The following is a 57,671-nucleotide window of genomic DNA, read 5'->3' as shown; positions in this document are numbered from 1 at the left end:
TGCCCCGATTAAACTGAATATAAACATGCCGATGTAATTATATTGAGAGCTGGAACCAAGCACTTTTTTAGTGGATGTCACTTTTGCTTTTGCATATTGAACAAGTAAAGCATTATAAGCCCCAGCAATTAATGTTAGCGATAAGGCATTAAAAGTTTCTGCCAAAAGAAAACCATAAAAGCTTGTAGAAAATCCCATGAGAAAGAGCCATGTAGCAGCAAAAGCAGCTGCCAAAACGATCGATATTTTATAACTTTTTCGATCAGCAAAATATCCCAGAGGAATATCGGTAACCATCATAATAAAAGCCTGAAACGACTTAATGACACCTATATCAATAAGCGTTAAGCCTTTTTCAAGCATATAAAAGACAATAAAGGCGCCAGTTAAAATCCTTATACCATTAAATAAAAAGCCAAACGCTAATATACTTGTCATGCATTCCCCCAATAACGCCCAAAAAGGCACCCGTATACATCATTTTATGTCAATATAAAAGCTTATATTTTACGACAAATAGGACTATAATCGCTATAAGGATTTCCAATCCTATCAATTTGATACCCCAAAAAATGCTGGGAAAATGCCTGAAAAATCAATAAACAATGTTCTTTCTATAATTTGATATTTGAAGAATCCGTTAAATATTTTACTGTCTCAAGAGCAGCCAAAAAACCAGCAACAACATTTACGGATCTATTAAAGTATTCATATCGTTTTGCTTAATAGTCTTAACACACTTAAACTCATTAATATCCTTCATAAGCTTCTGATTCTAAAACAGGTATATCATCTGGTTTTACCTAAAATAATAAGCAACCAACAACAGTATTGACCATAGCTAAAGCAGCATACAACAGCACCCTCTTCACATTGAAGACAGCTTGTTTTAAAAAATGACACACCATTTTTACTTCAGCCTTATGCGATTTTTACCTCAACCTTGCCCAAAGCGTGTATGAATATAATCACTCAAAAGTGCTTCAAATTCTTCAGCAATGTGATCACCCCGCAAAGTTTTTACCTTTTGTCCCTCAATAAAAACAGGTGCCGCAGGACTTTCCCCCACTCCAGGCAAAGAGATTCCAATATCCGCATGCTTTGACTCCCCCGGTCCATTGACGATACATCCCATCACAGCAACCTTCAAGCTTTCAACGCCAGGGTATTTTTCACGCCAAATAGGCATATTTTTGTATAAATCTGCTTCAATTTTTTGCGCCAATTGTTGAAAGACCGTTGAGGTTGTGCGCCCACAACCAGGACAAGCCGCAACAACAGGCAAAAATTGCCGAAACCCCATCACTTGCAAAAGTTCTTGCCCCACCTTTACTTCTCGTGTCCGATCACCACCAGGTTTTGGCGTTAAGGAAATTCGTATCGTATCGCCAATCCCTTGCTGTAATAAAATGCCCAAAGCCACCGAAGAAGCAACAACGCCCTTTGTTCCCATCCCAGCTTCCGTTAATCCCAAATGAAGAGCATAATCACAACGCGCCGCTAAGGTGGTATAAACAGCAATAAGATCTTGGACGTCACTCACTTTAGCAGAAAGAATAATTTTATCACGTCCCAACCCCATCTCTTCAGCGCAAAGAGCCGATTGCAGAGCAGACTGCACAACAGTTTCCCGCATCACTTCAGCAACCGATAAAGGATTTTCTTGCTGTGCATTTTCATCCATAAGCCGTGTTAACAATGCATTATCAAGAGAGCCCCAATTCACGCCAATGCGAATAGGTTTATGATACCGACAAGCAATCTCAATAATTTCTGCAAATTGACGATCTTTTTTTGCGCCAAAACCAACATTTCCAGGATTGATGCGATATTTTGCAAGCGCCTCAGCACACGCAGGATGCTCAGATAAAAGCTTATGACCAATATAATGAAAATCCCCAACCAATGGTACAAAAAATCCTAACCTCTCCAATCGCTCCCGTATTTTTGGTACAGCAGCCGCCGCTTCATCGCGATCAACAGTAATTCGAACCAATTGTGAACCAGCTTGCCAAAGAGCAGCCACTTGAGCAACAGTTGCATCAACATCAGCGGTATCTGTATTGGTCATTGACTGTACAACTATCGGGCTCTGCCCCCCAATGATCACATCACCAACAGCAACACCAACAGATCGACGACGCTCAAGTGGTTTAGATAAAAAATAGGTCGTATTCATCAAGTCCTCAAATTTTTAAAACCTGCGCTATCAATCATTACTTACATTGACTTCCTCCGCGCTTCAAAGGACGAAAATTACACCGCCCACCAATCTTAACAGATTGCTCTCAAAAGGTTCTACCTACTAACACTGATGCAATTCAACTCATAGGTGGATTCATTCTATAGACGCACCGGATAAGTTCTACTACTTCTGTTCAAGTTTATACTTCTACACTTGGTTGATTCAAAAAGAAACTGAAACCAAACAGAGACAATACTGTATTTTTAAGTTGCATGCCGATACCTTACATCAACGTCATCACAAAACAGTGTTTTACAACACAACAGATAACGCCTAACAAAACACCATTTTTAAAATGCATGAAAGACATCGCCAAATTAATCCAACATATTGATTTATAATAATCTATTTTTTACAAATTTGAATGCTAAACCCAAATATCGTAAGATTTCCTCATTTTAAATCTTCTTAATTGAATCAATCAATACCACTCCCTACAGCCACAAGAGAATATGTAGATAAAAACTCCTTATAAACTATTTCAAGTGCCAAAAGATATCCCAACACTTTAAACAAACAAAAAAATGAAGACATCGCCCACCATCTTTATGATGAATCTTACACCATCTTGTAAAAATTTTTACCTTACATCCTTAACAAAAACCATCATGAAAAGAACTCGGACACATTAAAAAATGCCTCATTAAACTCAAACTCTTAATTTTCATCTCACCCACGCGCGGCATTATCAATGCAACTTTTCAATTTTCAAGCCGTTATAGCAAAACCCCAAACACAATTCCAACTGTCACGCAACAATTTAACACATGAAGGAGTCAATAAATGTGTCTATTTTCACCCCATAGAAAAAATGCTAAAATTAAAAAACGTATAGCACAATTAAAAAGAGAGCTGGTCCCCGTAAATCATTGGAGTTTTCAAAATGATAGCTTTGAAAACATTTCTGAGCTGTTTAACACATGGAAACAAAAAGGCCGTCACGCACTTTATCACCTCAACGAACATGCTACAGAATTAAAGAAAAAAGCGAAAGAAAATCCTAAAAAAACCCTCGCATTAGCAGCAGGAATTGTTTTAGTAAGCTTCTTGCTAATCCGTAAACATTAATAACACAATCAATAACCTTCCCTTTTAATGCCCGATTCAAAGCGGGCATTTTTATGGTTTACAAAATATAAACTTTACGTCTTTCTCCTAACTTTACGCCCTCTCCCAAAAGGATAAGTTTTCCAGCCATCCAGCCAGTCTATAATCCAGCTTTTGTCTATCGGAAACCTATCAACGCATGCGATTCACATCACCACCCCTCAAAGGAAAACATTTCTAAAGGCAACAAACAAGCCCTACAACGAATGTGCTCCCCACACAAACACTTAACGCATCAAAAAGATGCCTGATACCACACCTAAAATGAGGATATTCACGGGACAATAAGATAACAACTCAAATATTCAATCCAAAACTTCCCCCAATTTCCCAGCCTTCCCAAAACTTCATTATGTATATAGACTAAAAATAAAGAATTAATACTGGAAAAGCTTACACTTTTACTCTATACGCCCCCGATTGTCATTTTAATTGGGGAAAGGGGAGGATATTTTGATATTGAAAACCCACACTCCTCTCACTACCAGGTATTTTTTATAAAAAATACCTTTAGACAAAAGAAATGTTTCTCAACAACAATCATTGCATTTTCCTTTGAATTTCACACGAGCGTATTTGCAATAATTCTTCTATTTTTTCCAACTCATTTTGCCAAAATATAGAACAGATTAAACAAGAAAAACAACAGCTTGCACATTTTAAAAATCCACTCGATGAAATAAAAAAACGACATGGTTTCTTAAATAAAACATCCGCAGCTCTACAAAGAACATTCAAAAAGCAAAAGAGTCATGGCCTCCATCGCTCTAATTTTAGTCACTTTCAAAAATTGACAGGTATCAGCAGCAGCAAAAATACTGAAAAGAGGAAAGAAAAATTCTTATACTAAAGAGCCATTAAAAAACGCAAAATCAACAGCCACAGTTGATATTTTTGATGAACAAAAAGCCAAAACACAACATAGAACAAGCTATTTACGAAAAAGCGCGTGAAAAACAAAAAAACCATAAAACAGCTTATTGATCAACTTAAAAGTCCTAAAGATACTGATCAAATTCAGCCCATTCAAACACTCTACGCAGCCCTACAGATTCACGAATACGAGTTCTACAAATGAAAGCCTCGGCAATAACCCAACAAAGAAAAGAAGAATGTGAAGCGAAAGAATTTAGAAAACGACACAAAGATTATACCCAACCACTCTATAGTCATTAAACTAAAAAAAATTGTGAAAACGTACGAGTAGCTGATCATGAACTTGCCATAGAACGTCAGAAAAAAGCTGAAGAGGAAGCTAAACGAAAAGCCGAATATGAAAATGGGAAGCTGAAGCTGAAAAACGGAGAGCTGAAAGTGAAGCTAGAGGACGAGCTAAACTTTAAGAATTACAGTGAACATAACAAGAGAATATTCGTAAAATGTTTGGAACTGAAAAACAAAAAGAAAACGAAGGCATATTGACCTAGATAGATAACGATTTAGTCCCTTACAAAGACAAATAGACAACACCATTACACATCTTTCATCGGCTATATCTGCTCCGGTAACTACATTTTATACGCTCTATAGTGTGTCCCCATAAAGTACAATATTATGTATAAGCGTTTTTTAGCTAGATTATTGCGACAGTTTTCAAACTTAGCATCATTGTTATACACACAATACAGATTGATAATAACAACACATCTATCAGAGATAGATTTTTCAATGATCTGCCTCACATCATGCAAATATCACATAAAGAGTACACTCAGATAAAAAGAAGAACCTCCTTTCCACACCTCAAAAGATGATGTTGCTAGAAACGACAGGCAAAGCTTCCAATACTCCATCCCCCCTACTGAGTTATTTCAAAAGAAATGGAAGTGAGTAAAGATGCATGCGCTTTAATATTCTAAGGCACATTATTTTACATCATGAAATAGAATAATAAGAAGCTTAAGAGCTTTAAAAGATGTAGTATAGCAAACCAAACGAAATCTTCTAACGTGAATATCCATTTGCTATAAGTAAATGACGCAAAAATTAAACTGAAAAAACCCAAAATTTTATCCTCCAGAATCGACTCGCTGCGAAGTATCTACATAGGTAACCACGGACATGCCAGGAATGAGTTTTTCAATCCCTTCCTGTCCAGGATCTAAAGCAATCCGTACTGAAATACGTTGCGCAATTTTGATAAAATTACCAATTGTCGTATCCGTTTTTAACAATGAAAACTCTGAGCCTGTAGCAGGTGCAAAACGAACCACACGCCCTGTTAACTTTTTGTTGTTCAATGCATCAACAGAAAAAACAACCGGTTGTCCCACACGCATCTGAGAAAGTTGCGTTTCCTTATAATTAGCAATAATCCAAATATCATCAGAAATAACAGAGACCAATTGTGTCCCCGGCATAACATATTGCCCTACCCGCGCTCCAACTAATCCAATATAGCCTGTTCGAGGAGATAAAATCTTTGTATGATCGAGATTAAGTTTTGCCAACTCAACACTCACCTTCGCTCCAGAAATTTCTGACTGTAAACTTTGCCGTTCAAGATCCAATTGTTTTTGCAATTGGCGTTTTGTTTCGAGAGCTGTCAAGAGTTGTGAAAGAGGACGAGAAACAGAACTTGCCGCATCACCAAAACCTAACTTTTTACTATCTGGAACAACATTGGAAAATGCTCGTGAACGCGCCAACTCCACCTCTGCTGTATTAATCTCGCCCTGCAAAAGCTGTGCTTGTAATTCAATACTTGCCAGTTTTGCATTTTTTGAATCGAGAACAGCCTGTGCCCGTGCAAGCTGCTGGCGAAAAAGAGAATCATCGAGCTCAAAGAGCAGCATTCCCTTTTCAACGCGTTGATAATCTTGCACATAAATCCGTGCAATCACCCCAGAGATCTGTGAACTAACCAGAGTAACATTGCCCTTAATGGAAGCATTATCGGTTATTTGAATGTTACTCACAAAAGGAGGAAGTCTCCAAGCCCACAAAATCAGCAAAACACCCGTAATACCCGATAGGAATGCAACAATCGTAGCTTTTGACCGTAATGTTTTTATCATTTTTTTGCACCCCTCTTTCTATGACATTACTCTACTTTTCTAATGCGCGCAAAGAGCATGACTTAACAATCATTGTGACAAGAAAAATAACGAATACAACCATTGAAATATAAAAATAAAGCCGAAAAACGTCATCATAAGCAAAAATATTTGCTGTTAACTTAAATTTCTCTATCAACATAGAAGTACCTTGCTCACTTCTCAAGCCATTGGGAACAGAAACACCATAAGAAGGCGAAAATAAAGTATTCATCTCACCAGAAATAAGCGGATCAGTAATAATAATATTTTGTGTTAAGGACTCAAAGTTTTTATGGGCAAAATAAAACTGTAGGCTGCCAAAAAAAGCCGACCCCATCAATCCCCCTGTCACTTGCGTTAACAAAAAAACAGCAATAAAACTTAAAACGTAACGCGGTCCTCGCTCACCAGCGATCACAAACCCTTTGAAAAGAGCAGGAGGCAAAAAAAGTGCATAACTAAAACTCACCAACCCTTGGCTCAACATCATATCTTTCGGACGCGTTAAATAGTTTACATGACTGTCTAAATAAGCTCCCAACGCCAAACAACCTAAAGATAACAAATAAAAATAATCCTCACGCCCCGCCCGTAAAAAAAAGACACAAACAGCCCCCCCTAACAGAATCCCTAATGTCACCGCAAGATACATGGGCGCCATCTCACGATTGAGCAAACCAAAAAGATTAAAAAACCCTACGGGCAAATTTGACCGCTCCAATAAAAAAACATGAAAGATCAATAAAATAAAAACAGATTGGATCATTTCTTTACTGAAAATCCAACGTAAATCAATCAACGGTTTTTCTCTATTAAGCTCAATAATAATAGCAATAGCCAACGAGAAAATAGCAAGTGCGAGCCCCCAACCAATCCATGGTGCTTCATACCACCAATACAATATGCCAACAGACATGATCACAGCATTTAATCCAAGACCAAGAGCAATCAAACCATAGCTTATCCAATCTAATTTTTGAATAACCTTACTACGCACAACAGGAGTAAGAGGCAAAGTATAGATACAGACCAAGCTGATAAGAACCAACCCCATTTCCAGAGCGGAAAGACTGGAAAAACCACCATTTTCCAGCAAATCAGGAGAAATCAAACGTGATAAAGGTGCCGCTAAAGCCGCATTCATATAATTCAAACTAAGACCAATAGTAAACTTCTTTGCTGGAGCAAAAGCCTCCATCATATAAAGCAGCGCAAGCGAAGCCAAAGGAGCAGCAGCAATCCCAGCAAAAAAGCGAATAATCAATGCAGAACGCAAATCCGTAACAAAGAGCTGCAACACGCAAACCAAAACAAAGCCAAGAATTGATAATTCAGCAAAAGCGCGTAGCCCAAATTGATAGCGGATTTTGATCAACATAATCGCTACACTCACATTTGGCGCCATATAGGCCGCTACCAGCCATGTCGTCTCGGCCAAAGTTGCATGAAAATCACCCGTAAGATGGACAATATTAGACTGAACAATATTAGCCCCTAAACCATAAGCCCATTGCAAAATAAGAGAAGCCAAAATATAAACAAAGCACTTTGGCAAAGGTCCCGCAAAGACACGACCAGGACGAGGAAAGGGTTTTGCGCTCCTTTTAGCAGACACAACCGTACTCTTTTTTCCGCTCATGTCACCTTTTCCTGTATACTCTGCTACGCTTCTATCAATACAGCACCATCAGCTGACAACTGCTGGAAAAAAGACTCTATTTTATGATTGTCCTCATCACTTATCCCTCCTTCTAACGTCGCTTGAATCTGCAAAATCTGCTGTTCTAATGCATCAAAAGAAAGATTCTCTACAGCCACAACGTGCTCTACCAATAAAGAGCAGCCCGAAAAGGTAATATTTGCAACGCCCCCGCATACAGCAAATAATTTTTCACCCAAAGAGGTGCGAACACGAACACTACCCAACACAATACTTGCCACCAATGGCGCATGATGCGCCATAACTGTCAAATAACCTGAGGCTGAAGGAAGAACAACAGACACTACCTGCTCTGAAAACACAATTTTTTCAGGCGATACAAGCTCAAATAAAAAATGCTCTTCTCTATTGTTTTCCACAAAAATCTCCACAATACCCGATATAAGGACTCTTTGTTTTCTTCAACGATGCGTCCTTTTTAACGAAAAATACCCATGACAGTTTTTTCTTGAATAAGAAGCTTCTTACTAAGAAGCCTCTGCCATGAGACGCTTTCCTTTTTCAAGTGCTTCATCAATCGAACCAACCATATAAAAAGCAGCTTCTGGCAAATCATCATAATCGCCAGCACAAAGACCTTTAAAGCCTTTGATTGTCTCTTCTAAAGGAACGAGTTTCCCCGGCGAACCAGTAAAGGCTTCCGCAACATGGAAAGGTTGTGAAAGGAAACGTTCAATTTTACGCGCCCGCCCCACCAGCAACTTGTCATCTTCAGAAAGTTCATCCATTCCAAGAATAGCAATAATATCCTGAAGCGCTCTATAACGTTGTAAAATGGTTTGTACTTGACAAGCAACTGTGTAATGCTCTTCCCCCACAATCAATGGATCCAACATACGTGAAAAAGAGTCAAGCGGATCAACCGCCGGATAAATTCCCTTTTCCGCAATAGAGCGCGAAAGCACAGTTGTTGCATCCAAATGAGCAAAAGACGCTGCAGGCGCCGGATCCGTCAAGTCATCTGCCGGAACATAAATTGCCTGAACGGAAGTAATAGAGCCTGTTTTTGTACTGGTAATACGTTCTTGCAACGCCCCCATATCCGTTGCCAAGGTAGGCTGATACCCAACAGCAGAAGGAATACGTCCTAAAAGAGCAGATACCTCAGCTCCTGCTTGCGTGAAACGGAAAATATTATCCACAAAGAAGAGAACATCTTGTCCTTCATCACGGAAACTTTCTGCAATTGTCAATCCTGAAAGAGCCACACGCGCACGTGCTCCTGGTGGTTCATTCATTTGCCCGTAAACAAGGGCACACTTTGACCCTTCCGTTGAACCATTATTCTCTTTTGGATTCACATTCACGCGGCTTTCGATCATTTCATAATAAAGATCATTTCCTTCACGTGTACGTTCTCCCACACCAGCAAATACAGAATAGCCACCATGTGCTTTTGCAATATTGTTTATAAGCTCCATAATGAGAACGGTTTTTCCAACACCAGCACCACCAAACAAGCCAATTTTACCCCCTTTAGAATAAGGGGCTAACAAATCCACGACTTTAATACCGGTGACGAGAATTTCCGAAACAGTCGATTGCTCAACATATTCAGGTGCCTCTTGGTGAATAGAACGTGTTTTGGTTGAAGCGATTGGTCCCACATTATCCACCGGCTCCCCAATCACATTCATAATACGTCCCAACGTTGCTTCTCCTACAGGAACGCTAATTTGTGTGCCTGTATCCACAACCTTTTGGCCCCGCATCAAACCATCAGTCGTATCCATAGCAATCGTACGCACGGTATTTTCACCCAAATGCTGCGCAACTTCTAATACCAAGCGATTACCTAAATTCTCTGTTTCCAAAGCGTTGAGAATATTTGGCAATTCACCTTCAAATTGCACATCAACGACAGCACCAATAATCTGCTTGATTTCACCAACAGCGCCTTTTGCACGCTCTTCTTTTTTTGCGGATGTATCTTTTTTTACAGGTGTATCTTTAGCTGCATCACGCGCAGGTACAGAGGAAGCCTTTACATCCACTTGAGATTTCGAAGCGGCTTTTTTCACGCTAGAACGAGCAGCTGGTTTCTTTTTTTCACCTTTTTCTGTTCCTTTGCTTGAGGTTACTGCTTTTACCATCAATCCTTACCTTCTCCATTTAAAGCGCTTCAGCGCCCGCAATAATTTCGATCAATTCTGTCGTAATCTGTGCTTGACGTTGACGATTATAAGCCACCGTCAATTTACTAATCATTTCACCCGCATTGCGCGATGCATTATCCATAGCTGTCATCTTGGCGCCCATCTCACCAGCAACATTTTCCAGCAAAGCCCGAAAGATTTGCACCGAAAGATTACGTGGTACAAGGGCCTCTAAAAGAGACGCAGCATCAGGTTCATATTCATAAACAATCGATTGTGAACCTGTGTTATGATCGGTTTGCTCCACAACATCTATTGCCCCAACAGCTGCTTTTGGAGCAACCATTGGAATCAAATCCAAAGCTGTTGGACGCTGATTAATTACGGAAACAAATTCAGAATAAAACAGCGTACAGACATCGAAAGCGCCTTCATTGAATAAATCAACAATCCGTTGACTAATCATCACTGCCTCTGCAAAACCAATTCGCTTTACAGCATGCAAATCGATATGGTCAATTATCAAGCCTTTGTAATCACGCGATAAAATATCCGCGCCCTTTTTACCCACAGTGATAATTTTTACTATTTTATCAGCCGCCAACAATGCCTTAATCTGTTCACGTGCACGACGAGCAATTTGCACATTAAAAGCACCACACAAACCGCGCTCAGCAGTACACACCACCAAAAGATGCACATCATCGCGCCCCGTACCACGCATAAGAGCAGGCGCATCAACACCATCTACATCAGCAGCAACACTGGTCAAAATATCAGCCATTTTCTTCGCATAAGGGCGTGCAGACTGCGCTGCCTCTTGAGCACGATGCAACCTTGCCGCTGCAACCATTTGCATAGCTTTGGTAATCTTTTGTGTTGCTTTAACCGAAGCGATACGGTCTCTAAGATCTTTTAGTGAAGCCATTCAAGCATTCCATCAATTCATCACGAGAAATTTTTCGCATAAGTATCAAGAACAGTTATCAACTTATCTTTCAGCTCATCTGTTATTTGCTTTTGCTCAGCAATTGCCTTTAAGAGATCTTGATAATCACTACGCAAAAGCACCAAAAGTCCCTGCTCAAACCGCGCAACATCAGAAACCGCCAAAGCATCAAGATAGCCATTCACACCCGCGAAAATAACCACCACCTGTTCTTCTGTTTTGAGTGGAGAAAATTGTGGCTGCTTCAACAACTCTGTCAAGCGCGCACCCCGATTTAACAAACGCTGGGTTGACGCATCCAAATCAGAGCCAAACTGCGCAAAAGCTGCCATTTCACGATATTGCGCCAATTCACCTTTAATCGAGCCAGCAACTTGCTTCATCGCCTTAATTTGTGCGGCAGAACCAACACGCGATACAGAAAGACCAACATTTACAGCAGGACGAATTCCTTGATAAAACAAATTAGTCTCTAGAAAAATTTGCCCATCAGTAATCGAAATCACATTTGTAGGAATATAGGCAGAAACATCATTTGCTTGCGTTTCAATAACTGGCAAAGCTGTCAACGACCCAGATCCATTTTCCGCATTCAACTTTGCAGCCCGCTCTAAAAGACGCGAATGCAGATAGAAAACATCTCCCGGATAAGCTTCACGACCTGGAGGACGACGCAATAAAAGAGACATTTGACGATACGCTACCGCCTGTTTTGACAAGTCATCATAACCGATCAAAGCATGTTGCCCATTATCACGGAAATACTCACCCATAGCACATCCAGCAAGAGGTGCAATAAATTGCAATGGTGCTGGATCAGAAGCAGTCGCTGCAACAATAATAGAATATTCCAGCGCTCCACGTTCTTCTAAAACTTTAACGAATTGTGCCACCGTCGAACGTTTTTGACCGATAGCCACATAAATACAATAAACTTTATCTTGCTCTCGTCCAGCCCCTTTTTCATGAAAAGGTTTTTGGTTTAAAAATGTATCGAGCAAAATTGCTGTTTTTCCTGTTTGGCGATCACCAATCACCAATTCACGCTGCCCCCGTCCAATAGGGATGAGTGCGTCAATCGCTTTCAATCCGGTCGACATCGGTTCATGGACAGACTGACGCGGAATAATTCCAGGAGCCTTAACATCGACACGACGACGCTCTGTTGCTTTAATGGGCCCCTTACCATCTATAGGGTTTCCCAACGCATCAACCACACGCCCAAGCAAAGCGGGGCCCACAGGAACATCGACGATAGCGCCTAACCGCTTTACACAATCACCTTCACGAATATCACGATCTGAGCCAAAAATGACCACACCAACATTATCAACTTCCAAATTGAGTGCCATACCGCGCACACCGTTTGGAAAGGCGACCATTTCCCCTGCTTGGACATTATCCAAACCATAAACGCGAGCAATACCATCTCCCACAGAGAGAACCCAACCAATTTCTGAAACCTCAGCCTTTTGGTCAAAGTTTTTGATTTGCTCTTTTAGAATTTTTGAAATTTCAGATGGTCTAATATCCATCAGCTGACCTCTTTTTTCAATGCAAGCTTAAGCGAAGACAATTTTGTGAGAAGGGACGTATCAATTTGAGACGACCCCACACGAACGATTAATCCACCAAGAATTGTTGGATCCACAATGATGTGCAGCAAGACTTTTCCTCCAACAACACCTTCCAAAGCCTCACACAACTCTTGTCTTTGTTGAGAACTTAAGGGGCGCGCAGAAACAATTTGCGCAGTAACCTGCCTACGCACGCGTGCAACACAACGCTGGAAAGCATGTAAAATACCAAATACGGCACTAAGCCTACGGTTTATTACAATAACGCGTAAAAAATTACCAATGACCTGCCCTGCGTTTTTATCAGCAAATTTGATGTTTGCACAAACAGATTGCATCACCTTAATTTGCTCTTTAACTGAAAAGAATGGACTGAGCACAAAGAATTTTAAATCCTTATTCTCCAAAACAAGCAAAAGATCCTCTACTGCCTTTTCAACCTTTTCGACATTTCCGGCTTCTTGAACGCAATCAAAAAGCGCTTGCGCATAGCGTTGATCTACCAACGGCAGCGGTATGAGAGAAAATGAATCCGACACGAAATACCGCCTCTTTCCCTTGAGCGACTCTCTGATAGTTATCAGATGAAATGAAACAGACATTCTCAATCTTAAGAATCTTCTTCTTAAAACCTAGAACAAAAATCACTTGGTTTCTAGCATAGACATAGCCGACTCGCAACACCACAAATCGCTGCTTTTCAAAAATTTTAATAAAATATTCAAAATATTTTTGAAAAGCATTTTTTTAGATATACAGGATGGCATCACAGTTTTTTTATGCCTCTTTTTGACATTCTCTGAGCGATTTTTTCACTCTCTTTGATTTTTCTTCAAACGCTCTTGTCACCAAACGCTCTTGTCACCATAACAAAACATTCCCTTTATCACCACAAAACCTTTAACGAAAGACGACGGCGACTGAAAAAGTCTATTATTTCAAACTGATAAGAAAGAAAAAACAATGAATATCCTCCTAAAAATTAAAGAAAACATTGATCTTTTTTCTTCAAACACCCACTCCTTTTAAAAAATTTTACCAAGTAATATTTTCTTGTAAGCACACTCTTTTAATATACAAAACATTGATTTATAATGATAATATATCATTTTTCATACCGGATGAGCTTCAAATATCGAAAGATTCTCTCTTTTCAAATTTTTTTATCAAAATCACTCCCTTGCTTCATCACAAACAAAAAAGGAAATGATTAAAGAAAACAACACCTCTTATAAACGCTCTCAAGTACTAAGAGTTTTCGTAATACTCAAAGCTAAATAATAAATGGCGCCATTTTATACCTTTATGAAATAAAGATGGGGAGCCTTAACGTGGTTTTTTCATTCATGAAAGCTTTGATATTCTACACTCGAAAAACATCGTAAAATGAATTCGAGTATGCTGAGAAACATTTGCTTAAACAAGCATATGAATGTAGTAATACAATAGATGTTCTGTAATATTCCGCTTTGGGCGTTCTGCTTTACATGAAAAATGTGCCCCCATTAGAGAACGAAAGTAATAAAAGCATGAAACAATGGATAATCTCCATTTCACGACAACGCCTATGAATGCTATAATGGTAACCCCATTGAGCAGCCCCATCTTTACACTTATGAAAGAACAAGCCGGCACCATCACACACTTTGCCATCTCCCAATTTTACGACAGCCCTTAATTCTTGAGATGATTAGGTATTTTGGTCCTCTCTTGTATAGTTTTACGCGACACAGGCTCCCCCATCTGTAACATGCAAACGAATGGTTTTGATTGATCAATATAAATAGATTTTAAATAAGAGAATCCTACGATAGTTGAGGCTATAATATGAATAACGGCATATTATCACTATAAATCAATATTTATTATTTATAAAAATTATTATTATGGATGCTTTTGAAAATTCTAGAGCCGAATGAATAAGGATGACAACGATGAATGCTCATTTTGACCTTCACGCTCCAAAATGAGTCCGTGTTCTCGTCAAAGATAAATAAAATAGATATATGCAATATTCTCGCCCTAATCTAGCATACAAACGCAGGTACGACTCGTACAGCGCTGATACATCTTATGAACGCTGCTTCATAAGGCTTTAAGGTCAAATAATATCAAAAACACGTCCCTCATTAAGCCCACATAGCGTCACTTTATATGGCACTATATTGTACTGATTTAGAAAAAGCATAGATCAATATCAATTTGAACGCGAATAGAATTGGGTATTTTGGGTGTACAGCTAAGCATTTTCAGCCCTTATAAAAAGAATCCGCCTATCAAAAGAATACTGTCCCTCATACAAAAAAGGAGTAAAAGCCGAAATGATAGTGCCCTCGAAGAAGAGAGGCGCTTCTGCTGGTTTTATAACAAAGATATTTTTTCCCGTAGCTCTACTTAATGCAATGTACATGTATCATATTTTGCTGCCTGGATGCTTATTCTGAATAATATAAGAGTTCAAGTAAAGCATCTTAAGCAAAGAGACCTTCACTTTATGCGATACTGGTTTTAGAAAAAACTTTGCGGATCAATATCAATTTGAACCCGAACGGAACTGGGCATTTTGGGTGTACCGCTAAGCATTGCACGTATAAACCCTTGTATATCAAAAGAACGCTGTCCTTGCAGCAAAAGCCGAAAACGATAACGCCCCCGAACCAAAGCCAAAGGCGCTTCTGCTGGTCCCATAACCGAGATATTTTTTTCCCGTGGCGCTGCCTGACGCAATGCGCGCGCATAATGTTCTGCTGCTTGGCGCTGTTGTGCAGAGATAATCAAAGAGGCAAGCCGCCCATAGGGGGGCAAATGATAATGCTGACGCGCTGCAATCTCACGTGTGTAAAAATCTTCTGGCTGGCATGCAAGTAAGGCTTTGATAACCGGATGATCTGGTTGATAAGTTTGCAATAATCCTAAACTTTTCAATCCCACACGCCCTGCTCTTCCGGTAACTTGAGAAAGCAGCTGATAGGTACGTTCACTTGCGCGTAAATCGCCATTGGCAAGACCAAGATCAGCATCAATAACGCCAACCAGAGAGAGCTTGGGAAAATGATGTCCTTTAGCGACTAACTGTGTTCCAATAATAATGTCCACATCGCCATTTGCAATGGCTTGTAATTCGCTTCGCAACTTCCCAATCCCTCCTTTGAGATCTGTTGAAAGGATCAATGATCGCGCTTGAGGAAAAAGCATTTGTGTTTCTTCGGCAATTCTTTCCACACCCGGTCCACAAGCCACGAGATGATCTAATGTCCCACATTCAGGACAGGCTTGAGGAAGTGGTTCATGATATCCACAATGATGACATTTCAGTTGCCCTTGCGCACGATGTTCGACCAACCAACTTGAACAATCGGTACAATGAAAACGATGTCCGCAAATTCGGCATAAAGTTAAAGGTGCATAACCACGACGATTAAGAAAAAGAAGAGCTTGTTCGCCCTTATCAAGCGTTTGTTTTAAAGCCCTTTCAAGAGCAAAGGAAATAAAGCGCCCCTTTTGCACCCCTCCTTGGCGCATATCAACCACCCGCAACTGTGGAAGTGCAGCTTCTTTAAAACGGGAAGGTAAATGCACCTTTTGATAACGCCCTTTTAAAACATTGGCTTGGCTTTCAATCGACGGTGTGGCTGAAGATAAAATAACAGGAAAATGCTCAAAAGAGCCCCGTGCAACAGCCATATCACGCGCATGATAAAAAATGCGCTCTTCTTGTTTATAAGCGCTATCGTGCTCTTCATCGACAACAATCAAGCCAAGCTCATGAAAGGGAAGAAAAAGCGCCGAACGAGCCCCCGCAACGACACGCACCCGCCCTTCTGCAACTTGTCGCCAGACGCGTTCTCTACGACGTGGCGTCAAATCAGAATGCCATTCTGCTGCCGCAGCGCCAAAACGTGCATAAAAACGATCTAAAAACTGCTGTGTTAAAGCAATTTCCGGCAATAAAATTAAAACCTGCTTGCCCTCTTTAAAGGCTTGAGAAACCGCTTCAAAATAAACCTCTGTCTTTCCTGAACCCGTAACACCATCAAGCAAAAAAACTTGAAACTGAGAAGATAAAACACCTTCCCGCAATAATGTTGCTGCTTCACTTTGCGCTCCCTGCAACTGAGGGGGACAAAAATCAGGATCAGGCATTGCCACAAGATCAGGAGCAGGAACCTTAACATCTTCAAAAATTCCTAGCGCTTTTAAACCTTCAACAACAGAAACCGAAGTTCCAGCCGCATGTGCCAGACCAGAACGTGTCCATATCTTCTCATTACGCACCAATTCCAAAATCCGTGATCGCGCTGGTGTGAGACGTTCTACATTTCCACCACAATATCGCAAACCCAGCATCTGCGCTTCCGGCTCTAAAGCAGTCGGTACCGACAAAACCAATCGTGCGACAAGACCAAAAGGTGCCATTGTATAGCGACTAACAAAACGCAAAAATGTGATCATTTCTGCTTTTAATGGGGGGCAATCAAAAACATGAAGCAGAAAGCGTAATTTTTCACGCGCCACCGAAGCAGACTTGTGCCCATCGGCTGTCTGCTCTCCAACATCTACAACAAAACCGCAAAGCTCACGCCCCATCAACGGAACCCGAACAAAGGAACCAACGTTCACCTCCATAGAAGATGGAACTTTATAACTATAAGCGTGAGCAACAGGAAGAGGAACCAATACGGATACAATCTTTTCCTCTATCATGCTTGAATTCATCTTGTAAACCAATCTACGACCTATTGAGCATCAACAAGTCTACACCTTATCTTTAAACACTCTTATAAAATTCATTGCAGGATTCAATCCCCCCCGATCACAACACTTTTCTAACAAAAATTCTTTTTAACACGCATTCCCTCACCAAAGTGCCAATATAAAGAACCAATCTCATCGTCTATAACAAAAAACTCTATAGCAAAAAAACAGCACTATTCTTCTGTGTAAATAAAACGCATCACTATTAAGCATTCAACATGCTATCGGTTAAGTGCATCCTTCAACAAGGCGATCCCATAGTATGACCTCTTCCCAACGCACACGTTTATTTTTTTACCGCCTCATATCTCAATTTATCTTCAACAAACTGATTTATAAAGATATAATCATCATTTTACCTATTGTAATAAAAACCCTCAATACGATGATTTTTTTCATTTCAAACCCATCGAGGAACATTTGTAAATCCTTATTGATGAAAAAGTATCCCATGATTTTAATTATAAGGAGAATAATATTGCAAATGGAGCCGTTACAATATTCACCTTGGCTTTGTGCCAAAAAGTGAAAACACGTGTATACATCTTTCAGCTTGATTGAAAATCAAGCAACAATACAAGCAGCACAAAAGCGTATTTTTGAAGAATGGGGAAAACAGAATAAATCAATGTAATTGACCATAAAAAAACCCTTCATGCGTAAAATTTTACAGGCGTTCTTCAACAGTGTTTTACGACAAAATAAATCCATCCGCTTTCATCAAAAACAAAGTTAAACATACCCCCTAAAAAAGGAAGGTATCTTATGATGCACTCTCAAATATCAAGAGCAATCGCAAATAGGAAATGAGCAAAGTGTTTGATAATGCTAGCTTATTTCCATAAATATAAAAACACCGCTACGCAAAGATGCCAATACGCAAAAATGTTGGTACGCAATGAATTCTATGCCTTATCACGAGCAACACTATGAAATGGGTGTGGAAACGATAAATCATATTTCTTTACCGAAAACGGATACATGATTAACACCATAGCATTCTTGTTCTTTACACAGATATTAATTCTTTCTCTTGCTTTTGCAGTCAACAATAGCGCATAACAAAAAATAGGATAAAGCTAAAAAAAAGAGGTTAGAGATGAAATTTTTTGTGGATAGCGCCAATATTGAAGAAATTCAAGAGTTACAGAATTTAAGCCTTGTTGATGGTGTTACCACCAATCCCTCTCTTATCCTAAAATCAGGGCGCAATATTCTTGATGTTACAAAAGAAATTTGTGCTCTCGTTAGCGGACCTGTTTCTGCTGAAGTTGCAGCAACGGAATTTGAAAGCATCATGAAAGAAGCAGCTGTTTTAGCAAAGGTTGCCGACAATATTTGTATCAAGCTTCCTTTAACACTCGATGGATTAAAAGCCTGTAAAGCCCTCACAGCAGCAGGACTAAAAACAAATCTCACACTTTGTTTTTCTGCCAATCAAGCCTTATTAGCCGCCAAAGCAGGCGCAACATTCGTTTCACCTTTTATTGGTAGACTTGATGATTGTGGAAATGATGGAAGTGAACTGCTTCATGAAATTCGCACAATTTATGATAACTATAACTTTGAAACACAAATCTTGGCCGCTTCAATCCGCACCGTTAATCATGTCAAAGAAGCAGCACTAAGCGGTGCTGACGTTGCAACAGTTCCACCAGCAATCTTAAAAGCACTAGTCAAACATCCTCTCACCGACAAAGGGTTGCAAATATTCCTCGACGACTGGAAAAAAACAGGACAAAATATTGCTTAATGTCTAGAAATTTTATTGAACAGATCTTTTGAAAGTAACAAAAAGATCTGTTCAGCCAACTCTTCCGCAACACGTTTTTTTGCATCTTCTTCTGCTTGCAGCGTTGCATATTCTTGACGAAGTTGCTCAAAAGATGCATTCATCATTGCTGTTCCTTTTGCAACAAGAGTATTTTTCATATCCTGCAAAGTATAAGAAGCTCTGCTCATAACAGTTCCAACAGAAGGTCGTCCCTTTCTCTTTTTCTCGAAATCAACCTCTATCTGCATAGATTCTCTTGTAAAGACGGATATCTGCAATGCCAATTTATAAGCAGGTAGAGAAGGTTTAGCACCATTTCCATACAAAAGAAAAAGCAGATGATTGCGCACCATTTGACCAAAACGATCCGAAGGTTCTTCTACAACAATAGAAGCAAGCTTTTGCGCTAACCCCAAAGAAGCTTGTCCAGAAGGGTGTCCAGAAGCAGGATTCCCATAAGAAGCAGAATCCATTGTCATTGCACTCTGCAACTCTTGACGGTAAAGCGGTTCAACTTTGCATCCACACAACAGTGTGAATACACCAGCTAAAATGACAAGAATAGAACTTCTAAAAAACGACATTCACAATCCTTTGTGGAACAACAATGATTTTTTTCACAGGCTTTTCAACCAGCTGCGCCTTTACAAAATCTAACGCCAAAACCGCTTCTTTAATCATCACCTCATCAGCAGTTGCTGCAACGCTCACCTCACCGCGTTTTTTACCATTAATTTGTACTGGCAAAGTATAGCATTCCGCAACGGTTAACGCACGATCATAAACAGGCCAAGCAAGCGCAGACATTAAAGTTTTTCCTCCTAAAGCAGCATGACATTCTTCTGCTAAATGGGGCATCATGGGTGCAATCATGGCAAGAAAAAAATCCATAGCTTGACGTAAAGAAGCTTTCATTTCATCGTCAACACTTTCTATCCTATTTAACAACGGTGCCATAATATTCAAGAATTCATAAAGGCGTGCAATAGCCCGATTAAAAGCGAATTTTTCCAAATCATCTTCTACAGCGCAAAGCGTGCGATGTGCGACCTTTGAGAGTTCCAAAGCCGCCCCCTGATGCCCTGCACAAGGCGCCACATCCTTTAAAATAGAAGCACTCACAGCCACATGGCGCCAAACACGCTGTACAAAGCGATGTGCACCTTCAACACCAGATTCTGTCCAAATGACATCCCGCTCGGGAGGAGAATCTGACAACACAAACCAACGCACAGTATCAGCGCCATAAGATGCAATAATATCATCAGGATCAACGACATTCTTTTTTGATTTTGACATTTTCTCAATCAAACCAATCGTCACTTCACTTTGATCGGTTAATTTATAAGCACACCGCTTTCCATCTTTTTCAACAATCGAAATTTCTGCTGGAGAAACCCACCCTTGATCATCCCGATAGGTTTCATGCACCACCATCCCTTGGGTAAAAAGCCCCTTAAAAGGCTCATCTACCGTCACATGACCGACCAATTTCATAGCACGCATAAAAAAGCGCGCATAAAGAAGATGCAAAATGGCATGCTCAATTCCACCAATATATTGTTGCACAGGCAACCATTCAGCTGTTGCTTGTTTGTCAACAGGTTCCTGTGCAAAAGGAGCCGTAAAGCGTGCATAATACCAAGAAGAGTCAACAAATGTGTCCATGGTATCGGTTTCGCGTTTGGCAGGTTGACCACAGGAAGGACAAGTAACATTCTGCCACCTTTCATGTCGTGCAAGAGGATTTCCTGGTTGATCAAAAGTAACATCATCAGGCAACACAACCGGTAAATTGGCACGTGGAACAGGAACAACCCCACAAGTTGTACAATGGATCATCGGAATGGGACACCCCCAATAACGTTGACGCGAAATCCCCCAATCACGCAAACGAAATTGCACTGTTTTCTTCCCTTGCGGTTGCCCATTGAGCATTTGTTTTTCAAGCTTTTTAGCAGCTTCTTCAAAAGCTTGTTGGGGTGTTAAACCATCCAAAAAACTGGAATTGATCATCACCCCATCACCCGTATAAGCTGTTTCAGTAATAACAAAATCTTCTGCTTGCTCTCCTTTTGGCAAAACCACCGGTTTTATTGGAAGATCATATTTACGCGCAAAATCGAAATCTCTCTGATCATGAGCCGGACAACCAAAAACAACCCCTGTTCCATAGTCCATAAGCACAAAATTCGCGATATAAACGGGAATATGTACTGTTGAATCGAAAGGATGAACAGCCAAAAGGGGCGTGAGAAACCCTTGTTTTTCAGCTGTTTCAAGTGCTGCTGTTGTCGTTCCACCACACCGACAATTTTCAATAAAAGCACTCAACGCTTTGTCTTTTTTTGCCAAAGCTTGTGCAATAGGATGATCAACAGACAGAGCCAAAAAGGAAGCGCCAAACAGTGTATCAGGACGCGTTGAATAACAAACAACCTCATCAAATTTCTCACAAACATCATCAGCATCACCCGCCGACTTTAAAGCCCAACGAATCAGCAAACCTTGTGATTTTCCAATCCAGTTTTTTTGCATGGTGCGAACTTTTTCCGGCCATTGGTTCAGCTCTTCAAGCCCTGCCAAGAGATCTTCACTAAAGTCGCTAATTTTGAAAAACCACTGCGTCAACTCACGTTGTTCCACCAACGCACCAGAACGCCATCCCCGCCCATCAACAACCTGTTCATTGGCCAAAACAGTATGATCAACAGGGTCCCAATTCACCTTAGCCACTTTACGTGCTACCAACCCCTTTTGATAGAAATCAAGGAACAACATTTGTTGGCGGTGGTAATATTCCACATCACAAGTTGCAAATTCACGCGCCCAATCGAGTGAGAGTCCTAATTGTTTTAATTGCCCGCGCATGACCGCAATATTTTGATAGGTCCAAGTTTTAGGATGCACTTTACTTTGCAGAGCAGCATTTTCAGCTGGCATACCAAAAGCATCCCACCCCATGGGATGAAGCACATTAAAACCCTTTGCCCTTTTATAGCGTGCCACCACATCCCCCATGGCATAATTGCGCACATGCCCCATGTGAATACGGCCAGAAGGATAAGGAAACATTTCTAAAACATAATATTTTTCACGAGCATCTTCTTGAAGAGTCTGAAAAATTTTCTTTTCATCCCAAATTTCTTGCCATTTTTTTTCTCTCGCACGTGGATTATAGCGTTCGCCTATATTATAATGTCCAATTGTCATTCCCATTATACTCTTTTAATAAAACAGAACCAAAAACTTGTTTTATTATGCTTGACCATGGATTAACCTCATCGTCAACATTTTCGTGAAATATTTCCCTAAGTATTTTATAAAACTTTAAAAAAAACGACCAACTCTTGAACAAAAAAGGTAAAGCACAAAAATATGAATACACAAACGCCCCTCGATGCCCCTTCCGTTGAAGCATGGCAAAACCTTCAAAAAGACATTGCAGCAATATGCCAAGAGCTACAACGCCCTGTAGAAGAAATTGAACTTATCGCTGTTTCAAAAACTGTTTCTGCTATTGATATACGACCCCTTTTGCAAGCAGGCCAATCTTTGTTTGCAGAAAACCGCGTACAAGAAGCAGCACAAAAATGGCCTGCTTTACGTCAACAATTTGAAAATATTAAACTTCATCTCATCGGTCCCCTACAATCAAATAAAACAGCAGAGGCGATCAAACTTTTTGATGTTATTCAAACGGTTGACCGTGAAAAAATAGCCAAAAGCTTAGCTGAAGAAATGGAAAAACAAAAAAGGCATCTTCCTTGCTATGTTCAGGTTAACATTGGCTTAGAACCGCAAAAAAGTGGTATCGCACCACAAGAAGCTACATCTTTTGTTTCTCAATGCAAAAACAATTATGGACTTGATATCATCGGACTTATGGGCATTCCCCCTGTCGATGAAAACCCCGGCCCCTATTTCGCACTGTTAGCAAAATTAGCAAAACAAGCAGGTCTTCCAAAGCTTTCCATGGGCATGTCCAGCGACTTCAAAACCGCTCTACAGTTTGGCTCTAACGTCCTTCGCATTGGCTCTGCTTTATTTGGAAAACGTCCTGTGTAAATTCATTCCCCCTTCATATAATCTCCCTTGAAAATTCTACGAACAAGCCAAAAACAGCAGAAATGAGAAAAAATATTTCCTTCAATATCAATAAAAGAGCAATTCTAGCAAAAAAGATTCCAGTCCCTCTTTCATCCTGTTAGCAAAATAAGCAAAAAAGCTGGTTTCTCAAATCTCTCACCGGCACATCCACAACACGTACAATAGCTTCAAGATAGCATTGCAATTTGGCTCTCATATTCTCGCACATTGGCTCTACTTTACTCCCCTCTGACCGCCTCTCCAGCAAAAGCAATATAAAAAATAAATCCTTATATAAAGGCAAAATGATAAGAGGGGCGTTGCGCATGAATGAAAAAACTGTCGCGAAATAAATAATTACAAAAGAATATTGAATAAGATCATCGCAATGATTTCCATTGAAAATCATGAATTCTCTTAACTTCTCCAACACGCGTAAACAATTTCCCCACATGCCAATGGCATAAAGCAGACAAAAAGAGGCTTATGGTTACATAATACAGTAACAAAACTCTTTCATGTAAGTCACTTGAGCAAAATAAACATCTCAAATGCTCAATAGAGCACCAAGAACCGCGCTAAACAACATGATAGCAATCTATAAGGTCAACGATAGCATAGAGCCTTTCTATGCTCTACAAAGCGTAAAATACAGTCAATATCCGCCTGAAAAATAAAAGAACTAATCCCAAGCATATGCGCATAATACATGCACGCAAAACAATGGAAATGAGAACGATTTCAATAACGATATTCCTTTATCATTATTCCTTTGTCGATCTCGTAAACAAAGAGAAAAACTTCAACTTTTCATATGCCTAATTTTTCTAATTTTAAACTTTAATTAAGGAAAAACAGGGGATATTTCTTATATTTTAAAATATTGCAAATAATATTATTATCTTCTTAAGAAGAAGATTTCATGTATACATAGTATAGATATTATTTATACAGTATTTTTATTGTTATTTTTAAAATTTATCTTTGACATTTTTCTAAAAATACATGATAGACATTTGAAATGTATCATTATGATACTACTTTTAATGTAGATAATTAAGGAGAATTAATATTTTTGGTTCATGCAGCACATTCGGTCATATAGCGACAAAGCCTTCTTTTGGTCATTCGCACAATTCAAGACCTACTCATGGAAATGCATGCAGTCCTAATGCTTTTCTTTCTCACATGAATGCACAAGGTTTTGACTATGCAGTTGCAGGAGGGATAACCGGAGCAGCATTGGGAGCTGCAACTGGTCCAGGTGCACTTATGGGTGGACTTACTGGTGCCACGACTGGTTTCTTCGGAGGTTTTGGTTTAAGGTTCGTACAGAAAGTTCATGAGTGTTGGTTCTAATTTTTAGAGAGCAACTATAAAGATATCTCTGAAGTTAATAATTTGTAATTATATTATAATTTGGATTGCGTGATGACAGATCTTATCTCTAAAATTATTGAAACGCTTATAGCAACATTTTTTTTTGGTTTAATATATCTTTTTTATTATAAGTTTATTTATTATAGTTGGAAAGATTCTCTAAAAAAATCATTATTAATAAGCTCAATATTCTTTCTTGTTAGTCTTTTATTTAACTATATTGGTTTATATCAAATTTTGAGAAATATTTTATAATAGACATTTTTAAAATGTCTTAGTGTGTTTATAAAAAGCTCTATACCGCAATAGGTTTTGCTATATTTGAGTATCCTAAAAACATAGAATACCCTCTTTAATATCATCACATCAGATTTAAAAATTGACTATTCTAATCTTTGTCATTTAGTCTAACCTCACAATGAAAAGCTTTTGGGAAAACTCTGCCACAAATATAACCATACAAAAATACAGAGGCAGATTTTCAAAACAATAAAAAGAGGGAAACATGACTGAAAAAATCTATCCAGTATCAGAAGAGATCAAAAAAAATACTTTACTCGATGAGGAAACTTATCAACAGTGGTATCGAGAAAGCATCGATGATCCAGAAAGCTTCTGGGCAAAACATGGTCAACGCATTGAATGGTTTAAACCTTTTACAAAAGTAAAAAACACTTCTTTTAACGGAGATGTCTCCATTCAATGGTACGAAGATGGGATAACAAATGTTACCTATAATTGCATTGATCGCCACCTGAAAACCCATGGAGACAAAATCGCACTCATTTGGGAAGGAGATAATCCTTACCATGATAAAAAAATAACCTATAACGAGCTTTATGAACATGTTTGTCGTTTTGCTAATCTTTTGAAAAGTCGTGGCATTAAGAAAGGCGATAAAGTAACCATTTATCTCCCCATGGTACCCGAAGCAGCCTATGCTATGCTCGCCTGCGCCCGCATTGGTGCTATTCATTCGGTTATTTTTGCTGGCTTTTCTGCTGAGGCAATAGCAGGACGCCTTGTCGATTGTGAATCAACCTTCATTATTACCGCTGATCAAGGCTTGCGTGGCAGCAAACGGATCAACTTAAAAGACAATGTTGATCATGCTATTGAGATAGCAGCGCGCCAAAACGTGCATGTGGACCAAGTCATGGTTATACGGCGAACTTGTGGACCCATTCAATGGGTAGAGGGGCGTGATTTTTGGTACCACGAAGAGATAGCTCATGCCAAAACAGCTTGTCCACCAGAACCAATGAATGCTGAAGATCCACTTTTTATTCTTTATACTTCAGGCTCAACAGGCAAACCTAAAGGTGTTTTGCATACCACAGCGGGCTATCTTGTTTTTGCCTCGATGACTCACCAATATGTTTTTGATTACCACCCCAATGAAGTTTACTGGTGCACGGCTGACATTGGTTGGATAACCGGTCATTCTTACTTGGTTTATGGACCTTTATGCAATGGTGCGACCACTTTAATGTTTGAAGGCACACCAACCTTTCCTGACAAAGGCAGATTCTGGGAAATTGTCGACAAACACCAAGTCAATACGCTCTATACAGCACCAACAGCTATCCGCGCCTTAATGGGAGCAGGAAATTCGTTTGTTGAACACTCAAACAGAACATCGTTGCGTCTCTTAGGCACGGTAGGAGAACCGATTAATCCAGAAGCATGGGAATGGTTTTATCATATAATTGGAAATGACCGTTGTCCGATTCTCGATACATGGTGGCAAACGGAAACAGGAGGGCATATGATCACGCCCTTGCCCGGTGCAACACCCCTCAAAGCAGGATCGGCCACACGTCCTTTTTTTGGTGTTCAACCCCAAATTGTTGATGCCCAAGGCAATGTTTTAGAAGGTGAAGCAGAAGGCAATCTTTGTATCAGTGATTCATGGCCCGGACAAATGCGCACACTTTATAAGGATCATGAACGCTTTATTCAAACTTATTTTTCCTCCTATAAAGGAAAATATTTTTCAGGCGATAGCTGTAGGCGCGATAGCGACGGTTATTATTGGATCACAGGACGAGTTGATGACATTCTCAATGTCTCGGGGCACAGGTTAGGAACTGCTGAAATTGAATCAGCTCTTGTTTCTCATCCCGCTGTATCAGAAGCAGCTATTGTGGGTTACCCGCATCCCATTAAAGGACAAGGAATTTATAGTTTTGTGACTCTCATGGAAGGAACAGAGCCAAGTGAAGAATTGCAAAAAGACCTTATCAAGCATGTGAGACAAGAAATAGGCTCTATTGCCATATTGGATAAAATTCAGTTTGCTCCGCAGCTTCCCAAAACACGATCAGGGAAAATTATGAGACGTATTTTACGAAAAATCGCTGAAAACGATTTTGATACTCTCGGAGATATTTCAACCCTTGCCGAACCACAAGTTGTTGAAGATCTGATTGCCAACCGACAAAACTAAAAAACACGACGCAATACAACATACGGTGGTTTTTGTTTTTTTTGCTAAAATTATCTCAGCATTATTACGAAAACCACCAAGGAGAATAAAAAACAAAACAATGCATGAGAAGCTCAATCATTCTAACAACAAACGCTTTTTTTCATAACAGGTAAGAAATAATTTAAGCAAAAACCTCAAGATTGGGATGCGAACAAGAATAAGAAGGTAAGATAAAAAGAGCAACATAGCTTTTTAAAATCACCCAATGTCCACTCAATGCAAAAAAAGCCTCTGAGTAAGAAGGAAAAATAGTTCTGATGTTTATGCTAGAATCCCTTTGAAATTCCTGCTAAAATCATAAATAAAGCTAAAAAAAGAAAGTATAAGTGATAATATTCTTGAGCAAAAATATTTATCGATAACGAGGGTGTATAAAAAATATTGAAAACCATGAAATCTAAAATAAACAAGCTTACAAAAAAATCTAAAGCAATGAAAGTAAGAGTTCTTAGAATAAATGATGCAATATAAAATCAGGAGTAATAATAAAAAGTGATTCATTTTGAAAATGTCGGCCTACGCTATGGAATGGGCCCTGAGGTCCTTCGTGATATTAGCTTTCATATTCCTCCTGGATCATTTCAATTTCTCACAGGTGCCTCTGGAGCAGGGAAAACGTCGCTGATGCGTCTTATGTTTTTGGCACTCAAACCCACCCGCGGTCATATTGATTTATTTGGAACAGACACAGCATTACTCAAACGACAAGAGCTCCCTGCGCTGCGACAACGTATCGGTGTGGTTTTTCAAGATTTTCGTTTACTCGACCACATGACCACTTATGAAAATGTCTCCTTACCTTTACGCATTAAAGGACAAGAAGAAGCAACCTATCGCAGTGAAGTGGAAGATCTTCTCTGTTGGGTAGGTCTTGGAGATCATATTCATGTTTTACCACCGGTTCTTTCCGGTGGGGAAAAACAAAGGGTAGCCATTGCACGCGCACTCATTGATCAACCTGAAATTCTACTTGCCGATGAACCCACTGGAAATGTCGATCCGCCCTTGGCAAAACGCCTCCTCCGTTTGTTTATTGAATTAAACCGTTTTGGAACGGCTGTTATCATTGCCACCCATGATATTGCCTTAATGGAACAAGTTGCAGCACGGCGTATGCTTCTCCATAACGGACGGATGACGATTCATGAATAAGTCTTTCCCCATTTTTACAAGCAATAAAAAAAATACAACAGCGATTATTCCCAGTGGTAATATTTCTGGAAAAGCATTGGTTGCCGTAATTGCTATTATGACATTTCTTTCAAGCCTCACCTTAATCGGTGTTGATTTAGTCCAACATGCCGCCCAAAATTGGAGTAATCAGATTAGCTATGAAGCAACAATACAAATACGCCCCATTGACAATGTTGATATCAACAAAGCACTCCGTGATGCCGTACAATTGGTTAAAACATTTTCTGGTGTACAAGATGCAAAAATTGTTGACCAAAAAGCTACAGAAAAGTTACTGGAGCCATGGCTTGGAACAGGCTTCAATGTCAATGAACTACCCCTTCCCCGCCTCATCATTGTGACCCTGAATGGGGGTGAAAAAATCAATTTTGCAGCCATTAATCACGCCATTAAAACCCAAATTCCAGGAGGTCAATTTGATGATCACCGTGTTTGGGTTCATCGTTTTGCGACCATGGCACACACCACTGTTTTCATTGGTTTTTCAATTTTAGCATTGGTTCTAGGCTCTCTTATCCTCACCATCATTTTTGCCACCCGCAATGCATTGGCAGAAAATACACATATTATCAATGTCTTATATTTCCTTGGTACTGAAACTCTTTTCATTGCCCGCCAATTTGACTGGCATTTTTTTAAAACCGCGCTGCGTGGTTCTTTATATGGTGGTCTTACAAGCATATTTCTGTTTTCAGCCTTTTGTCTCTGGACGAATTATAACTTGGGAAGAGTGGAAGCTAGCCAAATAACAGCTTTATTTGGACATCTTTCCATAAGTTCCATTCCTTACGGAAAAATCATTTTTCTTATTATTTTCGTTTCTTTTCTTACCACCCTTACAAACCGCATGACTATTTTAACACAACTGAAAAAAATCGATCAATGTGAAAACGGTTTATTTTAATTTTATGACTCACAACACTTACAACTCATTGACGCAAAACAATTTAGAACGTCCTCTTCCAAAACGGCTCCACTATAGTTGGTCTCCCCGCTTTTTATTTCGCTATTTTCCACCGACAACCCTTACTCTTTCAATCATTGTTTTCATTTTCTGGAGCGGTTTTATTATTTTTTCTGAAAAAACTGAACGACTTTCTCCCCCACAGCCTCTCCCCAAAGCTGATGCCATCATTGTGCTGACAGGCGGAGAAAACCGAATAGAGACAGGACTTAATCTCTTACAAAGGGGGCTTGGTTCACGTCTCCTCATCAGTGGTGTAAATACCACAACCAACCTGAAAAGTCTCATGCATAACATGCATATTACCCGACGGCTTATCTCCTGTTGTATTGACATCGGGCATCAAGCGATTAACACCAGAGGAAATGCTAAAGAAAGCGCCGATTGGATCAAAAAACACCACTATAAAACCCTTTATATCGTCACCCATGATTACCATGTGTGGCGCTCGATGCGAGAACTTAAATATTTAATGCCTGATATCCATTTCATTGCCTATCCTGTTAAAAAGAACAATGCTGAAAGCGCAATACAACAGATCAATCAAATCCGCATTCTTATATTCCAATATATTAAAACGCTCCAAGTCTATATCAGAACCGCATTCTAATCTTTATCCTTCTGACTTTTTAAAAACCTTGCCATCTTCTGACCTCTTCATACCTTTCTCTCATACTCTTCCATAAGAGGTTGCTTCTATAAAAGCTCGACAGAGCTACCTTCATACAACACAGAACACCCCACAATACATGTATCACTGTATTGCACATTCACCCAAAACATCTCTTACATCCCAAACATATCTCACAGCACGGGATCTGTACATGCCATCTCAATATATAAGCTCTTGTAAATAGAGCCCCCAGACAACTATAAAATCTCCCGACTTGTTATAGAGATCTATTTATACCACCGTCTTTACGCTTCATAAAAATGCAAACCGCCCCACCCTATATTTTGCCGCCCCCAAGTATTACGATAGCTCAAGCCTCTTGGGATGATTGGTAAGAGGCATGCATTACGCCTTTCTTAAACACGAACATACCAACCTCGTATGACATGCAAAAAAATAATTTTAATAGATTTAAAATAAGAAAATTTATAATAGTTAGATTTCTCATTCAACAGAGAGAATGTTAAACTATCATTATAAGTCAATATATTAGTAACAATCTCTTCATTCAACAAAGCATCTTCATAAGAGCATTTTAGATCACAGATAGGAATAAGCTAAAAACGCACACCGCTACAAATACCTCACGTTTTTTATCGCAATCTTTTTTGAAATCATTTTGCTCTCTAAGATCACTTTTTGTCTGGTTTCCTCCCCAAAAAAGAACGAAAATTTTTAAACTCTATTGATCTGTAAACAATAATAACTCAGCTTCTTGTCTAACGCGTTCCACCTGCTCACTTCAATATCAGAACACCTCAAAAGACAGATTTCATAAGAATTGTGATTTCCTCTCAACATCTCAAAGGACGATGATTCCTATCAGCAACGATTTGTAAACAGTTCACTTTCTCTGGACTGGTTCCTCTCAGCTTCCCCATTTATATGGTTTACTCACATAAAGCTCGACAAGAAAACCCCTGCCTGAGAATATTCATCACTGCCGCTAAAGCTCATGCGTCATAATTTTAGTGACCTCACTGCCTAAGGTGCTTTATTACATACAACATATTGATTTATAATGAAATTTTATTACGCTACAACTTGAATGAGAGCTCTCAATATCATCAGATTCTCTCATTTCAAATCTGTTTATGTTGAATCAACTAAAACCACTTACTTGCACATCACAAGCGGGATGAGTGTGTGGATAAAAACTGTACAAGAAATGACTAAAAATGGCTCTTATGAACCGTCTTAATGCAAGGTCTATCGCAACACCCACGAGCTGGCAAATATAATGATGGTGCCGGCTTGTTACTTCATAAGCGTAAAGATGGAGGTGCTCAATGGATTTACCGTTGTACCATTCACGAGCGCCGTCGTGAAATGGGATTGGGTGCCTTAAGAGATGTCTCTTTAAAACAAGCCCGTGAATGTGCAAACCAATGGCGCTCTGTATCGGACTTGTAGCAGGAGGGAGAATAACCACCATACCAACTAGACATACCATTGCTCATCACTAGCGCCATTATGTTCTTTAGCAGCATAACTGCAGCTTGGTATTACGATGTTCTCTTACTTCATCTCACACCTGCTGAATATGAGCTTATTCTTTTTCAATAAATGAAAGCCCTTTTCATTGATACATCATTCAAAATAAGAAGCTATCCGCCTCTCAAACTTTTTGTCTTCCTCACCAAAACCATTAAATCAAACCCGCATTTCACGGTATTAGTTCTTAAGATCACGCCCCCCTACCGAGTATCTGACGGCATCCTTACCCTAGAAACTCAAATGGCTTGTTTATCCTTCAGCTCCAAAATCATGAGATAAGGCAGAAAAAAGCGATGCCTTAAACAAAATATTCTAAAGAAAGCTAAGTTACTCGCATAAAGGAACAGAAAATGGCTGTGTCTTAGGTCACATTTTAAAACTTGAGCACGATCATAATTTATTTGCATAAACCTAAACACCTATAATTTGCACCACCCTCTGCAAAACCAAAAGTGAGAAATACTCATAACCTCTTTTCCGAAAATCTTAAAAATACTAAACGAAACCTCTTAAACTTCTCAGCTATCTCGATACCAGTTCATTTTTTTGGAAGAATGGAGGTTTAAGCTGTTTTTGGCATCAACCTTCTTTTTTGTTCTTTTGTTTGTTAGCAGATACACTATTCACTTCCCCGCCTCTTTTTAAATTAAATCTTAAGAACCGTCGCGCAATCTATTTCATTTGTTCTCCTCTTCATATCTCAGAAGACGAAGATTTTTAACAAAATTCAGTCTGCAAGCAATCTCATTCTAACGGGTTCCATTTAACTTCTCCTTAATAGGATTTACTTCCATAAGACTCGACAAGAAAGATTTAAAAATATTCATCATGCATTCTCAAAACATTCAATGCCTCAAGAAGGCTTATATGCCTATCATATCTCACATGATGTGGTGTGCTATAAGAAACGTTCACCTCTAGTGGTATGCTCCACTTAATAAACAAAGCGTTTTCTAAAATAGAGCAGCAAATAATGCCAAACTTTTCCCATTCATGTTTCGCTTCATAAACGCTTCATCCAAGTGGAAAGCATCACGAACAAACATGACCCAATTGATAAAGCTTAATCGCGTGAAAGAGCGACAACAGGGTCAAGCCGTGAAGCTTGCCGCGCTGGAGAAAAGCCAAAACATATTCCAATGAGTGTTGAAAAAGTAAGAGACATAATGATCGATTCAATAGTATAAACCAAATGGATAGGCGCCTTAAACAGAAGAAATAAGCCACCGATAGAAAGCCCAAGCAAGATCCCCAAACCACCACCAATCACACAAACCAAAATCGCTTCAATGAGAAATTGCTGTAAAATATCACTTTGCCGTGCACCAACTGCCATACGCACGCCGATTTCATTGATCCGCTCAGAAACAGTGACCAACATAATATTCATCACCCCAATACCCCCCACAATCAGGGAAATAGCTGCAATTGAAGAAATTAAAAGTGTTAAAATATTTGTACTCTCCATAACACGTTCACGGAAGAATTCAGAATTTCTAATGAAAAAGTCCTCCCCACCATGCCGCATAATGAGAAAACGTTTTATCATGGTCTCCGCTAAATGTGAATCAATATCATCAGCAATTCTAACAGTAATTGCACGAACTTCTGTTGTGCCAAGAAAACGTGTCTGCACTGTTGTATAGGGCAAATAAAGCTGTAACGTATTTGATGTATCTCCACTTGCATTATTTTGCGAATCAACAACACCAATAATACGCGCTGGAACATTCCCCACATGCACCACCTTTCCAAGGGGGCTTTCATAGCTATGGGGGAAAAGAACAGACAATGCTTCTTTCTCGATCACGAGATCAACCGCCCGATCAAGGACACTTTTTTGATCAAAAAACTGTCCTTTGAAAACTTTGAGCCCCTGTGTCTGAAAAAATTGTTCTCCCACCCCCGCAATGACGGCATTGACTTCAACTGCACCAAAACGCACTTTCGAGCTTGCTGAAATCTGTGGTGTTACACCAGAAACATAAGGTAATCCAGACAAGGCTTCTGCATCAGCTTCAACCAAACTGGTTATTTTTTCTGCTTGTGGATCAGAAAAACTTTTACCAGGAAAAATGGTTAATGTATTAGTACCCAAACTTTTAAAATTTTCCAGAATTTTCTCTCGTGTACCATTCCCTAAAGCCACCATAGCAATAATCGCCCCAATACCGATAATCACCCCAAGCATTGTTAGAAAAGTCCGCATACGATGTGCATTCATTGCCAACAGAGCCATCACAAACGCCTCACGGAATCGCTCAAAAAAAGAACGAAAAAAGCCCAGTTTTTGTTGGCCTTTTAGATTTTGTTGTTCCTGAAGAGATTTTCTACCAACTTTTGTTTTTGCAACCCTTGACCGCTTATCAGCAATAATTTCCCCATCACTGATTTCGATAATACGCTCTGCTCTTTCAGCCACCTGCATATCATGGGTTACAATGATAATAGTACGCCCTTCTTGATGAAGTTCATCCAAAATATGCAATACTTCTTGCCCACTCTTTTTGTCCAATGCACCAGTTGGTTCATCTGCAAGAATGACCTCCGCATTATTCATGAGCGCCCGAGCAATAGAAACACGTTGTTGCTGACCACCGGAAAGCTGATTTGGACGATGATTTATCCGATCACCCATGCCCAAACGCGTTAAAAGATCCTGTGCACGCTTTTTTCTTGCTTCCACGGCACATCCCGCATAAATAGCCGGAATTTCAACATTACCAAGAGCTGTCAATTCATTCAACAAATGGTAGCGCTGAAAAATAAAACCAAAATGATTACGTCGTAAAGCCGACAATTCATCCGCAGAAAGAGAAGCTGTTTCTTTACCAGAGATCCAATAACGGCCAGAAGTTGGACGATCAAGACAGCCTAAAATATTCATCAAGGTAGATTTACCTGAACCGGAAGCACCTACAATTGCCACCATTTCACCACGTTTAATGGTAAGATTGATGTTTTTCAAAACGGTAACAAACGTTTCGCCCGCAGGAAATTTGCGCACAATATTTTCCAAGACGAAGACAGCATCTGCTTGATTTGTGCTCATGCTTTAACTCTCGTCTTCGCTATGCATGTTAGAAGACTCTGGCATCACTCCATCAGACGAACTGGTGATGACGACATCACCCTCGTTAAGTCCTGAAATAATCTCTGCCATAACCTTATTATTCAACCCAACACTCACCTGTTTAGTAACCACCTTATTTTCCCCCACCAAAACAGAAACCCATGCTTTACGCTCTCTTGTCTCATCGCGTAAAGCATCACTTGGAACCAACAAGACATTCTGCGCACGCCCTAAGATAATATGAACTTGAGCAGTCATATAGGTTCGCAAAAAATTGTCCGCATTATCAACATGTAGAATTCCATTGTAATAGATAGCCGATGATATTAAAGCACTAGAACCACTCACCATACCAGGATTAATACTCACATCAGCACGAATTGCTTCAGGAGCCGGCTCTACTTTTTCTAAAACGCCTTCATAACGACGCTGTGAATTACCTAAAACTGTAAAATAAAGTGGTTGTCCAGCTCGGACTTTAAGAATATCTGCTTCTGAGATTTGCGCCTTGATCGTCATCTTTGATAAATCACCCAAAATAACAATTGTTGGCGCCGACTGAACCGCATTCACATTCTGCCCTTCTTCCACAACTGTTGCCAAAACCGTTCCCGCTGAAGGGGCAGTGATGCGTGTATAACCTAAATTAACCTCTGCACTCTCCACATCAATTTGTGCTTGCACAATCTGCTGACGAAGTTGTTCAATTTGCGCCTCGCGTATTTTCACCTGTGTCGCAGCCTCATCGAGGTTCGCCCGTGAAATCGCACGTGTTTCGATCATTTTTTTCTGACGCTCTAAATTTTTCTGTGCAAGAGAAAGATAGGCTTCTTGTTCTACCAAATTCGCATAATAATGCGATAATGCTGCTTTTTTTCTTTTTAAATCATTTTCCTGATCTGTAGGATCAATTTCTGCCAAGAGATCGCCTTCTTTCACAACACTCCCAGGGGAAACACGCATTGACACCACACGCCCTGTTGCACGCGCACCAACAGCCACCAACCGGTAAGGACGTACAAGACCAGAAGCTAAAACACTTTCCTCAATATCCCCACGCTTCACCACCGCTGTTATATAAGTTGGAGTAGATGTTCCAAAAAAAACAGAACGTAACCATAACAACAAGAGAATGAGAAATATAGCAGTTAAAAAGAAGGAAAGTTTTTTATGTTTTGTAATGAAATTTTTGAGTAAGTTTTTTTTCATTTCCCTACCTTTGCACGCGAACGAGGTGCATTATCAACGACTTCTGGACGCGATACATCAACAACGCCATCCCAGCCTCCCCCCAATGCTTTCATCAACGTGATATATTGCGTAACCAAAGAAACACGGCTATCTTTAAGCGCCATTTGTGCAGAATAATAAGAGCGATCAGCATTTAACAATTCAAGAAAACTAGTATTTCCATTCTCAAAAAGGCTCCGTGAAAGTTTTAAGGAATGAAGAGAAGCTTTATTCGCAACGATTAGCTTTTCTAAGCGTTGATGTTCCTTCGTTAATCTTACAAGCGCATTTTCTACATCTTCTAAAGCTTCCAACACAGCAGCTCGATAAGTAATAAAAGCTTGATCACGCTGCGCGCGCGCTACCGCAATAGAAGCCTCGACCTGACCTCCATTAAAAAGAGGAAAACGAAGACCAGGTCCAAAAGACCAGCCAATCGTTGAATTTTTCCATAATTGATCAATTGCCGTTGCTGCTGTTGAAATATTACCTGTTAAAGTAAGTGATGGATAACGATCTGCTTCACGTTGACCAATCCGTGCTGTCGCTTGCGCATATTGACGCTCTGCCCGTCGTAAATCCGGACGTGTTAACAAAATATCAGCTGGAATTCCTGCTGGTATCGGCCAGCGTGGTTGTGGAATCTTTGCATGCTTAGCATTTTTTTGTAAAAGATCCTTCAATGCCGTAGGCACACGACCAGTTAAGACAGAGAGGCGATGAACGCTCATTGCTACATTCGCTTCCATCTGTGATATATCTGCCTCTGTATTTGCCATTTGCGCTTGCGCATTTGAAACATCAAGCTCAGAGACATCACCAGCTGTTAATCTAGCGCGCATCAGTTCATAGGTTTTACGTTGTGAGACAGCAATTTGCCGCACAATAAACAACTTTTGTTGCCAACCACGCATTTGCACATAATTTGTTGCCACATCTCCTAGTAATGTCACCATGGTAGCACGCATATCTTCCACAGCCGCATCAAGGCCATAACGCGCTGCTTCAACCGCACGTTTATGCCCACCAAAAAAATCCAGCTCCCAGCTTGCATCAAAACCACTACTATACTGGTTTAACAATGCATCAGACTGTCCAGAACGACTACGGGTTCCTGAAATTGAATTGGACACATTTGGCAAAAGAGTTCCCACAACCTGCCCTAAACCCGCACGCGCCTCACGTACCCGAGCTTTGGCAACAGCAACATTATTATTTCCAGAAATAGCATAATCCATTAACGCATCTAGAACAGGGTCATTCAAATGCCGCCACCATCCGGCAAGCGCAACGGACTGCCCTGCAGTCTGTGCAGATTTTTCTCCCCAAACTGCTGGAACACGAAAAGATGTTTTCTGGTAATTAGGACCAACCATACATCCTGACAAAAGCAAACACAACAAGACACTAGAAAATAATCCACGAGAAGCGCCCCATTTGAGATTTCTGATATACATCCAGTCTCCCGCATTCTTTCAGAATCATTATTGAATATTAATACTTTATTTACCTCTTATTTCAAACTTGACGTGAAAAATCAAATACAGTTTGCACAGGAATATGATCTGAAGGACGTTCCCATCCGCGCGCATCACGAAAAATAGAAAGATCTACAACAAAAGGTGCTAAATCTTGAGAAGACCAAACATGATCAAGCCGCCGCCCATAATCGGTAAATGCCCAATCGCGAGCACGATAACTCCACCATGTGTAAAGCTTGGTAGGAACAGGAATATGCAACCGCATCAGATCAACCCATCCACCTTGACAACACAAATCCTGTAAACGCTCGGTTTCAATGGGAGTATGGCTTACAACCTTCAACAATTGCTGATGAGACCAAACATCCTCTGCCAAAGGAGCAATATTTAAATCTCCCACCAAAAGAGAAGAAAGACCATCGCCGTGATCCGCACGAATGGAAGACATTTCTTCTAAAAAATCAAGCTTATGACGAAATTTTTCATTCACATCAGCATCAGGGATATCTCCCCCAGCAGGAACATAAAAATTATGAATCCGCAAGCTTCTCCCATGGGCTTCCACAATAACTGAGATATACCGGCAATCTTGGTTTTGACAAAAAAAACGTTTTTCTACCTTTTTAAAAGGCAAACGAGAAACAATAGCCACCCCGTTATAAGATTTTTGTCCACTCAATGCGATATGCTTATAACCCGCTGCTTCAAAAGCCTCCACTGGAAATAAAGCATCTGGACATTTTGTTTCCTGTAGACACAAAACATCTGCGGAAAAGAGTTCCAAATACTGAAAAACCTGTGCAAGACGCAAACGAATAGAATTAATATTCCAAGTCGCAATACGAAAGAACATTTGTTTTAATCCAAATAACGTAACACTCTTTCTTCATTTCTTCGAAGGAAGCGTGAACATCCCATTAGCGAACCGGACGTCTGTCCGCACATTCATAACCTGCACAGTAGTTTCCAAATTTTGTTGGTCAACAATTGTCCACTGCCGCAAAGCAGAGCCTTTAGAATCAAAAACCATCCTTATTTGCCCTGCCCCAATCGTTTTATCACGCAGAACAATCGTCACAGCCCCTGGATCTTCGCGAAATGCCAACAAGCGCCCAGAAGATACATCAATTTTATCATCCAACAAAAACTTCATTGGCGTTTGCGAAAGTTGTGAAAAGTTCCAAGTATTCAAAGCCCGATTGTTAATACCCACAAATTGGCCATCTGCAATAATTTGTAAAGGCATTTTTTTGTAAATGAAACGAATTTTCCCTGGACGCTCTAAATAAAATGTCCCCTGAGACATTTTTCCCTTTGGACTAAACTGAATAAAATCACCTGTCATTGTTTTGATTGCCGCAAAGTGATTCACAACATTTTGCGCCTTTATCACTTTATTAGATACTTGCGAAAAAACAGGAAAAGTTAAACACCAAAAGATAATAATTCCCACCAACCCAAAGATTCTTCTTTGCGGTAAAAAAGACGTTTTCATAAAAAATGCTCCCAAGCAATACTTAATTAACTTTATAATTCATAACTTAAGTGATCAACGATGAATAAATACCTATCTTTATAAGATAAAGATATCGTTTGAAAAAACTATCAAAAGATTTTCAAGAGTACTCTTCTTCGACAGCCTCCAAAACTTTTTGCTTACCCATATCATTTACTGGACTAATGATGCCTTCTTCTTCCATCCTTTCAATCAATGTTGCAGCACAGTTATAACCAATGCCTAAACGACATTGAATATAAGAAGTTGAAGCCTTACGATCACGAAGCACAATAGAAACGGCTTGACAATAGGAATCATCTGCTAAAGAAACATCCCTCTTTATTTCTTGCGATCTCTTTCGGTATCGTTTCCAAATAACCAGTCTGCGTTTATGTTTCCGAAATCATCAAATTTTCCTGCTTTTCTGCTGATTTTCTAAACGCATAATATATTCTTTCCCACCCCTAATCTATGAAGCAACATAAATTATAGTCAATACATAATGGATTAAGGACTAAACATATTACTCGCGAACCTGAAAGCTCTTTTAAGTGTCAAAAATGCTTTTTTGACTTCCTTCCCACCCAAAAGAATAAAAATCTCCATCCGAACCACTCTGTAAACAGTTTGGAGTTTAGCAAATTTCACTTAGCTTCCCACCCCATATAATTCATTTATATTAAGACTCGACAGATCAGCCTTGCCCTAAATATTTAGAGCGCACTTAAAAAGACACTTAAATACCAAACCTTACATGCTTTTACCCCCCTCTACACTCGCAATGACATTATTTTATACCAAGATATTGATTTATAATAATTTATCTTTTTAACTTAAATCATAACGCCAAATACAATAAGATTCTCTCATCACATACTCTCTCATATTGAATCAATTCAAATCATTTGCTTGCACGTTACAAGCAAGGTTGGTGTATGGATAAAAGTTATATAAGATAAAGAATCCCCTTATAAGGAGTCTCAAGTACCAAGGAGCTATCGCAAATTGAGAGCTGGTATATGAAAATGCAGACTTTCTACGATACAATAGGATAAACACTTGTTTTACAAGGTATTATAAAAAACAACTATAAATATTTTTCAAAAGCGTTCTTCTTCAGCCGGCACTAAAATTTCTCGTTTCCCTGCGTGATTTGCTGGACTAATGATACCTTCTTCTTCCATCCTCTCAATCAATGTCGCAGCGCGGTTATAACCAATGCCTAAACGGCGTTGAATATAAGAGGTTGAAGCCTTACGATCACGAAGCACAATAGCAACAGCTTGACTATAGGGATCATCTTCTGAAGGAGAAGACAAAGAAACATCAGCACCATCCTCTTCAACTTCTTGCGTAATTGTTTCTAAATAATCAGGTCGTGCTTGCTCTTTGAGATGCGCAACAACCTGCTCCACTTCATCATCCGCAACAAAAGGCCCATGCACACGCTGAATACGTCCTCCTCCCATCATAAAGAGCATATCTCCTTGTCCCAATAATTGCTCGGCCCCCTGTTCGCCTAAAATTGTTCGGCTATCAATTTTGGAACTCACAGAAAAAGAAATGCGTGTAGGAAAATTGGCTTTGATCGTCCCAGTAATAACATCGACGGAAGGACGCTGTGTCGCCATAATTACATGGATACCGGCAGCACGTGCCATTTGTGCTAAACGTTGAACCGCTCCTTCAATATCTTTCCCAGCAACCATCATCAAATCAGCCATTTCATCAATAATGACAACAATATAGGGCATAGGACTAAAATCAAGTGTTTCCGTTTCATAAAGAGGCTCACCGGTCTCGCGATCAAATCCAACTTGAATTGTCCGCACCATTGTCTCTCCCTGACTTGCAGCTTCCCTAAGACGTGCATTAAACCCATCAATATTACGAACGCCTAGTTTTGACATTTTACTATAGCGCTCTTCCATTTCACGAACAGCCCACTTTAAAGCAATCACGGCTTTTTTAGGATCTGTCACCACGGGTGTTAATAAATGGGGAATGCCATCATAAACCGAAAGCTCAAGCATTTTCGGGTCCACCATAATGAGACGACATTGTTCGGGTGTCATACGATAAAGCAATGATAAAATCATTGTATTAATAGCAACAGACTTTCCTGATCCTGTTGTACCAGCAACCAAAAGATGGGGCATTTTTGCTAAATCTGCAACAACAGCTTCTCCTCCGATTGTCTTACCCAAAGCAAGTCCTAGCTTTGCTTTGCTGTCAATAAATTCTTGCGCCTGCAACATTTCTCGTAAATAAACCATCTCACGCTTTGCATTAGGCAATTCTATTCCAATAACATTACGTCCTGGAACCACCGCAACACGCGCCGAAATCGCACGCATCGAGCGTGCAATATCATCTGCCAAACCAATGATACGGGAAGACTTAATACCTGCAGCCGGTTCAAATTCATACAAAGTTACTACCGGTCCAGGACAAGCATCTATAATTTTTCCTTTGACCCCAAAATCTAACAAAACCCCTTCAAGTTCCTGAGAATTTGCTCTTAAAACAGCAGGAGAAAGTTTTGCATCCCTAACAGACGGTGGTGGAACCGAAAGATAATCTACAAGAGGAAGAACAAAACCACCATTTGAAGAAGCTGTTAAAGACTTTCGATTTTTAACAGGAGAAACATAGGCTTTATTTTGATTTTTCTCACACTTTACTTTTTCACCCAAAAAAGTTGGCTCAATCCGATCAAATGGCTTTCCTTGCCCTTTACTCTGAAAACGCCTTTTGAAACAGAATAAACGAAAAAAACGCGCTTGTAAAAAATAAAAAAGATGCAAAAGAGCGCCACAAGTTGTCGCAAAAAAACCATGATTTTCACGATCCTCCTCTGCGGCATATTCCGTATCTTCTTCCAACTCAAAGACTGGATTAACGATTTCGTCTTTTGGAATGCTTTTTTCTTTCCTTTTCTTTGTTCGACGCCGCCATATCACATTACCAGCAAAAGCAGCGGTGAAAAAACCTAAAAGAATAAAAACAACACTGAAAAACACCGTGTAAGGAGGAGAAAGAAAAAGAGGAAAGACTGAAGAAGCAACACTTAAAACTTTATCTCCTAAAACCCCTCCCAATCCCATTGGCAATGGCCAATAAGTAAAAGAAGCAACAGGTGACATAAGGGCAAAAGCAATTAAAAAACAAATCGTTGATAGCACCCATAAAAAAAAGCGCAAAGTCAAATTGTAGATATTCTTTTGCGCCAACAAGAGAAAAGACCAAAATAACGGTGGCAACAAAACAGAAAGACTTGCCAAGCCAAAAAACTGCATAATAAAATCTGAAAAAATTGCCCCCATCCACCCCATAAGGTTTGTAACCTCATTTGTACTTGCATGGGTTAAAGATGGATCCGCAACATTCCACGTCGCCAAAGCAAACACACAAAAAATAATAAAGCCCAAAAGCCCAAGCCCAATAAATACCCCTATCTGACGTAAAAACATCTCAATAAGACGCGAACCTTGAGAATTTCGCACTTCTAATGAATCATAAGGAGAAGAACTTCGGTGCATCTATCAATTCCAAATACAAAAATTTCATATTTTAAAGAGTTATAACTCCCTCTCTCTCTTAAAAAAGGATGAAGCTTAAACTCTGTGCCGATTTGTAAACAAATAGCCTGTAAACAATCCGACTTCTTATCTAGCGCGTTCTACCTTCTAACCACTTCATATCATTCATATACCACCACCCTAAGAGACAATCCTTCATAAGGCGCATAAAAAGCTCTCCCTGAATATTTATCACACGATCAACCAAAAAACACCTCATGTGTAAAGTGTTACATGGGTGCTATAGACACCTTCCTAAACAGAAGATGTTTTTTACGCTACATCATGATAACGGCAAAATATGAATACTGTTTTAACCATCACGAATGAACACAATTTTTTATCTATCATACTAACGAAATGTCCCCCTTCAGGACAGGCATACTGAAGTAACTCACACAACTTAAAAAATACATGACCATCTTTGTTTATTTTTAGTTTTCTTTTTTATCAACCAAGTGTAAAAAGAATTGAAGAAGATATTCAAAAAAGCTTATCCGATAAATCTGTAAGATGAATCACATAAATGATTAAGCAGAAAAACTCTGAAAAACCAATCTGTCATCAGATTGGCGCCAAAAAGAAACCTCGTTTTTGTAAAGCAGAGAGAAAAGTAAAAGTTAAGATATTTTAGGCAATGTAAAAAGATATTCTTTTTAAAAGAAAGCAAACTATAAACAATGGAAGAAGTATTGTGTGTTCTAATCGCAATAAAGACGTACAACCCAATAAAAAAATTAAATCTCATAAAACTAAACAATGTGATCTGCTCATTGCAGGGGGGGCAGCTGTCGGTTTAACCCTAGCGATAGCACTCAAGCAAACAGCCCCTACTCTGAAAATAAAAATCGTTGATGCTGCTCCACAAGGAGATACCCCTGCTTCTAACATACGAACCATTGCCCTTGCTGCTGCTTCTATTCGTATGTTAAAACAATTACAATGTTGGGAACCTATAAAACCCTATGCGCAACCCATTCATTCAATGATCATCACAGATGCAAGCACTAGTGATCCTGTCAAACCCACCCTTTTAACCTTTGAAGGCGACATTACCCCCGGTGAGCCCTTTGCTGCTATGGTAGAGCATAGAGAACTCATCAACACTTTAAAAAAACGTGTCAAAGATCTCAATATCCCTGTTATTACAAACACGCGTGTCATTGATTTTCATCAAGAACACCAACATACAACCGTCACTTTAAATAATGAAGAGGTTTGGCAAACAAAATTGCTTATTGCAGCTGACGGAGCCCATTCGAAATTACGCCAAAAAGCTGGTCTGAAAAATTTTTCTCATCCCTATAAACAAACAGCAATCATCTGCACAGTTGAACATGAAAAACCCCATAATGGTCAAGCAATTCAACATTTTTTACCTGCCGGTCCTTTTGCTCTTCTCCCTCTCAAAGGCAACCGATCCGCCATTGTGTGGAATGAAGATCATAAAACTGCGCAATATTATCTCAAAGCTGATGCACTTATTTTTGAAACAGAACTCGAAAGACGCATTGGCCATCGGTTAGGCAAACTCTCTTGGGATGGCGAACGTCAAGCTTTTCCTTTGAGTCTTTCTTTAACACGTCAATGCGTTAAACCACGTTTTGCTCTCGTTGGCGATGCCGCCCATACCATCCACCCCATTGCAGGACAAGGACTCAATTTAGGATTACGCGATAGCGCTGCCCTCGCTGAAGTAATTATTGAAACAGCACGACTAGGTCTTGACATTGGCTCCCTCACGGCTTTAGAGCGCTATCAAAGCTGGAGACGTTTTGAAATTGTCCGTATGGCTTTAAGCAATGATTGGCTTAATAAACTCTTTTCTAATGATAGCCTTCTTTTACGGATGCTCCGCGATACCGGCCTTGGAATCATTAATCAAGCGCCAAAAATAAAAAAATACTTCATTCAAGAGGCTGCCGGACTCACTCCAAATGCCCCACGTCTTCTACACGGCTTCCCACTTTAAGAAAAAATTCATACTATTTTACAACCTTTGCCTTCCTCCTTCAAAGAACAAAAAATTCCTATCTCATCCAATCTGTTTACAAGCCGGATTCCTGTCGAGTAATTTTCTCTTGACTTCCTCCTCCCATATTTCACTCAACATAAGACTCGACAAGCAAGCTACATTATGAGAATATTCACTACGCACTGAAAAAAACGTTTAATGTCTCAAAGAGGTTGTTGCTTTATATCACCACACTTTAAAAGAAGCCATTTCACGGCATAATAAAATAAACAAGACTTTTTAGCACACAACACTTTTATTTATAATAATAAGTTCATTGTTCTCATATTGAGTGAGAAATCTAAAGATCATAAAATACCCTTATTTCAAATCTCTCTCATGTTGAAGCAATCAAAATCATTCGCTTGCACATCACAAGCGAAAGTGTCGTATAAATAAAAACAATTAAACAAAGCGACAAAAGCCTCCCTCTCTCAAGAACTAAGGACTTTAGCAATATTGGAGGCGAGTAAAGTGTATAAGGACGCCGGCTTATACTTTTTATTGAAGTAAAAATGGTGTGTACAATGGATTTTATATGATCATAGGAACTTTTACATTAATACTATTCACGAGAAGCGCCATAAAATAAGCTTAGTTGCATTGAAAAACTTTTCTTTTAAAAAAGCGCGTAAATTGGAAACACAAATGTATTCCATTTGGGGCATTCTGTTTCTCAGACTAACCATCTAACAACTTATTGTGGAATACCACACGATTTTAGAAAAAAATATTCTGATATATAACAAAGTATTCCGCACTCTATACCATCACACACAATTGTAAACCTGCATACCCCCCCTATTTCACACCATAAAAGAAGATAAACCGCAATAGAAATGATCCAATCCTTTTATTTTCAAATACACTCTTTATTCATTATTCATAAACGCTCAGAAATGAATTTTAATCACAAACGCTCAGAAATATGTCATAAATTCTATAAAACCCATAACAGCCATAGAAATTTTCCATTTTCTACACACTCACTCATCTCAACTAACGATAAATAAAGTAAATGCCTCATATATAATCTTACAGAAAAAAGCCCAAACAAAATCTATAACATCAGGCTTGTTCTACAGAACAGTATTTCAAAAATATAAGTATGCTAATTTATTAACATATTAATTGATAAAATTATCATTTTACATATTGAGTTAAAATCCCTATGCAATAAATTATTCTCATTTCGACCATTTTTGTAAATAATCAATAAAACTCTTTATTTACATAGACTAAAAAGAACAACGTTAATGAAACGATAAAAAGAAGTAAAATACCCCCCTCTCTCAAATGCCAAAAGCAATTACAATATTTCAACCTGGCATCATCATTATGCTTGCCAGATTATGACAACAAGACCTTTTGCATTTAAATAAATTGTTCACGCTCCCTATTGTTGTATTTGGTAACTCAATACTTTAATATATTTGTTCAGTATGTTTATACAATCAAATTACCCAAAAGAGCATACTTCTTGCATTTACATTCCTTAGTATTCCCTTATCTTGTAAATATCGCACACGTGTTACGTTACTTCGAGTTCATCAAGTGTATACCCATTCTCCAACCACTCTTTAATCCACTTAGGTCTACGTCCACGCCCATTCCATAATTCCCATTGGTTATTGGGATTTCTATAATGGCGCTCTTTGCTCACAAGATCAGCGATATCAATTCCATGGGCATTAGCAATTTCAAGAATTTTTCGTCGCGCATTTTGCTTTTCCTTTGCTTGCCGTTTTTTTAATTCCACATCGATTTGTGTACGCATCTCTTGTAGTTCATCAAAATTCATATTCTTGAGATCATTCACCTTAATTACTCCCCTTGCAAAAAAGAATTTCTTTTTGCCATATTTTAAACACAATTATAGACAATTTCTGTCCATTTATTATCGAAATTAAAATTACGATACATATATCACTTTGACGGAGATGTGCTTTGAGCCACAAAGAACTGTTTATTGGTATATCAACTACCACCACTGCATCTTTTTTCAGTTCAATTACTGGAACTACTAAATGCAGTGCTCAAACACCATCACACCTCTCTGACTCTCATGAATCAGTAGTCAAAAGTAAATATAAATCGTCACTCTATAAATTATGGCAATACGCAACAAAGAACAAGCCCTCTCTGTATAATGATAGTGTAGTTCATTATAACAGTAAAACCTCCCCTTACACACAACGGCTTTTTACTTCGTATAAATTTTTTTTGAAAAAATTTTTGCAACTAGAGAATTATATAAAACAAGCAGCTTCAATACAGTATCAAAGATTATTATTTTTTAAAAGCAGCGCCTTTTTTCGTGATTCCAATAATATTGGTTGGCGTAATGTGCTCTATTTTATTCAACACTTTTATCTCGTTGGTTGGATATTCGCATATATTAGAAATCTTCTTAGAAGAGAACAAAGCAATAATCACAAGGAATATTCTAAGCTAAACAATCTCATTCTGCAAATTTATAAAATCAAAAGACAACGAGAAAAAGCACCACAAAGAATTAGCATTTGTATTAATAAAATTCTTCGTAATAAGGTGTATTGCTAATGATTGTTCCAGCTTTCACATTTTTTGCTGCTGCATACATATCCAATACGCCCCCCATAGCATTTTCAGTTATCGCCAAACAAGAAGCGCGGGACAATGTCTATGTAATAGATGATAAAGATAACTTGTTCTATCAATCATCTCAGCTTAAGGAAACAATCGCAACAGCTGAACAGAGTGAACATAATTTTAACATAATTTTAGGGCAAATTGGTGTTGGAAATGTGAAATTGTTTTCTCTTTTTGATGCATTTGATTTTTGCAGAAATCTTACAGCTGCACAAAGCGCTTTAACTTACTGCTATGAACAAACAACATCAAAGTGCGTCTTTGAAAAAGCGACTTTGCAGTCTGTGCTGAATTTTTACAATACAGAAAACTCAAGCCACACCCGTATGCAAAAAATTACTTCATATGTTGGAGTAAAAGCTGCTGTACGAGGAAATGAAGACTTGCAGGAGCCTGTAAAGCTTAAAAAAGAAGAACCAGAACAGACAACTAAAGTAGATTCTCTTTCTCTCTCTTCAAAAGGAGAAGAAGATGCATTTACACATAAAGAAAGTAGCGCCCGCGATGCTTTTTCAGCTGAAGATTTTTCTTCATCGAGAAGATCGCAGAGTGAGGACTGATATTTTCACGAAACTCCAGAAATTTGATAGGATATTATAATGAAGGGTAGATAAGAAAATGTTAAAGCTCTAATTAGTAAGATTGAACAAAATCTCTTCTAATTGAGGGCAAAGATAATGAAAATGATAGAACAAAACAGCGTTGATATAGCATTTAGTCAAAAAGCAGCACGTGAGATTACAGTCGTGATGCTTTCAGAAAGAGAATGGTATTTCACGTTTATTTCTGACGATCCAATCACCGGAAAGCCAAATAAATATACGTTACTTACACAAAGAGGAAAACTAAGAACTTGGGCTGATCCAAAATATCTTTTTAAGTTTCTTCATGAACGAGGGGTCATTTGTGGGAGTTTTAATCTTAATCAGGATAAAGGACATGAAACAATTAAATATTCTTCACACAACAGCTCGTAATAAAATTGCTGCATTTTCTGCAGCTTTAACCGTATTTTTTATGACCAATCCCGCATATACCCAAGCAGCAGGTTTAGATCCTGCAAAAAAGGCTTTAGAGGGACTTCAAACAGATTTAAAAACGATTATCCCTATCGCTGCTGCCGTTATACTTTTGTGCTTAGCAATTGGTTATGCAGGGCGCTACATCGGAAAAGACACATTTATACGGTGGGCAATCGGTGTTGTTATCGCTGGTTCAGCAGCTGAACTTGCCAATTTATTATTTAAATCCAACTGATAAATCTATTTAAACATAAAATGTTTCTTTCATGAAATAAGAAACTTAGATTTCTGTATTTTTATTTAGCACAATAAAAACTATATCGAAAAAAGAGTTTATTTATACTAACTGTAATCTAAATTGAGATAAACAATATGAAACAATCAAATACCCTTCAAACAATAATTAGAAATAAAACTACTAAAGTCTCTGCAGCTTTAACTGTATTTTTTATGGCCAATCCTGTATATGCTCAACAATTAACAACTGCAAAAGGTGCTTTAGAAAAACTCCGAGATGACTTAAAGCTACTTATCCCTATTGCTGCTGCTGTGATACTTTTGTGCTTAGCAATTGGTTATGCAGGGCGCTACATCGGAAAAGACACATTTGTACGGTGGGCAATTGGTGTCGTTATCGCTGGTTCAGCAGCTGAACTTGCTGGTTTATTATTTAAACCGAACTGATAAATATATTAAATACGAAATGTTTATTCGTGAAAAAAGAATTTTAGACTTTAATACTTTTATTGCACATCAATAAAATTATTCCTTAATTTTATGGAAAAACTACTTACGCCTAATACAATGTGATAAGGTTGAACAATATGAAAAAATTAATCAATTTTCAATTGAACGATAATAATAAAATTACGGCAATCTCTGCAGCTTTAACTGTATTTTTTATGGCTAATCCTGTATATGCTCAACAATTAACAACTGCAAAAGATGCTTTAGAAAAACTCCGAGATGACTTAAAGCTACTTATCCCTATTGCTGCTGCTGTGATACTTTTGTGCTTAGCAATTGGTTATGCAGGGCGCTACATCGGAAAAGATACATTTGTACGGTGGGCAATCGGGGTCGTTATCGCTGGTTCAGCAACCCAACTTGCTACGCTGTTGTTCACAGGTAAGTAATGAAAATAACTATTAAAGTCATGCAGTATAAAATGTCTTTTTATTCTAAAGAGAAATCTAAATTGAGATAAACAGTATGAAACAATCAAAAATTCTTCAAACAATAATTCGAAATAAAATTACTAAAACCTCTGCAGCTTTAACTGTATTTTTTATGGCCAATCCTGTGTATGCTCAAGCAGCAGCAGCATTAACTCCTGCAGACACAGCTTTAAAAGCGCTCCAAACAGACTTGAAGACGATTATCCCTATCGCCGCTGCCGTTATCCTCTTGTGCTTAGCAATTGGTTATGCAGGACGCTACATCGGAAAGGATACGTTTGTACGCTGGGCAATTGGTGTCGTTATCGCTGGTTCAGCAGCTGAGCTTGCTAATTTATTGTTTAAATCTGCCTGATAAATCTTATTAAATAAGAAATGTTTATATAATAAAAAGAAACTTAGATTTTGTGTTTTTATTTAGTACAATAAAAATTATATCGAAAAAAAAAGATTATTATACCAACTGTAATCTAAATTGGAATAAACAATATGAAACAATCAAATACTCTTCAAACAATAATTAGAAATAAAACTACTAAAATTTCTGTAGCTTTAACTATATTTTTTATGGCCAATCCTGTGTATGCTCAAGCAGCAGTAGCATTAACTCCTGCAGACACAGCTTTAAAAGCGCTCCAAACAGATTTAAAAACAATTATCCCTCTTGCTGCTGCCGTTATCCTCTTGTGCTTAGCAATTGGTTATGCAGGGCGCTACATCGGAAAAGATACTTTTGTACGCTGGGCAATTGGTGTTGTTATCGCTGGTTCAGCAGCTGAACTTGCCAATTTGTTATTCAAAGGCGCGTAATGAGAATGACTATTAAAGTCATGTATTATAAAACTTCTTTTTATTCTAAAGAAAGATCTAAATTGGAATAAACAATATGAAACAATTAAAAACTCCTCAAACAATAATTTGGAATAAAGCTACTAAAACCTCTACAGCTTTAACTATATTTTTTATGAGCAATCCTGCATGTGCAGCAATAGAACCTGCGAACAAGGCTTTAACAGCTCTACAAAAAGATCTTACTACTAATATTATCCCTATTGCTGCTGCTGTTATACTTTTGTGCTTAGCAATTGGTTATGCGGGACGCTACATCGGAAAAGATACATTTGTACGATGGGCAATTGGTGTTGTTATCGCAGGCTCAGCAACCCAGCTTGCTAAACTGTTATTCACAGGTACGGTTAATTAAAATTAAAGATGACCACTATGATACAAAATGTTATTTAAAATTTTAATGAGAGAAATATGCAAAAACTAACTAATTTCCAATCAAAGAACAATAACAAAATCATCACACTTTCTGCAGCTATAATTGTATTTTTTACGATACATCCCGTATGGGCCCAAGCACAAGGTTTAGCTCCTGCAAAAAAGGCTTTAGAAGAACTCCAAAAAGATCTTACTACTAATATTATCCCTATTGCTGCTGCTGTTATACTTTTATGCTTAGCCATTCTCTATGCAGGGCGCTACATCGGAAAGGATACATTTATACGATGGGCAATCGGCGTTGTCATCGCTGGATCAGCAACACAACTTGCTAAACTGCTATTCACGGGGCAAGTGTAAGTTTATATAACATGTAATGTATTTATAATTAATGGGTTATATATAATAATTATAAACATGTAAAAATACCATATGCTTTACAATAATAAATATAAAGTATTAATAAGATCATTAATTAAGAGTATAATATGAAACAATTCAGTAATTTCAAATCAAAAAACAACAACAGAATCATAGCAATTTCTGCATCTATAAGTGCATTTTTTATAGCACATCCTGCGAATGCAAAACTAAAAGCTGAAGATGCTTTAAAAGCTCTGCAAACGGATCTTACTACTAATATTATCCCTATTGCAGCTGCTGTTATACTTTTGTGTTTAGCAATTGCTTATGCAGGGCGCTACATCGGAAAGGACACGTTTATACGTTGGGCAATCGGCGTTGTCATCGCTGGTTCAGCAACACAACTTTCTACACTGTTATTTACAGGTAAATAATAAGCTTGTATAATACATAATGTCTTTAAAGTAAGCGTTTATATTTGCTAATTGTAACATATAAATATACTAATTTGTTTATGTTAAAAAGTATAAATTATTCATAAAAATTTAATGAAAGTAAGATATGCGAAAATTAATTAATGTCCAAACACAAAATAACAACAGAATCATAGTAATTTCTACAGCTATAATTACATTTTTTATAACACAGTCTGCATATGCAAATGCAAAATTAGGTCCTGCTGAAAAGGCTCTAAAGGCTCTACAAAAAGATCTTATTGATAGCATTATTCCTGTTGCTGCTGCTGTTATACTTCTGTGCTTAGCAATTGGTTATGCAGGGCGCTACATTGAAAGGGATACATTTATACGATGGGCAATCGGTGTTGTCATCGCAGGTTCTGCAACCCAACTTGCTAAACTGCTATTTACAGGTAATGCATAAATTAGTATAATACGTAATGTTTTTAATGTTCGTTGATTATAGATTTGTACCAGTAATAATGTCGCTCATACTACGAAAAAAGGAATATTATTTATAGCAACTTTAATTAAAAGGGGATAAAAGATATGAAACACTTAAATACGCTTCAATCAAAAATATGTAAGGTTAGTGCTATTTTTATCACTTCGATTATGTTATTAATAACTCAATCTACATATGCTCAGACGGAAACAAAGAGTTTAGATGTTTTTATAGGGATGCAATATGGATTAAGTATAATTATTCCTATCGTTGCTGCTGTCATTCTTTTATTACTTTTGCTTATTTATATATTTCGCATCATCGCAAGAGCTACATTTATGCGATGGGCATTCAGTGTCATTATTGCTGGTGCAGCTTTTTATATTAGCCACATATTATTTCACCTCCAGTGACGAGGACATTCCATGAAATCGCAAGAAAAAAAAGAATTCCCCCTATTCAAGGGAGCAACACGTGTTCCAACGATATGGGGTGTCCCCATGATGCCATTTATCGTTATGGTTATGGGGGTCGCTGTTATTGCTATGACAGTAAGTATCTTTTTGTGGATTATGGCACCTCCATTATGGTTCATTATGGTGCAAATTACTAAAAACGATGATAAGGCGTTTCGTATTTGGTGGTTATGGATCGATACTAAGTTTCGCAATCGCAATAAAGGTTTTTGGGGCGCATCAAGTTATAGTCCCTCTGATTATAGTAAAAGGAGATAAACATGACAGCTGTTGAAAGCAGCAAACGCCTTGCATCAGAGACACCTGTAAGCCTGTTTCTGCCTTATTCACATCATATTACAGATACGATTATTTCTACTAAAAGTGCGGAATATTTGTCAATTTGGAAAATTGATGGGCGTTCGCATCAAAGCGCTTCAGAAGAAGATATTTTTCAATGGATAAAAGAGCTTAACAATACTCTACGGGGTCTTGCATCAGCCAATTTATCATTTTGGACGCATATTGTGCGCCGTCGTGTTTATGAATATCCCGATTCAACATTTGATCAAATGTTTTGCTATCAACTTGATGAAAAATATCGGCAAAGCTTTACTGGTTATAATTTGATGGTCAATGATTTATATCTGACTGTCATTTTTCAACCGATAGCGGATAAAATTATGTCGTTCTTTTCTAAACATGAACGTGAAACGCTTGATCAAAAAAAGATGCGACAAGACACATGTATCAAAGAACTCAATGACATCAACCGTACTTTAGGCCAATCTTTAAACCGTTACGGTGCAGAACTTCTTGGTGCTTATGAAAAAAATGGGCATGTTTATTCTTCTGCACTTGAATTCCTTGGAATGCTTGTCAATGGTGAATATCGCCCTATGCCAATTTGCCATGATCGTTTTTCCGACTATATGTCTATCAATCGACCTTTTTTCTCAAAATGGGGTGCTCTTGGTGAACTGCGAACAACCAGTGGAATGCGTCGATTTGGAATGCTGGAAATTAAAGAATATGATGCAACAACCAAACCAGGACAATTAAATGTTTTGTTGGAAAGTGACTTCGAGTTCGTATTGACGCAGAGCTTTTCAGTACTCTCTCGACATGCTGCTAAAGACTATTTACAACGGCATCAGCGTAATCTTATTGATGCACGAGATGTAGCAACGAGCCAAATTGAACAAATTGACGAAGCACTAAACCAGCTTATCAGTGGGCATTTTGTCATGGGAGAACATCACTGCACATTGACTATCTATGGTGATACAATTCAACAAGTACGCGACCATATGGCCAAAGCGAGTGCAGCATTACTAGACGTTGCGGTACTGCCCAAACCTGTAGACTTAGCGATAGAAGCTGGCTATTGGGCACAACTTCCTGGCAATTGGAAATGGAGACCACGTCCTGCTCCGATTACATCATTGAACTTTTTATCATTTTCATCTTTTCATAATTTTATGTCAGGAAAACCCACTGGCAACCCATGGGGACCAGCTGTCACAATTCTTAAAACAACCAGTAAAACACCGCTTTATTTCAATTTTCATGCCTCCAAACTTGAAGAGGACTCGACAGATAAACGTTTACTTGGTAATACCGCACTTATCGGACAATCTGGTTCCGGTAAAACCGTGTTACTCGGCTTTTTGTTAGCACAAGCACAAAAATTTAAGCCGACAACTGTTGTTTTTGATAAAGATCGTGGCATGGAAATTGCCATTCGGGCTATGGGTGGAAAATATTTAACATTCAAGCCAGGCAGGAGAAGTGGTTTCAATCCTTTCCAACTCCCCCCCACACAAGAAAATCTTATTTTTCTGAAACAATTTGTTAAAAAATTGGCAGAAGCTGGTGGTGAGGTCACGCATCACGACGAGGAAGAAATTAACAAAGCGGTTATGTCTGTTATGAGCAGTAACATTGACCAATCACTCCGTCGTTTGTCCTTTCTGGTACAATTTTTACCAAATCCGCGTTTAAGTGATTATAATGCTCATCCTTCTGTTCATGCTCGCTTACTAAAATGGTGTGAAGGTGGTGATTATGGATGGTTATTTGATAATCCCCATGATGCTCTTGATCTCTCAACACATCAAATTTACGGCTTTGATATCACGGAATTTTTAGATAATTTTGAAACTCGCACTCCAGTGATGATGTATTTGCTTTACCGCACAGAAGGCATGATTAGCGGACAGCGATTTATGTATATCTTTGATGAGTTTTGGAAGCCTTTGCAAGATCCGTACTTTGAAGATTTAGCGAAAAATAAACAAAAGACTATCCGTAAACAAAATGGTATTTTTGTTTATGCAACACAAGAGCCTAGCGATGCCTTGGAAAGTAATATTGCCAAAACACTCATTCAACAGTGTGCAACTTACATTTTTCTAGCCAACCCCAAAGCAAACTATGAAGATTATACAAAAGGCTTTAAACTAACAGATAGCGAATTTGAACTCGTTAAAGGACTTGGTGAGTTTAGTCGCCAATTCCTCATTAAGCAGGGTGATCAATCTGCGCTTGCAGAACTGAATCTTGGTAAATTCCATCTGACACGCGATGGAAGAACCATCGAACACGACTTTAGTGACGAGCTCTTGGTGTTATCAGGTACACCTGATAACGCAGAATTAGCCGAAAGCATTATCGCGGAAGTTGGTGATGATCCAGCAATATGGTTGCCAATTTTCTTACAGCACGCAAAAAATGACAGGAGGGAAACATGAAAAAAAAGGTCATTTCAATAGTAGTTGTAATAACTTTAGGGATTTCAAACCCAGCAATGGCCTGGGTTTTTGGCGCTGGAGCAGCGGATTTGTCGGCATCAATTCCAACGACGTGGCCCAATTTTTTTGGGAGTTCAAAAAGATCAAAGAAAACACCTCCACAACAAAAGAAAGCGCCACCTGATGCCCAACTTCTCGATATGCTAAAAAAACAACTTGAGGAAACAAAAAAGATATACGAATCTATAACGGGAAGCCAAAAACTCGACACTAAAAAACTTAAAAGTGCACAAACAGATCATAGCAGTTTTTTTCTCAAAAATCCAGAAACGCTCTACAATAGAAATGAATCTTCAGCGCTATCTACATCACTTAAAAAGATTTTAAAAGAAGAAGAAATTCCTATTTCTATCCATGAATCTAGCAGTTTTATCAACGATCGTATTCAATATGCAGCCATCACTGATAAAGCCGTAAGTTTAAAGACTTTTGAAGAAGCAAACTATCGTTTTCAGCAAATTGAAGAACTATTAAATGAAATCAAGACAACAAAAGATCTAAAAAGTATTGCTGAGTTACAAGCATATATAATTGGAATGCTCGCTAAGCTACAAAATGAAACAGCAAAACTACAAATGGTCGCACATTTACGCAACGCTGAACATGCACTTATCAAACAGCAGAAGGACAAACATAACATAAAAATTTTAAATAGTAAAAACACGAAAATGCCTACCATAAGATTTATTAGATAAAGCTTTTTGTAACAATATTTCGTTGTATTATTTTTCTTGTATGCTCGAAAAAAGAAAAAGTTAATGTATAATATTCAGTCCTTTCTCATAGACTGAAAAGGTCTATGAAATTTAATTCCATCCTAAAAAAATCAACGAAAAATGCTTAAAAATCATATAAAAAGTTGAAAATTCATTAAAGAGGAATTCCATGGACTTTACAGTGTTCACGCAACTTTTCAATAAAATTGATCAGATAACAAAAACATATGTCACGGATATTTCCTCAAAAACAATAGCTACAATTACACCCTTTGTTTCAATCGGTATCACAATTGCTTTCATCATCTATGGTTGGCTCATCATTCGGGGCGCTATAGATATGCCTCTCTCCGGATTTGTAAATCGTTTCCTACGGATAAGTATTATTACTTCAATAGCTCTTACCACAGGACTTTATCAAAATGAAATTGCGAGTTTGATAACACAAATGCCCTATGAGTTATCAAAAGCGCTCATAACAAATCCACTCGATAATACACAATTAATGAAATTACTGGACACAACAGCAACCAAAGGATTTCAATATGCAGGACGTCTTTTCCAAGAAACCGTCTTCTTCGAAGGCAATGGTCTGCTTTACAGTCTCTTAGGCATCATCATCTTGTTGGCAACAAGCCTCGTAGTCGCAATCGGTGGTGGTCTCGTGCTCCTGACAAAAATCGCTATTACACTTCTCGTAGGATGGGGACCTCTCTTCATCGTTGCTTTGCTCTGGCAACCAACTCATCGCCTTTTCGAGCAATGGATAATCCAAGTCGTCAATTATATAATCCTCTTTTTACTCTTAGCCACTGTATTTAATCTGATGATGAATATCTTTGCAAACTATTTGAGCGATATGAAACTCGATTACGACCAGAATATAAGCTTCATGTTTGGGGGAGCTCTCATCTTGTCCATTATATCCATCATGCTGTTACTCAAACTATCAAGCGTTGCCAATTCTCTCGCAAAAGGCATTACATTTGGACATCTATGGAGACATAGAAACTAGATGAGATAAAAAGCAATGGTTCCCGTAACAAACGCCCTTAATACCCATATGACAAAATAACAAGGATATCCAATCCTACAGTAAAAAATATTCGCACTGAAATTGAGCTGTTTTTATAAATTAAAAAATGAAATTAAGAAAAGATCAATTATCGCAAACTATACACTTTACTTTATGTTCAAAATAATAATAATGACAACAAATATCAGGATATATATATAACAATAAAAAAGAGTTATATTAAAATGAAGTCGATTATTCTTGTAATTTTGATTGCAAACATTTTATCGGCTTGTGCATTAGCACCAAAGCTAAAACAGCCAAATAATAGGAACCGTGTACCTATTAATAAAACAATCCATGCCGAAATCAAGCGAGGAGACAGATGAAAAAGCGATTTATTATAACAGGAATGATCACCCTTTTGGGAATGCTGAATCTAGCTCCAGCATATGCAAATAGCAAAGATGTGGAGTATGATAGAAATAACAAAGAAATCCACCGAACAAAAGACGGTCGAATATATACTACATATTATGGCTTTTCAGATTCAACACGCACTAGAGATGTTAAAGTTAGACGTAAAACAAAGCCAAAATCACCTAAAAAGTCGCGACCTGCTTCAACGCCACAACCTGCTTCAACGCCACAACCTGCTTCAACGCCACAACCTGCTCTATCAGCAGAATATTCGGAAATCCTTCAGCTTTTAAAAAAAGGAGAAATTATTGAGCTCTTAACAAAACAGCTTGAGTTGAAAAAAAAACAAGTTTCACAAATAGAAAAAGCCTATCAAGCTATAACAAAGAATCAGAAAACTGAACCTAAAAAAATTGAATTTTCTAGTTTTTTTCTCAAAGAACCAGAATCGCTCTATAAGAAAGATAAGCTTTCAAGGGAATCATATCAAAAGGTATTAGAGGAA

At 38.6% G+C, this 57,671-nt stretch carries 46 protein-coding genes and 3 pseudogenes (1 of these 49 running past the window's edge); 29 read left to right on the top strand and 20 right to left on the bottom strand.

Going from position 1 to position 57,671, the window contains the following annotated elements; translation table 11 throughout:
* Window positions 1-438: the start of an MFS transporter gene (locus ACFIK3_RS02635; protein ID WP_273790505.1), read on the bottom strand. The gene continues 714 nt to the left of window position 1, outside the view; only the first 438 of its 1,152 coding nucleotides appear in the window; its start codon is at window positions 436-438; its stop codon lies off the left edge, out of view.
* A gap of 499 nt (window positions 439-937) precedes the next feature.
* Window positions 938-2,179 (bottom strand): flavodoxin-dependent (E)-4-hydroxy-3-methylbut-2-enyl-diphosphate synthase, encoded by a 1,242-nt coding sequence (ispG, locus tag ACFIK3_RS02630; protein ID WP_273790506.1) that lies wholly within the window; start codon window positions 2,177-2,179, stop codon window positions 938-940.
* Between the two features lie 849 nt (window positions 2,180-3,028).
* Between ispG and ACFIK3_RS02625 the strand changes: the two genes are divergently transcribed.
* Window positions 3,029-3,313 carry a hypothetical protein gene (locus ACFIK3_RS02625; protein WP_273790507.1) on the top strand — a complete coding sequence of 95 codons (285 nt, stop codon included), beginning with the start codon at window positions 3,029-3,031 and terminating at the stop codon, window positions 3,311-3,313.
* Between the two features lie 2,048 nt (window positions 3,314-5,361).
* Here the strand turns inward: ACFIK3_RS02625 and ACFIK3_RS02620 are convergent.
* From ACFIK3_RS02620 to ACFIK3_RS02585, 8 genes are all read right to left on the bottom strand, one after another.
* Entirely contained in the window at window positions 5,362-6,369 is a 1,008-nt protein-coding gene (locus ACFIK3_RS02620; protein WP_273790508.1) for an HlyD family secretion protein, read from the bottom strand.
* A 31-nt stretch (window positions 6,370-6,400) separates the two neighbouring features.
* Window positions 6,401-8,029: an MFS transporter gene (locus tag ACFIK3_RS02615; RefSeq protein WP_375630912.1), complete on the bottom strand. Its 1,629-nt coding sequence runs from the start codon at window positions 8,027-8,029 to the stop codon at window positions 6,401-6,403.
* 23 nt (window positions 8,030-8,052) lie between these two features.
* Window positions 8,053-8,469, bottom strand: a complete 417-nt coding sequence (gene atpC / locus ACFIK3_RS02610; RefSeq protein WP_375654377.1) for an ATP synthase F1 subunit epsilon — start codon at window positions 8,467-8,469, stop codon at window positions 8,053-8,055.
* Window positions 8,470-8,577: 108 nt separating this feature from the next.
* The gene (atpD, locus tag ACFIK3_RS02605) at window positions 8,578-10,203 is read right to left on the bottom strand and encodes a F0F1 ATP synthase subunit beta (RefSeq protein WP_375611724.1); all 1,626 of its coding nucleotides are present in this window, start codon (window positions 10,201-10,203) and stop codon (window positions 8,578-8,580) included.
* Between the two features lie 19 nt (window positions 10,204-10,222).
* Window positions 10,223-11,134 carry a F0F1 ATP synthase subunit gamma gene (locus ACFIK3_RS02600; RefSeq protein ID WP_273790512.1) on the bottom strand — a complete coding sequence of 304 codons (912 nt, stop codon included), beginning with the start codon at window positions 11,132-11,134 and terminating at the stop codon, window positions 10,223-10,225.
* 20 nt (window positions 11,135-11,154) lie between these two features.
* On the bottom strand, window positions 11,155-12,690 hold the full coding sequence (atpA, locus tag ACFIK3_RS02595) for a F0F1 ATP synthase subunit alpha (protein ID WP_273790513.1): 1,536 nt from the start codon (window positions 12,688-12,690) through the stop codon (window positions 11,155-11,157).
* On the bottom strand, window positions 12,690-13,271 hold the full coding sequence (gene atpH, locus ACFIK3_RS02590) for an ATP synthase F1 subunit delta (RefSeq protein WP_375676206.1): 582 nt from the start codon (window positions 13,269-13,271) through the stop codon (window positions 12,690-12,692). Before atpH ends, atpA begins: the two co-directional genes overlap by 1 nt.
* Window positions 13,272-15,240: 1,969 nt before the next feature.
* Window positions 15,241-17,436: a primosomal protein N' gene (locus ACFIK3_RS02585; RefSeq protein ID WP_375676205.1), complete on the bottom strand. Its 2,196-nt coding sequence runs from the start codon at window positions 17,434-17,436 to the stop codon at window positions 15,241-15,243.
* A gap of 1,150 nt (window positions 17,437-18,586) precedes the next feature.
* Between ACFIK3_RS02585 and fsa the strand changes: the two genes are divergently transcribed.
* Complete coding sequence (fsa, locus tag ACFIK3_RS02580) at window positions 18,587-19,240, top strand: fructose-6-phosphate aldolase (RefSeq protein ID WP_273790517.1); 654 nt, start codon at window positions 18,587-18,589, stop codon at window positions 19,238-19,240.
* Here fsa and lptE read toward each other — a convergent pair.
* Window positions 19,237-19,845 carry an LPS assembly lipoprotein LptE gene (lptE, locus tag ACFIK3_RS02575; protein WP_375676204.1) on the bottom strand — a complete coding sequence of 203 codons (609 nt, stop codon included), beginning with the start codon at window positions 19,843-19,845 and terminating at the stop codon, window positions 19,237-19,239. The genes fsa and lptE overlap by 4 nt on opposite strands.
* On the bottom strand, window positions 19,832-22,474 hold the full coding sequence (gene leuS, locus ACFIK3_RS02570; RefSeq protein ID WP_375676249.1) for a leucine--tRNA ligase: 2,643 nt from the start codon (window positions 22,472-22,474) through the stop codon (window positions 19,832-19,834). Before leuS ends, lptE begins: the two co-directional genes overlap by 14 nt.
* 165 nt (window positions 22,475-22,639) lie before the next feature.
* On the opposite strand from leuS, the gene ACFIK3_RS02565 reads away from it, so the two are divergent.
* The 7 genes and pseudogenes from ACFIK3_RS02565 to ACFIK3_RS02535 form a co-directional block, all read left to right on the top strand.
* A complete protein-coding gene (locus ACFIK3_RS02565) occupies window positions 22,640-23,329 on the top strand; it encodes a YggS family pyridoxal phosphate-dependent enzyme (RefSeq protein WP_375676203.1) in 690 nt (229 codons plus the stop codon).
* Between the two features lie 1,209 nt (window positions 23,330-24,538).
* Entirely contained in the window at window positions 24,539-24,709 is a 171-nt protein-coding gene (locus ACFIK3_RS02560; RefSeq protein WP_273790522.1) for a hypothetical protein, read from the top strand.
* Between the two features lie 526 nt (window positions 24,710-25,235).
* Entirely contained in the window at window positions 25,236-27,179 is a 1,944-nt protein-coding gene (gene acs, locus ACFIK3_RS02555; RefSeq protein WP_375676202.1) for an acetate--CoA ligase, read from the top strand.
* 534 nt (window positions 27,180-27,713) lie between these two features.
* Entirely contained in the window at window positions 27,714-28,373 is a 660-nt protein-coding gene (ftsE, locus tag ACFIK3_RS02550; protein WP_273723097.1) for a cell division ATP-binding protein FtsE, read from the top strand.
* The gene (locus tag ACFIK3_RS02545; protein ID WP_375676201.1) at window positions 28,366-29,319 is read left to right on the top strand and encodes a cell division protein FtsX; all 954 of its coding nucleotides are present in this window, start codon (window positions 28,366-28,368) and stop codon (window positions 29,317-29,319) included. Before ftsE ends, ACFIK3_RS02545 begins: the two co-directional genes overlap by 8 nt.
* A 4-nt stretch (window positions 29,320-29,323) precedes the next feature.
* Complete coding sequence (locus tag ACFIK3_RS02540) at window positions 29,324-29,989, top strand: YdcF family protein (RefSeq protein WP_273790525.1); 666 nt, start codon at window positions 29,324-29,326, stop codon at window positions 29,987-29,989.
* 1,241 nt (window positions 29,990-31,230) lie between these two features.
* Window positions 31,231-31,453, top strand: a pseudogene (locus ACFIK3_RS02535) (Arm DNA-binding domain-containing protein); the annotation flags it as partial.
* A gap of 1,159 nt (window positions 31,454-32,612) precedes the next feature.
* Here ACFIK3_RS02535 and ACFIK3_RS02530 read toward each other — a convergent pair.
* From ACFIK3_RS02530 to ACFIK3_RS02500, 7 genes and pseudogenes are all read right to left on the bottom strand, one after another.
* Window positions 32,613-34,601, bottom strand: a complete 1,989-nt coding sequence (locus ACFIK3_RS02530; RefSeq protein WP_375660673.1) for a MacB family efflux pump subunit — start codon at window positions 34,599-34,601, stop codon at window positions 32,613-32,615.
* A 3-nt stretch (window positions 34,602-34,604) separates the two neighbouring features.
* A complete protein-coding gene (locus tag ACFIK3_RS02525) occupies window positions 34,605-35,831 on the bottom strand; it encodes an efflux RND transporter periplasmic adaptor subunit (RefSeq protein WP_273790527.1) in 1,227 nt (408 codons plus the stop codon).
* Complete coding sequence (locus ACFIK3_RS02520; protein WP_273790528.1) at window positions 35,828-37,309, bottom strand: efflux transporter outer membrane subunit; 1,482 nt, start codon at window positions 37,307-37,309, stop codon at window positions 35,828-35,830. Before ACFIK3_RS02520 ends, ACFIK3_RS02525 begins: the two co-directional genes overlap by 4 nt.
* A 61-nt stretch (window positions 37,310-37,370) precedes the next feature.
* Window positions 37,371-38,186 carry an exodeoxyribonuclease III gene (locus ACFIK3_RS02515; protein WP_273790529.1) on the bottom strand — a complete coding sequence of 272 codons (816 nt, stop codon included), beginning with the start codon at window positions 38,184-38,186 and terminating at the stop codon, window positions 37,371-37,373.
* A gap of 33 nt (window positions 38,187-38,219) precedes the next feature.
* Window positions 38,220-38,828 carry an outer-membrane lipoprotein carrier protein LolA gene (locus tag ACFIK3_RS02510; protein WP_273790530.1) on the bottom strand — a complete coding sequence of 203 codons (609 nt, stop codon included), beginning with the start codon at window positions 38,826-38,828 and terminating at the stop codon, window positions 38,220-38,222.
* A gap of 121 nt (window positions 38,829-38,949) precedes the next feature.
* Window positions 38,950-39,208 (bottom strand): annotated as a pseudogene (locus tag ACFIK3_RS02505) (DNA translocase FtsK); the annotation flags it as partial.
* A 723-nt stretch (window positions 39,209-39,931) separates the two neighbouring features.
* Window positions 39,932-42,373 carry a DNA translocase FtsK 4TM domain-containing protein gene (locus ACFIK3_RS02500; RefSeq protein ID WP_375643239.1) on the bottom strand — a complete coding sequence of 814 codons (2,442 nt, stop codon included), beginning with the start codon at window positions 42,371-42,373 and terminating at the stop codon, window positions 39,932-39,934.
* A gap of 733 nt (window positions 42,374-43,106) precedes the next feature.
* Between ACFIK3_RS02500 and ACFIK3_RS02495 the strand changes: the two genes are divergently transcribed.
* Window positions 43,107-44,384 (top strand): ubiquinone biosynthesis hydroxylase, encoded by a 1,278-nt coding sequence (locus tag ACFIK3_RS02495; protein WP_375658026.1) that lies wholly within the window; start codon window positions 43,107-43,109, stop codon window positions 44,382-44,384.
* A 1,573-nt stretch (window positions 44,385-45,957) separates the two neighbouring features.
* On the opposite strand, the gene ACFIK3_RS02490 is transcribed toward ACFIK3_RS02495, so the two are convergent.
* Complete coding sequence (locus ACFIK3_RS02490; protein ID WP_015857007.1) at window positions 45,958-46,245, bottom strand: H-NS family nucleoid-associated regulatory protein; 288 nt, start codon at window positions 46,243-46,245, stop codon at window positions 45,958-45,960.
* 128 nt (window positions 46,246-46,373) lie between these two features.
* On the opposite strand from ACFIK3_RS02490, the gene ACFIK3_RS02485 reads away from it, so the two are divergent.
* From ACFIK3_RS02485 to ACFIK3_RS02395, 19 genes and pseudogenes are all read left to right on the top strand, one after another.
* Window positions 46,374-46,988 (top strand): hypothetical protein, encoded by a 615-nt coding sequence (locus ACFIK3_RS02485; protein ID WP_375643237.1) that lies wholly within the window; start codon window positions 46,374-46,376, stop codon window positions 46,986-46,988.
* Window positions 46,988-47,617 (top strand): TrwN protein, encoded by a 630-nt coding sequence (locus ACFIK3_RS02480; RefSeq protein ID WP_375676200.1) that lies wholly within the window; start codon window positions 46,988-46,990, stop codon window positions 47,615-47,617. Before ACFIK3_RS02485 ends, ACFIK3_RS02480 begins: the two co-directional genes overlap by 1 nt.
* Before the next feature lie 117 nt (window positions 47,618-47,734).
* Window positions 47,735-48,034 (top strand): KorA family transcriptional regulator, encoded by a 300-nt coding sequence (gene korA / locus ACFIK3_RS02475; protein ID WP_375630977.1) that lies wholly within the window; start codon window positions 47,735-47,737, stop codon window positions 48,032-48,034.
* Complete coding sequence (trwL, locus tag ACFIK3_RS02470; protein ID WP_375659913.1) at window positions 47,997-48,314, top strand: VirB2 family type IV secretion system major pilin TrwL; 318 nt, start codon at window positions 47,997-47,999, stop codon at window positions 48,312-48,314. Before korA ends, trwL (ACFIK3_RS02470) begins: the two co-directional genes overlap by 38 nt.
* A 137-nt stretch (window positions 48,315-48,451) precedes the next feature.
* On the top strand, window positions 48,452-48,763 hold the full coding sequence (trwL, locus tag ACFIK3_RS02465; RefSeq protein ID WP_375659914.1) for a VirB2 family type IV secretion system major pilin TrwL: 312 nt from the start codon (window positions 48,452-48,454) through the stop codon (window positions 48,761-48,763).
* 140 nt (window positions 48,764-48,903) lie between these two features.
* Window positions 48,904-49,215, top strand: a complete 312-nt coding sequence (trwL, locus tag ACFIK3_RS02460) for a VirB2 family type IV secretion system major pilin TrwL (RefSeq protein ID WP_375663473.1) — start codon at window positions 48,904-48,906, stop codon at window positions 49,213-49,215.
* Window positions 49,216-49,291: 76 nt separating this feature from the next.
* On the top strand, window positions 49,292-49,612 hold the full coding sequence (gene trwL / locus ACFIK3_RS02455) for a VirB2 family type IV secretion system major pilin TrwL (RefSeq protein WP_375659916.1): 321 nt from the start codon (window positions 49,292-49,294) through the stop codon (window positions 49,610-49,612).
* A 134-nt stretch (window positions 49,613-49,746) separates the two neighbouring features.
* Window positions 49,747-50,067, top strand: a complete 321-nt coding sequence (gene trwL, locus ACFIK3_RS02450) for a VirB2 family type IV secretion system major pilin TrwL (protein ID WP_375659917.1) — start codon at window positions 49,747-49,749, stop codon at window positions 50,065-50,067.
* 76 nt (window positions 50,068-50,143) lie between these two features.
* Complete coding sequence (gene trwL, locus ACFIK3_RS02445; protein WP_375659918.1) at window positions 50,144-50,461, top strand: VirB2 family type IV secretion system major pilin TrwL; 318 nt, start codon at window positions 50,144-50,146, stop codon at window positions 50,459-50,461.
* A 56-nt stretch (window positions 50,462-50,517) separates the two neighbouring features.
* Window positions 50,518-50,841, top strand: coding sequence for a VirB2 family type IV secretion system major pilin TrwL (gene trwL / locus ACFIK3_RS02440; protein ID WP_375676199.1), 324 nt, complete (start codon window positions 50,518-50,520; stop codon window positions 50,839-50,841).
* 128 nt (window positions 50,842-50,969) lie between these two features.
* On the top strand, window positions 50,970-51,278 hold the full coding sequence (gene trwL, locus ACFIK3_RS02435; RefSeq protein WP_375659920.1) for a VirB2 family type IV secretion system major pilin TrwL: 309 nt from the start codon (window positions 50,970-50,972) through the stop codon (window positions 51,276-51,278).
* A 127-nt stretch (window positions 51,279-51,405) separates the two neighbouring features.
* Window positions 51,406-51,726 carry a VirB2 family type IV secretion system major pilin TrwL gene (gene trwL, locus ACFIK3_RS02430; RefSeq protein WP_375676198.1) on the top strand — a complete coding sequence of 107 codons (321 nt, stop codon included), beginning with the start codon at window positions 51,406-51,408 and terminating at the stop codon, window positions 51,724-51,726.
* A gap of 125 nt (window positions 51,727-51,851) precedes the next feature.
* Complete coding sequence (locus ACFIK3_RS02425) at window positions 51,852-52,160, top strand: conjugal transfer protein (protein ID WP_375659922.1); 309 nt, start codon at window positions 51,852-51,854, stop codon at window positions 52,158-52,160.
* Between the two features lie 12 nt (window positions 52,161-52,172).
* Window positions 52,173-52,481: a type IV secretion system protein VirB3 gene (locus tag ACFIK3_RS02420; protein ID WP_175869113.1), complete on the top strand. Its 309-nt coding sequence runs from the start codon at window positions 52,173-52,175 to the stop codon at window positions 52,479-52,481.
* A gap of 2 nt (window positions 52,482-52,483) precedes the next feature.
* Entirely contained in the window at window positions 52,484-54,955 is a 2,472-nt protein-coding gene (locus ACFIK3_RS02415) for a VirB4 family type IV secretion/conjugal transfer ATPase (protein WP_375676197.1), read from the top strand.
* A complete protein-coding gene (locus ACFIK3_RS02410; protein ID WP_375676196.1) occupies window positions 54,952-55,710 on the top strand; it encodes a type IV secretion system protein in 759 nt (252 codons plus the stop codon). The genes ACFIK3_RS02415 and ACFIK3_RS02410 overlap by 4 nt, the downstream gene beginning before the upstream one ends.
* A gap of 190 nt (window positions 55,711-55,900) precedes the next feature.
* Window positions 55,901-56,746 carry a type IV secretion system protein gene (locus tag ACFIK3_RS02405; RefSeq protein ID WP_375659756.1) on the top strand — a complete coding sequence of 282 codons (846 nt, stop codon included), beginning with the start codon at window positions 55,901-55,903 and terminating at the stop codon, window positions 56,744-56,746.
* Between the two features lie 245 nt (window positions 56,747-56,991).
* Window positions 56,992-57,135: a TrwH protein gene (locus tag ACFIK3_RS02400; RefSeq protein WP_375676195.1), complete on the top strand. Its 144-nt coding sequence runs from the start codon at window positions 56,992-56,994 to the stop codon at window positions 57,133-57,135.
* Window positions 57,132-57,671, top strand: a pseudogene (locus ACFIK3_RS02395) (hypothetical protein); the annotation flags it as partial. The gene ACFIK3_RS02400 and the pseudogene ACFIK3_RS02395, both read left to right, overlap by 4 nt.

The sequence above is a fragment of the Bartonella sp. CB10SXKL genome (assembly GCF_042195515.1).
Taxonomy (GTDB): Bacteria; Pseudomonadota; Alphaproteobacteria; order Rhizobiales; family Rhizobiaceae; genus Bartonella.
Note: the sequence above shows the minus strand (reverse complement) of the source record. Positions and strands in the feature narration are given on the sequence as shown.

What these genes read in the sequence shown, in the direction of transcription:
- ispG (WP_273790506.1), bottom strand. Translation starts at nt 2,179, where the DNA reads ATGAATACGACCTATTTTTTATCTAAACCACTTGAGCGTCGTCGATCT.
- ACFIK3_RS02625 (WP_273790507.1), top strand. Translation starts at nt 3,029, where the DNA reads ATGTGTCTATTTTCACCCCATAGAAAAAATGCTAAAATTAAAAAACGT.
- ACFIK3_RS02620 (WP_273790508.1), bottom strand. Translation starts at nt 6,369, where the DNA reads ATGATAAAAACATTACGGTCAAAAGCTACGATTGTTGCATTCCTATCG.
- ACFIK3_RS02615 (WP_375630912.1), bottom strand. Translation starts at nt 8,029, where the DNA reads ATGAGCGGAAAAAAGAGTACGGTTGTGTCTGCTAAAAGGAGCGCAAAA.
- atpD (WP_375611724.1), bottom strand. Translation starts at nt 10,203, where the DNA reads ATGGTAAAAGCAGTAACCTCAAGCAAAGGAACAGAAAAAGGTGAAAAA.
- ACFIK3_RS02600 (WP_273790512.1), bottom strand. Translation starts at nt 11,134, where the DNA reads ATGGCTTCACTAAAAGATCTTAGAGACCGTATCGCTTCGGTTAAAGCA.
- atpA (WP_273790513.1), bottom strand. Translation starts at nt 12,690, where the DNA reads ATGGATATTAGACCATCTGAAATTTCAAAAATTCTAAAAGAGCAAATC.
- ACFIK3_RS02585 (WP_375676205.1), bottom strand. Translation starts at nt 17,436, where the DNA reads ATGATAGAGGAAAAGATTGTATCCGTATTGGTTCCTCTTCCTGTTGCT.
- fsa (WP_273790517.1), top strand. Translation starts at nt 18,587, where the DNA reads ATGAAATTTTTTGTGGATAGCGCCAATATTGAAGAAATTCAAGAGTTA.
- lptE (WP_375676204.1), bottom strand. Translation starts at nt 19,845, where the DNA reads ATGTCGTTTTTTAGAAGTTCTATTCTTGTCATTTTAGCTGGTGTATTC.
- leuS (WP_375676249.1), bottom strand. Translation starts at nt 22,474, where the DNA reads ATGACAATTGGACATTATAATATAGGCGAACGCTATAATCCACGTGCG.
- ACFIK3_RS02565 (WP_375676203.1), top strand. Translation starts at nt 22,640, where the DNA reads ATGAATACACAAACGCCCCTCGATGCCCCTTCCGTTGAAGCATGGCAA.
- ACFIK3_RS02560 (WP_273790522.1), top strand. Translation starts at nt 24,539, where the DNA reads ATGAATGCACAAGGTTTTGACTATGCAGTTGCAGGAGGGATAACCGGA.
- acs (WP_375676202.1), top strand. Translation starts at nt 25,236, where the DNA reads ATGACTGAAAAAATCTATCCAGTATCAGAAGAGATCAAAAAAAATACT.
- ACFIK3_RS02545 (WP_375676201.1), top strand. Translation starts at nt 28,366, where the DNA reads ATGAATAAGTCTTTCCCCATTTTTACAAGCAATAAAAAAAATACAACA.
- ACFIK3_RS02540 (WP_273790525.1), top strand. Translation starts at nt 29,324, where the DNA reads ATGACTCACAACACTTACAACTCATTGACGCAAAACAATTTAGAACGT.
- ACFIK3_RS02530 (WP_375660673.1), bottom strand. Translation starts at nt 34,601, where the DNA reads ATGAGCACAAATCAAGCAGATGCTGTCTTCGTCTTGGAAAATATTGTG.
- ACFIK3_RS02525 (WP_273790527.1), bottom strand. Translation starts at nt 35,831, where the DNA reads ATGAAAAAAAACTTACTCAAAAATTTCATTACAAAACATAAAAAACTT.
- ACFIK3_RS02520 (WP_273790528.1), bottom strand. Translation starts at nt 37,309, where the DNA reads ATGTATATCAGAAATCTCAAATGGGGCGCTTCTCGTGGATTATTTTCT.
- ACFIK3_RS02515 (WP_273790529.1), bottom strand. Translation starts at nt 38,186, where the DNA reads ATGTTCTTTCGTATTGCGACTTGGAATATTAATTCTATTCGTTTGCGT.
- ACFIK3_RS02510 (WP_273790530.1), bottom strand. Translation starts at nt 38,828, where the DNA reads ATGAAAACGTCTTTTTTACCGCAAAGAAGAATCTTTGGGTTGGTGGGA.
- ACFIK3_RS02500 (WP_375643239.1), bottom strand. Translation starts at nt 42,373, where the DNA reads ATGCACCGAAGTTCTTCTCCTTATGATTCATTAGAAGTGCGAAATTCT.
- ACFIK3_RS02480 (WP_375676200.1), top strand. Translation starts at nt 46,988, where the DNA reads ATGATTGTTCCAGCTTTCACATTTTTTGCTGCTGCATACATATCCAAT.
- korA (WP_375630977.1), top strand. Translation starts at nt 47,735, where the DNA reads ATGAAAATGATAGAACAAAACAGCGTTGATATAGCATTTAGTCAAAAA.
- trwL (WP_375659913.1), top strand. Translation starts at nt 47,997, where the DNA reads ATGAAACAATTAAATATTCTTCACACAACAGCTCGTAATAAAATTGCT.
- trwL (WP_375659914.1), top strand. Translation starts at nt 48,452, where the DNA reads ATGAAACAATCAAATACCCTTCAAACAATAATTAGAAATAAAACTACT.
- trwL (WP_375663473.1), top strand. Translation starts at nt 48,904, where the DNA reads ATGAAAAAATTAATCAATTTTCAATTGAACGATAATAATAAAATTACG.
- trwL (WP_375659916.1), top strand. Translation starts at nt 49,292, where the DNA reads ATGAAACAATCAAAAATTCTTCAAACAATAATTCGAAATAAAATTACT.
- trwL (WP_375659917.1), top strand. Translation starts at nt 49,747, where the DNA reads ATGAAACAATCAAATACTCTTCAAACAATAATTAGAAATAAAACTACT.
- trwL (WP_375659918.1), top strand. Translation starts at nt 50,144, where the DNA reads ATGAAACAATTAAAAACTCCTCAAACAATAATTTGGAATAAAGCTACT.
- trwL (WP_375676199.1), top strand. Translation starts at nt 50,518, where the DNA reads ATGCAAAAACTAACTAATTTCCAATCAAAGAACAATAACAAAATCATC.
- trwL (WP_375659920.1), top strand. Translation starts at nt 50,970, where the DNA reads ATGAAACAATTCAGTAATTTCAAATCAAAAAACAACAACAGAATCATA.
- trwL (WP_375676198.1), top strand. Translation starts at nt 51,406, where the DNA reads ATGCGAAAATTAATTAATGTCCAAACACAAAATAACAACAGAATCATA.
- ACFIK3_RS02425 (WP_375659922.1), top strand. Translation starts at nt 51,852, where the DNA reads ATGAAACACTTAAATACGCTTCAATCAAAAATATGTAAGGTTAGTGCT.
- ACFIK3_RS02420 (WP_175869113.1), top strand. Translation starts at nt 52,173, where the DNA reads ATGAAATCGCAAGAAAAAAAAGAATTCCCCCTATTCAAGGGAGCAACA.
- ACFIK3_RS02415 (WP_375676197.1), top strand. Translation starts at nt 52,484, where the DNA reads ATGACAGCTGTTGAAAGCAGCAAACGCCTTGCATCAGAGACACCTGTA.
- ACFIK3_RS02410 (WP_375676196.1), top strand. Translation starts at nt 54,952, where the DNA reads ATGAAAAAAAAGGTCATTTCAATAGTAGTTGTAATAACTTTAGGGATT.
- ACFIK3_RS02405 (WP_375659756.1), top strand. Translation starts at nt 55,901, where the DNA reads ATGGACTTTACAGTGTTCACGCAACTTTTCAATAAAATTGATCAGATA.
- ACFIK3_RS02400 (WP_375676195.1), top strand. Translation starts at nt 56,992, where the DNA reads ATGAAGTCGATTATTCTTGTAATTTTGATTGCAAACATTTTATCGGCT.